Annotated in this window: 54 protein-coding genes (1 of these 54 only partly in view); 37 read left to right on the forward strand and 17 right to left on the reverse strand. The window is 71.3% G+C overall.

Features of this window, described 5'->3' with window-relative positions; genetic code table 11:
• From ACGF5O_RS42900 to truA, 3 genes are all read left to right on the forward strand, one after another.
• Positions 1 to 507: DNA-directed RNA polymerase subunit alpha C-terminal domain-containing protein (locus tag ACGF5O_RS42900; protein WP_361829137.1), on the forward strand; the 507-nt coding region annotated here is incomplete at its 5' end.
• A 168-nt stretch (positions 508 to 675) separates the two neighbouring features.
• On the forward strand, positions 676 to 1200 hold the full coding sequence (gene rplQ, locus ACGF5O_RS42905; protein WP_393815370.1) for a 50S ribosomal protein L17: 525 nt from the start codon (positions 676 to 678) through the stop codon (positions 1198 to 1200).
• A gap of 145 nt (positions 1201 to 1345) precedes the next feature.
• Complete coding sequence (gene truA / locus ACGF5O_RS42910; protein WP_393815371.1) at positions 1346 to 2191, forward strand: tRNA pseudouridine(38-40) synthase TruA; 846 nt, start codon at positions 1346 to 1348, stop codon at positions 2189 to 2191.
• 4 nt (positions 2192 to 2195) lie between these two features.
• Here truA and ACGF5O_RS42915 read toward each other — a convergent pair whose 3' ends face one another.
• The 6 genes from ACGF5O_RS42915 to ACGF5O_RS42940 all read right to left on the reverse strand — a co-directional run bounded on the left by ACGF5O_RS42915 (position 2196) and on the right by ACGF5O_RS42940 (position 10812).
• Entirely contained in the window at positions 2196 to 4226 is a 2031-nt protein-coding gene (locus tag ACGF5O_RS42915) for an acyltransferase family protein (RefSeq protein ID WP_393815372.1), read from the reverse strand.
• Positions 4227 to 4265: 39 nt separating this feature from the next.
• The gene (locus ACGF5O_RS42920; protein ID WP_393815373.1) at positions 4266 to 5366 is read right to left on the reverse strand and encodes a sugar phosphate nucleotidyltransferase; all 1101 of its coding nucleotides are present in this window, start codon (positions 5364 to 5366) and stop codon (positions 4266 to 4268) included.
• A 14-nt stretch (positions 5367 to 5380) separates the two neighbouring features.
• Entirely contained in the window at positions 5381 to 6607 is a 1227-nt protein-coding gene (locus tag ACGF5O_RS42925; RefSeq protein WP_393815374.1) for a glycoside hydrolase family 113, read from the reverse strand.
• 23 nt (positions 6608 to 6630) lie between these two features.
• Positions 6631 to 8082 carry a glycosyltransferase family 2 protein gene (locus ACGF5O_RS42930; RefSeq protein WP_393815375.1) on the reverse strand — a complete coding sequence of 484 codons (1452 nt, stop codon included), beginning with the start codon at positions 8080 to 8082 and terminating at the stop codon, positions 6631 to 6633.
• A gap of 260 nt (positions 8083 to 8342) precedes the next feature.
• Complete coding sequence (locus ACGF5O_RS42935) at positions 8343 to 9734, reverse strand: glycoside hydrolase family 26 protein (protein WP_393815376.1); 1392 nt, start codon at positions 9732 to 9734, stop codon at positions 8343 to 8345.
• A gap of 199 nt (positions 9735 to 9933) precedes the next feature.
• On the reverse strand, positions 9934 to 10812 hold the full coding sequence (locus ACGF5O_RS42940; RefSeq protein ID WP_393815377.1) for a hypothetical protein: 879 nt from the start codon (positions 10810 to 10812) through the stop codon (positions 9934 to 9936).
• A 379-nt stretch (positions 10813 to 11191) separates the two neighbouring features.
• Here ACGF5O_RS42940 and rplM point away from each other — a divergent pair, with 379 nt between their 5' ends.
• The 3 genes from rplM (at position 11192) to glmM (ending at position 13773) form a co-directional block, all read left to right on the forward strand.
• A complete protein-coding gene (rplM, locus tag ACGF5O_RS42945; protein WP_020941688.1) occupies positions 11192 to 11635 on the forward strand; it encodes a 50S ribosomal protein L13 in 444 nt (147 codons plus the stop codon).
• A gap of 42 nt (positions 11636 to 11677) precedes the next feature.
• Positions 11678 to 12205: a 30S ribosomal protein S9 gene (rpsI, locus tag ACGF5O_RS42950; protein ID WP_046730620.1), complete on the forward strand. Its 528-nt coding sequence runs from the start codon at positions 11678 to 11680 to the stop codon at positions 12203 to 12205.
• A 209-nt stretch (positions 12206 to 12414) separates the two neighbouring features.
• On the forward strand, positions 12415 to 13773 hold the full coding sequence (gene glmM, locus ACGF5O_RS42955; protein ID WP_393815378.1) for a phosphoglucosamine mutase: 1359 nt from the start codon (positions 12415 to 12417) through the stop codon (positions 13771 to 13773).
• Positions 13774 to 13859: 86 nt separating this feature from the next.
• Here the strand turns inward: glmM and ACGF5O_RS42960 are convergent, their stop codons facing one another.
• Positions 13860 to 14798, reverse strand: coding sequence for a DUF389 domain-containing protein (locus tag ACGF5O_RS42960; RefSeq protein WP_393815379.1), 939 nt, complete (start codon positions 14796 to 14798; stop codon positions 13860 to 13862).
• A 22-nt stretch (positions 14799 to 14820) separates the two neighbouring features.
• Entirely contained in the window at positions 14821 to 15789 is a 969-nt protein-coding gene (gene coaA, locus ACGF5O_RS42965) for a type I pantothenate kinase (RefSeq protein WP_393815380.1), read from the reverse strand.
• 229 nt (positions 15790 to 16018) lie between these two features.
• Here coaA and glmS point away from each other — a divergent pair, with 229 nt between their 5' ends.
• A complete protein-coding gene (glmS, locus tag ACGF5O_RS42970; protein ID WP_393815381.1) occupies positions 16019 to 17866 on the forward strand; it encodes a glutamine--fructose-6-phosphate transaminase (isomerizing) in 1848 nt (615 codons plus the stop codon).
• Between the two features lie 42 nt (positions 17867 to 17908).
• Here the strand turns inward: glmS and ACGF5O_RS42975 are convergent, their stop codons facing one another.
• Positions 17909 to 18772 (reverse strand): LysR family transcriptional regulator, encoded by an 864-nt coding sequence (locus tag ACGF5O_RS42975; protein WP_393815382.1) that lies wholly within the window; start codon positions 18770 to 18772, stop codon positions 17909 to 17911.
• Positions 18773 to 18865: 93 nt separating this feature from the next.
• On the opposite strand from ACGF5O_RS42975, the gene ACGF5O_RS42980 reads away from it, so the two are divergent.
• The 8 genes from ACGF5O_RS42980 to ACGF5O_RS43015 all read left to right on the forward strand — a co-directional run bounded on the left by ACGF5O_RS42980 (position 18866) and on the right by ACGF5O_RS43015 (position 26246).
• The gene (locus ACGF5O_RS42980; protein WP_393815383.1) at positions 18866 to 19741 is read left to right on the forward strand and encodes an aldo/keto reductase family oxidoreductase; all 876 of its coding nucleotides are present in this window, start codon (positions 18866 to 18868) and stop codon (positions 19739 to 19741) included.
• Positions 19742 to 19819: 78 nt separating this feature from the next.
• A complete protein-coding gene (locus tag ACGF5O_RS42985) occupies positions 19820 to 20191 on the forward strand; it encodes a holo-ACP synthase (protein WP_393815384.1) in 372 nt (123 codons plus the stop codon).
• A 55-nt stretch (positions 20192 to 20246) separates the two neighbouring features.
• On the forward strand, positions 20247 to 21698 hold the full coding sequence (locus ACGF5O_RS42990) for an NAD(P)H-hydrate dehydratase (RefSeq protein ID WP_393815385.1): 1452 nt from the start codon (positions 20247 to 20249) through the stop codon (positions 21696 to 21698).
• Positions 21699 to 21904: 206 nt separating this feature from the next.
• Positions 21905 to 22801 (forward strand): L,D-transpeptidase, encoded by an 897-nt coding sequence (locus ACGF5O_RS42995; protein WP_393815386.1) that lies wholly within the window; start codon positions 21905 to 21907, stop codon positions 22799 to 22801.
• A 60-nt stretch (positions 22802 to 22861) separates the two neighbouring features.
• On the forward strand, positions 22862 to 24067 hold the full coding sequence (gene alr, locus ACGF5O_RS43000) for an alanine racemase (protein WP_393815387.1): 1206 nt from the start codon (positions 22862 to 22864) through the stop codon (positions 24065 to 24067).
• Positions 24068 to 24205: 138 nt separating this feature from the next.
• A complete protein-coding gene (locus ACGF5O_RS43005; RefSeq protein ID WP_362591842.1) occupies positions 24206 to 25468 on the forward strand; it encodes an alpha/beta hydrolase in 1263 nt (420 codons plus the stop codon).
• A complete protein-coding gene (gene tsaE / locus ACGF5O_RS43010) occupies positions 25434 to 25946 on the forward strand; it encodes a tRNA (adenosine(37)-N6)-threonylcarbamoyltransferase complex ATPase subunit type 1 TsaE (protein ID WP_393815388.1) in 513 nt (170 codons plus the stop codon). Before ACGF5O_RS43005 ends, tsaE begins: the two co-directional genes overlap by 35 nt.
• 129 nt (positions 25947 to 26075) lie before the next feature.
• Complete coding sequence (locus ACGF5O_RS43015; protein ID WP_393815389.1) at positions 26076 to 26246, forward strand: hypothetical protein; 171 nt, start codon at positions 26076 to 26078, stop codon at positions 26244 to 26246.
• Positions 26247 to 26414: 168 nt separating this feature from the next.
• Here the strand turns inward: ACGF5O_RS43015 and ACGF5O_RS43020 are convergent, their stop codons facing one another.
• Positions 26415 to 26978, reverse strand: coding sequence for a hypothetical protein (locus tag ACGF5O_RS43020; protein WP_393815390.1), 564 nt, complete (start codon positions 26976 to 26978; stop codon positions 26415 to 26417).
• A gap of 148 nt (positions 26979 to 27126) precedes the next feature.
• Between ACGF5O_RS43020 and tsaB the strand changes: the two genes are divergently transcribed.
• From tsaB to ACGF5O_RS43040, 4 genes are read left to right on the forward strand one after another with little or no spacing between them, the layout of a single operon-like run.
• Positions 27127 to 27783 carry a tRNA (adenosine(37)-N6)-threonylcarbamoyltransferase complex dimerization subunit type 1 TsaB gene (gene tsaB, locus ACGF5O_RS43025; protein WP_393815391.1) on the forward strand — a complete coding sequence of 219 codons (657 nt, stop codon included), beginning with the start codon at positions 27127 to 27129 and terminating at the stop codon, positions 27781 to 27783.
• 17 nt (positions 27784 to 27800) lie between these two features.
• Positions 27801 to 28328: a ribosomal protein S18-alanine N-acetyltransferase gene (gene rimI, locus ACGF5O_RS43030; protein ID WP_393815531.1), complete on the forward strand. Its 528-nt coding sequence runs from the start codon at positions 27801 to 27803 to the stop codon at positions 28326 to 28328.
• Entirely contained in the window at positions 28321 to 29415 is a 1095-nt protein-coding gene (gene tsaD / locus ACGF5O_RS43035; RefSeq protein ID WP_393815392.1) for a tRNA (adenosine(37)-N6)-threonylcarbamoyltransferase complex transferase subunit TsaD, read from the forward strand. The genes rimI and tsaD overlap by 8 nt, the downstream gene beginning before the upstream one ends.
• Positions 29412 to 29675, forward strand: a complete 264-nt coding sequence (locus tag ACGF5O_RS43040; protein WP_393815393.1) for a hypothetical protein — start codon at positions 29412 to 29414, stop codon at positions 29673 to 29675. Before tsaD ends, ACGF5O_RS43040 begins: the two co-directional genes overlap by 4 nt.
• On the opposite strand, the gene ACGF5O_RS43045 is transcribed toward ACGF5O_RS43040, so the two are convergent.
• The gene (locus ACGF5O_RS43045; RefSeq protein ID WP_393815394.1) at positions 29672 to 30100 is read right to left on the reverse strand and encodes an organic hydroperoxide resistance protein; all 429 of its coding nucleotides are present in this window, start codon (positions 30098 to 30100) and stop codon (positions 29672 to 29674) included. The genes ACGF5O_RS43040 and ACGF5O_RS43045 overlap by 4 nt on opposite strands.
• 76 nt (positions 30101 to 30176) lie before the next feature.
• Here ACGF5O_RS43045 and ACGF5O_RS43050 point away from each other — a divergent pair, with 76 nt between their 5' ends.
• The 3 genes from ACGF5O_RS43050 to ACGF5O_RS43060 are packed head-to-tail and all read left to right on the forward strand — an operon-like array spanning position 30177 to position 31957.
• Positions 30177 to 30848 carry a winged helix-turn-helix transcriptional regulator gene (locus tag ACGF5O_RS43050; protein ID WP_393815395.1) on the forward strand — a complete coding sequence of 224 codons (672 nt, stop codon included), beginning with the start codon at positions 30177 to 30179 and terminating at the stop codon, positions 30846 to 30848.
• A 33-nt stretch (positions 30849 to 30881) separates the two neighbouring features.
• Positions 30882 to 31715 (forward strand): Scr1 family TA system antitoxin-like transcriptional regulator, encoded by an 834-nt coding sequence (locus ACGF5O_RS43055; RefSeq protein WP_393815396.1) that lies wholly within the window; start codon positions 30882 to 30884, stop codon positions 31713 to 31715.
• Positions 31712 to 31957 carry a DUF397 domain-containing protein gene (locus ACGF5O_RS43060; RefSeq protein ID WP_393815397.1) on the forward strand — a complete coding sequence of 82 codons (246 nt, stop codon included), beginning with the start codon at positions 31712 to 31714 and terminating at the stop codon, positions 31955 to 31957. Before ACGF5O_RS43055 ends, ACGF5O_RS43060 begins: the two co-directional genes overlap by 4 nt.
• A gap of 3 nt (positions 31958 to 31960) precedes the next feature.
• Here ACGF5O_RS43060 and ACGF5O_RS43065 read toward each other — a convergent pair whose 3' ends face one another.
• Positions 31961 to 34264: a glycoside hydrolase family 3 N-terminal domain-containing protein gene (locus tag ACGF5O_RS43065; RefSeq protein WP_393815398.1), complete on the reverse strand. Its 2304-nt coding sequence runs from the start codon at positions 34262 to 34264 to the stop codon at positions 31961 to 31963.
• 176 nt (positions 34265 to 34440) lie between these two features.
• On the opposite strand from ACGF5O_RS43065, the gene ACGF5O_RS43070 reads away from it, so the two are divergent.
• The 6 genes from ACGF5O_RS43070 to ACGF5O_RS43095 all read left to right on the forward strand — a co-directional run bounded on the left by ACGF5O_RS43070 (position 34441) and on the right by ACGF5O_RS43095 (position 42076).
• Positions 34441 to 35472 (forward strand): LacI family DNA-binding transcriptional regulator, encoded by a 1032-nt coding sequence (locus ACGF5O_RS43070; protein ID WP_393815399.1) that lies wholly within the window; start codon positions 34441 to 34443, stop codon positions 35470 to 35472.
• Positions 35473 to 35576: 104 nt separating this feature from the next.
• Complete coding sequence (locus tag ACGF5O_RS43075; protein WP_393815400.1) at positions 35577 to 36923, forward strand: endo-1,4-beta-xylanase; 1347 nt, start codon at positions 35577 to 35579, stop codon at positions 36921 to 36923.
• A 197-nt stretch (positions 36924 to 37120) separates the two neighbouring features.
• Positions 37121 to 38089, forward strand: a complete 969-nt coding sequence (locus ACGF5O_RS43080) for an LCP family protein (protein ID WP_393815532.1) — start codon at positions 37121 to 37123, stop codon at positions 38087 to 38089.
• A gap of 139 nt (positions 38090 to 38228) precedes the next feature.
• Positions 38229 to 38585 carry a YciI family protein gene (locus ACGF5O_RS43085; protein ID WP_393815401.1) on the forward strand — a complete coding sequence of 119 codons (357 nt, stop codon included), beginning with the start codon at positions 38229 to 38231 and terminating at the stop codon, positions 38583 to 38585.
• Between the two features lie 43 nt (positions 38586 to 38628).
• Positions 38629 to 39939: an RNA polymerase sigma factor gene (locus tag ACGF5O_RS43090; protein ID WP_393815402.1), complete on the forward strand. Its 1311-nt coding sequence runs from the start codon at positions 38629 to 38631 to the stop codon at positions 39937 to 39939.
• Positions 39940 to 40051: 112 nt separating this feature from the next.
• Positions 40052 to 42076: a cell wall-binding repeat-containing protein gene (locus tag ACGF5O_RS43095; RefSeq protein ID WP_393815403.1), complete on the forward strand. Its 2025-nt coding sequence runs from the start codon at positions 40052 to 40054 to the stop codon at positions 42074 to 42076.
• Here ACGF5O_RS43095 and ACGF5O_RS43100 read toward each other — a convergent pair.
• Entirely contained in the window at positions 42054 to 43247 is a 1194-nt protein-coding gene (locus ACGF5O_RS43100; RefSeq protein ID WP_393815404.1) for a methyltransferase domain-containing protein, read from the reverse strand. The two genes, ACGF5O_RS43095 and ACGF5O_RS43100, sit on opposite strands and share 23 nt — an antisense overlap.
• A gap of 90 nt (positions 43248 to 43337) precedes the next feature.
• On the opposite strand from ACGF5O_RS43100, the gene ACGF5O_RS43105 reads away from it, so the two are divergent.
• From ACGF5O_RS43105 to groL, 4 genes are all read left to right on the forward strand, one after another.
• Positions 43338 to 44225, forward strand: a complete 888-nt coding sequence (locus ACGF5O_RS43105; RefSeq protein WP_393815405.1) for a polysaccharide deacetylase family protein — start codon at positions 43338 to 43340, stop codon at positions 44223 to 44225.
• Positions 44222 to 45025, forward strand: coding sequence for a polysaccharide deacetylase family protein (locus ACGF5O_RS43110; RefSeq protein WP_393815406.1), 804 nt, complete (start codon positions 44222 to 44224; stop codon positions 45023 to 45025). Before ACGF5O_RS43105 ends, ACGF5O_RS43110 begins: the two co-directional genes overlap by 4 nt.
• Positions 45026 to 45328: 303 nt before the next feature.
• Positions 45329 to 45637 carry a co-chaperone GroES gene (gene groES, locus ACGF5O_RS43115; RefSeq protein ID WP_381101379.1) on the forward strand — a complete coding sequence of 103 codons (309 nt, stop codon included), beginning with the start codon at positions 45329 to 45331 and terminating at the stop codon, positions 45635 to 45637.
• 126 nt (positions 45638 to 45763) lie between these two features.
• A complete protein-coding gene (gene groL, locus ACGF5O_RS43120; RefSeq protein WP_393815407.1) occupies positions 45764 to 47389 on the forward strand; it encodes a chaperonin GroEL in 1626 nt (541 codons plus the stop codon).
• A gap of 86 nt (positions 47390 to 47475) precedes the next feature.
• On the opposite strand, the gene ACGF5O_RS43125 is transcribed toward groL, so the two are convergent.
• The 3 genes from ACGF5O_RS43125 to ACGF5O_RS43135 all read right to left on the reverse strand — a co-directional run bounded on the left by ACGF5O_RS43125 (position 47476) and on the right by ACGF5O_RS43135 (position 49824).
• Positions 47476 to 48183 carry an ester cyclase gene (locus tag ACGF5O_RS43125; protein WP_393815408.1) on the reverse strand — a complete coding sequence of 236 codons (708 nt, stop codon included), beginning with the start codon at positions 48181 to 48183 and terminating at the stop codon, positions 47476 to 47478.
• Positions 48184 to 48272: 89 nt separating this feature from the next.
• On the reverse strand, positions 48273 to 49046 hold the full coding sequence (locus ACGF5O_RS43130) for an SDR family NAD(P)-dependent oxidoreductase (protein WP_393815409.1): 774 nt from the start codon (positions 49044 to 49046) through the stop codon (positions 48273 to 48275).
• Between the two features lie 97 nt (positions 49047 to 49143).
• Positions 49144 to 49824 carry an MOSC domain-containing protein gene (locus ACGF5O_RS43135; RefSeq protein ID WP_393815410.1) on the reverse strand — a complete coding sequence of 227 codons (681 nt, stop codon included), beginning with the start codon at positions 49822 to 49824 and terminating at the stop codon, positions 49144 to 49146.
• 79 nt (positions 49825 to 49903) lie between these two features.
• Here ACGF5O_RS43135 and ACGF5O_RS43140 point away from each other — a divergent pair, with 79 nt between their 5' ends.
• Positions 49904 to 50803, forward strand: a complete 900-nt coding sequence (locus ACGF5O_RS43140; protein WP_393815411.1) for a LysR family transcriptional regulator — start codon at positions 49904 to 49906, stop codon at positions 50801 to 50803.
• A 71-nt stretch (positions 50804 to 50874) separates the two neighbouring features.
• Here the strand turns inward: ACGF5O_RS43140 and ACGF5O_RS43145 are convergent, their stop codons facing one another.
• Positions 50875 to 51204 carry a WhiB family transcriptional regulator gene (locus ACGF5O_RS43145; protein ID WP_393815412.1) on the reverse strand — a complete coding sequence of 110 codons (330 nt, stop codon included), beginning with the start codon at positions 51202 to 51204 and terminating at the stop codon, positions 50875 to 50877.
• Positions 51205 to 51585: 381 nt separating this feature from the next.
• On the opposite strand from ACGF5O_RS43145, the gene ACGF5O_RS43150 reads away from it, so the two are divergent.
• The 4 genes from ACGF5O_RS43150 to ACGF5O_RS43165 form a co-directional block, all read left to right on the forward strand.
• Complete coding sequence (locus ACGF5O_RS43150; protein WP_003948568.1) at positions 51586 to 52197, forward strand: response regulator transcription factor; 612 nt, start codon at positions 51586 to 51588, stop codon at positions 52195 to 52197.
• 288 nt (positions 52198 to 52485) lie between these two features.
• The gene (locus ACGF5O_RS43155) at positions 52486 to 53073 is read left to right on the forward strand and encodes a sigma-70 family RNA polymerase sigma factor (RefSeq protein WP_393815413.1); all 588 of its coding nucleotides are present in this window, start codon (positions 52486 to 52488) and stop codon (positions 53071 to 53073) included.
• Positions 53074 to 53262: 189 nt separating this feature from the next.
• Entirely contained in the window at positions 53263 to 54768 is a 1506-nt protein-coding gene (guaB, locus tag ACGF5O_RS43160) for an IMP dehydrogenase (RefSeq protein ID WP_393815414.1), read from the forward strand.
• A gap of 115 nt (positions 54769 to 54883) precedes the next feature.
• On the forward strand, positions 54884 to 55647 hold the 5' portion of the coding sequence (locus ACGF5O_RS43165) for a GuaB3 family IMP dehydrogenase-related protein (protein WP_393815415.1). 361 nt of this gene lie beyond the right edge of the window; 764 of the gene's 1125 nt are visible here — the first part of the coding sequence; the start codon lies at positions 54884 to 54886; its stop codon lies beyond the right edge, outside the window.

Genomic DNA, 55647 nt, shown 5'->3' on the forward strand with positions numbered 1-55647 from the left:
AAGGTCACGTACAAGGTCGAGGCGACCCGTGTCGAGCAGCGCACCGACTTCGACAAGCTGATCGTCGACGTCGAGACCAAGCAGGCGATGCGTCCCCGTGACGCCATGGCCTCCGCGGGCAAGACGCTGGTCGAGCTGTTCGGTCTCGCGCGTGAGCTGAACATCGACGCCGAGGGCATCGACATGGGCCCGTCCCCGACGGACGCGGCTCTGGCGGCCGACCTGGCGCTGCCGATCGAGGAGCTGGAGCTGACCGTCCGTTCCTACAACTGCCTCAAGCGTGAGGGCATCCACTCCGTGGGTGAACTGGTCGCGCGCTCCGAGGCGGACCTGCTGGACATCCGCAACTTCGGTGCGAAGTCCATCGACGAGGTCAAGGCGAAGCTGGCCGGCATGGGCCTGGCCCTCAAGGACAGCCCGCCCGGATTCGACCCCACGGCTGCGGCGGACGCGTTCGGCGCGGACGACGACGTGGACGCCGGGTTCGTGGAGACCGAGCAATACTGATTCGGCTGCCGGTCCGCTGTGGCCGGTCGCGCAGTTCCCCGCGCCCCTTACGGGGCGCGGACCCTCCGGGCGTCTGAAAAGGCGCCCGGATCTCCGACAGACAACCGTCTGCTCGGATACTGACCTCGGTACCTGACACGGCCGGGGCAGACACACAGGAGAAGAACCATGCCGAAGCCCACCAAGGGTGCCCGTCTGGGCGGCAGTGCCGCGCACGAGAAGCTGCTCCTCGCGAACCTCGCGAAGGCGCTCTTCGAGCACGGCCGTATCACCACCACCGAGGCGAAGGCCCGCCGCCTGCGCCCGTACGCCGAGCGTCTGGTCACCAAGGCGAAGAAGGGCGACCTTCACAACCGCCGTCAGGTGCTCCAGGTCATCACGGACAAGAGCATCGTGCACACGCTCTTCACCGAGATCGGCCCGCGGTACGAGAACCGTCCCGGTGGCTACACCCGTATCACCAAGATCGGTAACCGTCGTGGCGACAACGCGCCCATGGCTGTCATCGAGCTGGTCGAGGCGCTGACGGTCGCCCAGCAGGCGACGGGTGAGGCCGAGGCCGCGACGAAGCGTGCCGCCAAGGACGCCGAGGAGACCAAGGCTGCCGAGACCGTCGAGGTCGAGGACGCCAAGGTCGACGTGACCAAGGCCGACGAGGCCGAGGACGCTGCCGAGGAGTCGAAGGACGCGTAAGCGTTCTGCGGGGGACCGCCGGTCGGTGGCTGCGGCGCCGTAGTGGCCGGTCGCGCAGTTCCCCGCGCCCCTGACGGGGCGCGTCAGCGGGCCCGTTCCCTTCGAGGGGGCGGGCCCGCTTCTATTGCCCTGAGAGGATTCTTCCGTGAGTGACGAAGTGCAGCCCGGTCATGTCCGCGTCCGTCTCGACCTGTCCTACGACGGGACCCACTTCCACGGCTGGGCCAAGCAGGCCGGGGGGAAGCGGACCGTGCAGGGGGAGATCGAGGACGCGCTGCGGGTCGTCACGCGGTCGCAGGACACGGTGTACGAGCTGACCGTGGCCGGGCGCACGGATGCCGGGGTGCACGCGCGGGGGCAGGTGGCGCATGTCGATCTGCCTGCCGGGGTGTGGGAGGAGCAGCGGGAGAAGCTGCTGAAGCGGCTCGCGGGACGGCTGCCGAAGGACGTGCGGGTGTGGTCGGTCGACGAGGCGCCGGCGGGGTTCAACGCGCGGTTCGCGGCGCTGTGGCGGCGGTACGTGTACCGGGTGGGGGACCGGCCGGGGGGCGTGGACCCGCTGCTGCGCAACCACGTGCTGTGGCACGACTGGGAGCTGGACGTCGAGGTGATGGATGCCGCCGCGAAGTCGCTGGTGGGGGAGCATGACTTCGCCGCTTACGCGAAGAAGCGCGAAGGGGCGACGACGATCCGGGAGATCCTCGGCTTCGGGGTGGGCCGGCGCGCGGACGGGGTCGTCGAGATCGAGGTCCGGGCCGACGCCTTCTGCCACAACCAGGTGCGGTCGATGGTCGGCGCGCTGCTGTTCGTGGGGGACGGGCACCGGGGCGTGGAGTGGCCGCGGAAGGTGCTGGACGCGGGGGTGCGGGACAGCGCCGTGCACGTCGTACGGCCGCACGGGCTGACCCTGGAGGAGGTCGCGTACCCGGCGGCCGACCAGCTGCTGGAACGGCAGCGGCAGGCTCGCCGGGTACGGGTGCGGACGGTCTGAGGGGTCAGCCGGCCAGGGCCTTCCTGAAGGTCGGCTCCAGGAACGGTTCGAGGGACTTGGCGTAGCCGCCGGTCATGTGGCTGTTGTCCCAGTAGACGACGTGCCCGCCGATCACCGCGGGGCAGTAGCCGTTCGCGCAGAAGGCGGGGAGCGGGTTGATGACCGTGGCCCCGTACTCCTCCGCGACCTCTCGTTCCAGCTTGCGGAAGTCGGGCAGGTCGACGGCGGTCTCGGACGGCAGGGTGCACTCGGCGGGGTGGGACGAGTTCTCCGCCAGGCAGTCCGGGACGTTGAAGGTCGGCTTCGGGGTGTCGGCCAGGTAGACCAGGTCCGAGCCCATGGCCTTGAGCTTCTTGAACGTGTCCTCGGCGCCGGCGCGCACGGTGGTGTACTGCACGCGGTTGGCCACCACGACGACGTCCGGCTTGAGCTTCTTGATGTAGGCGAGGGCGGTCTTGCGCCACGCGGGGCACTCGGTGTACTCGCGCCCCAGGTCCTCACGCGTGATCTTGTAGACCTCGGGGGAGCAGCCGCTCTTGATGACCGTGACGACCTTGACGTGCAGCTTGAGGCCGAGCGAGTTGAAGGCGTTGCCCCACTGGTAGGCGTGCGAGTCGCCGAGCAGCACCATCGTCCGGTCCGACGTCCTGTCGCCGATCACGCAGTCGTCGTGCGGGGTGAAGCTGGTGACCAGCAGCTGGTCGATGCAGCCGTAGTCGCCCCGGTCGTTCGGGGACTTCAGCAGCGCGCTCTCGCTGATCCTGGGAGCGGTGCGCTCGCTCACCGCCTGCTCCACGGACTTGGTGCCGTCGAACCCGGTGAGGGCGGCGGCGGTGCCCGCGGTGCCGAAGGACAGGTTGAGCGGTACCTGGAGCGCGACCACCATGGCGACGGCGGAGGTGGCCGTGATGGTGCCGCCGGTGAGGATGCCCCGCCAGGGGCGGACGACCAGCTTCACGTTCTCCCGGAACCGCTTTTCGACGACGTAGTGCGTCGCGATGGCCACGAGGAAGGAGAGGACCGCCACCCGGAAGCGGTCGGAGTAGCCGAACTCCCAGCTGATCATGTGCGGCCACAGGATCAGCAGCGGCCAGTGCCACAGGTACCAGCCGTAGCTGACCTTGCCGACGAAGTCGAAGACCGGGTTGTCGAGGAGCCGCTCCGCGCCGAGGCGGGGGTTGGCGCAGCCGCCGGCGATGATCAGCCACGCGCCGAGCACGGGACCGAGGACGGCGTACCCCGGCAGCGGGGTGTTCTCGGTGATGAGCAGGCCGGTGACCAGGGTGGTGGCCAGGCCGAGCCAGGAGACGACCGCGGCCAGGCCCCGCGGCATGCGGGAGATCACGGGGGCCCAGAGCGCGAGCAGGACACCGAAGGCGAGCTCCCAGATGCGGGACTGGGTGCCGAAGTAGGCCAGCGGCTGGTTGGGGGTGGTCTCGGTGTAGCCCAGGTAGAACGAGCCGCCCACCACGGCCATCAGGACCACGCCGACCAGGATGCGGTTGCGGCGGAACACGAGCCGGCTGAGCCAGGCCACGACGACGAGCACGATCGGGGCGGCGAGGTAGAACTGCTCCTCGATGCCCAGTGACCAGAAGTGCTGGTACGGCGACTGGCTGCCGTCGTTGGCGAAGTAGTCGGTGCCGTTCTCGGCCAGCCGCCAGTTGATGACGCTCAGCGAGGCGGCCAGTCCGTCGTCCATGTAGCTGCGGAAGCTGAACGGGCTCGCGTAGAGCCAGGACAGGACGCCGGTGGCGACGATGGTGAGGGCGGCGCCCGGGGCCAGGCGGCGGAAGCGGCGGGCCCAGAACTTGCTCAGGGACACCTTGCCGGTCTTGTCGATCTCGGCGAGCAGCTGGCTGCCGATGAGGAAGCCGCTGAGCACGAAGCTGACGTCCACGCCGCCGTGGATGTCGAGGATCCCGGTGTGCATGCAGACGACCATGATGATGGCGACGGCACGCAGGCCCTGGATGTCCGGCCGGTACTTCCGAAGACGCTCTGTCTCCGTGGCCGTTGAACGATGGCTGGTCACGTCTCTCCAGTAATCCGGTAACTGTCCGGGCCGGCGGCTTCAGTGGACGGTCGGGCAGGCGACTGCCGTACCGCTGACGCGCACGCCCTGGGCGGGGATGCGGATGCCGCACGACAGACGCAGCTGGGCGGGCAGTTCGTTCTGGGCGCCTACGTGGGTGTGGCAGCCCACCACGACCTCGCGAAGAATCGATTCGCTGCCGACCGAGGAGTCGTGGTCCACCACGGACTCGTGCACCTGGGCGCCCTCGGCGACGGTGACGTTGGCGCCGATGATGGAGCGGTCGACGACCACGTGCGGACCGATGACGGCATGCGGGCCGACCGTCGAACCGCCGGTCACCCGTGCGGTCGGGTCCACCACGGCGGTGGGGTCGATCAGGGCCTCGGCCGGACGTCCCACCAGGGGCGAGGCCGCCCTGCCGGTGATCAGGTCGGCGGAGCCGTGCACGAAGGCCAGCGGGGTGCCGAGGTCGCGCCAGTAGTCGTCGGTGGTGTGGCCGAAGACCCGCCCGTCGCCCGCGACGAGCCGGGGGAAGGTCTCCTGCTCGACGGAGACCTCCCGGTCGCCGGGGACGGCGTCCAGGACGGACCGGCGGAAGACGTAGCAGCCCGCGTTGATCTGGTCGGTGACGCACTCCTGCGTCGTCTTCGGCTTCTCCAGGAAGGAGAGCACCCGGCCCGCCTCGTCGGTGGGGACCAGACCGAAGGCGCGCGGGTCGGCGACCCGGGTGAGGTGCAGCGTGACGTCCGCGTCCCGGGCCTCGTGGCGCGCCAGCAGGGCGCCCAGGTCGACGCCGGACAGGATGTCGCCGTTGAGGACGAGGACCGGGGCGTCGGCGCTGTCGCCGCGCAGCAGCCGGCCGGCGTTGCGGATCGCCCCGCCCGTGCCGAGGGGGATCTCCTCCACGGCGTACGAGATCGCCAGGTCCTGGGAGAAGTCCTTGAACTCCTCCTCGAAGAGGCTCGCGAGGTACGAGGTCGCGAAGACCACGTGCTCGACACCGGCGGCCGTCAGCTTGGCGATCTGGTGCCGGATGAAGGAGGCACCCGCGACCCGGAGCAGCGGCTTGGGGGTGTGGTTGGTCAGCGGTCGCAGGCGGGTTCCCTTGCCGCCCACGAGGATGATGGCTTCCTGCATGATTCCTCGCTCGGTCAGCTCGTGGTGCCGGTGCCGGGGCCCGCGTAGTCGGAGGCGAAACAGGTCTTGATGGCCTTCTCGCTGAGGGGGCGGCCCGCGAAGTCGAGCCGGGAGGCCGTCTTGTCGTCCGGCGGCGTGTTCGGGTCGTCCTCGAAGTGGATCGACCACCAGTACACGCCCTGCATGTGCCGCTCCTGGACGACCTGGCAGACGGCCGTGTACCAGTTGGCCTGCACCTTCGTGTTGACCTTGCGGTGGCTGTAGAAGTCGCCCGGGGCGTGGTAGGCCCCGTTCATGGCCCCGATGCCGGACTCGGAGACGAGGATGTTCGGCAGCGGGCCCGTCGCCTTCCTGTCCAGCCACTTGTCCCAGCCGTCGACCAGGTCCCCGACGGGTGCGGTGTCCGGCACCTTGACGGGGAAGTAGGCGTCGACGCCGAGGTGGTTGACCGGCATGTTGATGCGGCCGGTGACGTAGTTGTCCCAGTTGGCGTCGTAGGCGATCTCGCCGGAGAAGGTCTTCTCGGCGGAGTCGACCAGGGTGTTCCAGCCCTGGTCGCCCTCCAGGGAGTTGAGCTCGGTGCCGATCACGAAGGTGTCCGTCTTCGTCTTGTCGGCGGCTTCGAGGTACGGGGTGACGAGCTTCTTGTACGAGGCGAACCAGGCGGAGCGGGAGGCGGGCTCGACGTCACCGCGCCAGCCGTCCTCGGGCTTCAGGGTCGACTCGTCCATGATCGGGCGCAGCCGGGTGCGGAAGCCGGCGTCCTTGAACACCTCCAGGACCCGCTCAAGCCGCTGCGGGGTGGGGGTCTTGGCGCCCGCCCACACCTCGTCGGACGTGCCGTTCTTGGTGTAGAAGGGGAAGGAGACCGACACCGAGTTGGCGCCCAGCCCGATGAGGTACTCGGCCTGTTTGCGGGCCTGCTTCTCGATGAAGTCGTCGGAGAGGTTCTTCCTGTCGTCCTCCCAGTAGATCTGCACGCCCCACTGCGGCATGCCCGCCTTCCAGGGCTTGGCGACCTGGAGGGTGTCGGCGGAGGCGGAGGGAGAGGCGGAGGTCGTACCGGGGCGGGTGCCGTCGCCCGAGGTGCTGGACTCGGCGGGGTCGCCGAGCACGAGGCGGGGCAGGGCCGAGCCCGCTTCCCAGCGCACCGGGTGGTCGCCGAGGACGAACGGGGTGCCCAGTACGACGGCGAGGACGGTCACCGGGAAGATGGCGAGCAGGGGCAGTCGCGAACGCATGTCAGTGGATGTCTTCCGGGAGGTCAGGCGGGTTTGGCGATCACGACGAACTTGTTCTCCTCGCGCCGGACGAACTTCAGGAAGCCCTTGAAGCCGCCGAGCCCTTCCAGCACGGAGAAGACGGGGATGCAGGCGACCACGACGATCGGCTCCCACCACTTGCGCCGGCCACTGACCGAGGCGAGCGCGTTCAGCCGCAGGCCCTCCCAGTACGTCCAGATGACATAACCGAAGTTGAGGGCCCACAGGAGGACGATGGACTGGGTCACCGGTGAGGTGTTCATGTCGTTGAACAGCCAGCCCACGAGCAGCACGGCGCCGATGTGCTGGAGCGGGCCGAGGATCCAGGTGGCCACGCAGATCGACAGGAACCAGCGGTAGCGCAGCGGCACCTTGCGGTTGAAGCAGAGGGCGACCAGGCCCCAGGCCCAGCGTTCGCGCTGCTTGATGAAGTCGGCCGCGTTGGCGGGGGAGGCGCCGTAGCAGCGGCCGTTGAACCAGTCGCTGCGGCCCGGGTACTTGCGGCAGAAGGTCAGGGCGAGCCGGGCGTCCTCGACGATCTCCTTGGGGCCGAAGTCCCAGCCGATCTCGGCCTCGATTGACGCGCGTAGCACAAGCAGCTCACCGTGTACACCTGCTGCGGGCGTGCCGAGGCCGGTCAGGGCCCGGAAGCGGGCGATGTCGTCGGCGGGGCGCACCGCGTCGGCGAGCCAGGTGAAGAGGCTGACCGCGTTCTCGCGGGGGTAGGTCAGGATGCCCTGGGCCATGTGCTTGGCCTCGTCCGGGTGGGCGCGGCGCTGCCGGTTGATGAACTGGGCGAGCGAGGCCGCGGTGTCCGGGCCCACGCCGGTGTCGTCGTCCATGTGCAGCACCCAGACGTATTCCAGGGCCTCGCCCTCCGCGATGCGCAGCTCGTGGGCGTAGTGGTTGGCACGGGCCTTGAAGCGGGTGCCGTTGGCCGGGACGTAGTCCTTGGGGACGGTGATCACCCGGATCAGCGGGTGGGAGTCGGCGAGCCGGTCGATGTCCGCCGCCGCCTCGCAGCCCTCCTCGGTGAGGATGTCGACCCGCATGTAGGGGAAGTACTCGGGCAGGTGCTCGACGTAGGAGAGGATCGAGCGCTCCAGGGCCGGGTAGGTGTCGTGGCGGCCGATGGTCGGGCACAGCGCGATCAGGAAGTCCTGCTCCGCCGGGGCGGGCGGGGTCATGTGGTCGCTCTTGCGGACCCGGCGGCGGATCAGCAGGGCACCCTGGAGACCGATCAGCACACCGGCCGCGGGCAGGGACCAGACGACCGTCAGGATCCAGCTCATCAGCGAGGAGCTGGGCCGGTAGGACCACAGGCCGAAGACGACCAGCAGGACGAACGGCAGCAGGAACGGCAGGATGCCGGGTTTCCACGAGGCGGTGCGCTTGGCCAGCTTCGCGTTGTGTCGCGAATGCGGGGATCCCCCGTCGACCACTGTCGATGCCATACGGCTACATGCTCTTCCGTGAGTTCGGCGGCTGCCGGACGGCATGGCTCAGTGACGGGTGCGGTGACACGAGAAAACTCGCCCCACCGACCCCGTTCCGGGCCGTGATGTTGCCCCCCGGCGCCTTCTTCGGCGTTCTGCGGCCGGTCAGATGCCCCCCCGGGCGACCTGCGCCCCGGCCGTACAAGAAAACAAATCCTGCCACGTAAGAATCAGCCATGAAGCATCGGTGAGCAAGATGTAGTGGGAAAGTAATAAACCTATGTCTTGTGCAAAGAAGCCCAGTCGAAACCGGAACGCTTGTCTCCGGTGCCCGTGATGACCTGCGGAGACGTGTACGTCTTCTTCACGTCTTCTGGGGTGTTTTTTCCGGTCGGATTGGAGGCGTTGGCGTAGGTCAGGGCCTGTCCCCACACCGTCCAGAGCACCCACGGAGTGTCCGAAAGTGTGCTGTGTTGGGCGGAACCGAGCGGGACATAGAAGGACTCGGCCAGGACGCGGGGGCGGCCGTAACGCTCCAGGCCCTGGTACCAGACCTTGGTCCAGGGCCTGCCGTGGAACGGCCGCCGCGGGGAGTCGCTGTAGTCGTCCACGCCCACGACGTCGACGTACCGCCCGCCCGGGTAGTAGTCGCCGGGCTCCCGCGCGAAGGTGCCCTCCCAGGCGCTGGGGGCCCAGACGAAGAGCAGGTTGTGCAGGCCGCGGCTGTTCACCAGGTAGTCGTATGTGACATGCCACAGCTTCCGGTAGGCGGCCGGATCCTGCCCCGCCCACCAGAACCCGTGGCCCGGCCTCGCGTTCATCTCGTGGTACGGCCGCAGCAGGACCGGCACCCCGTGCTCCGCGAGGTATCCCAGGTGGTCGGCGAGATAGCCGAGATCCAGCAGCAGGGCCCGGTGCTCGGCGGTGCCCGGGGTGACCACGCGGCCGAACCAGCCGCTGTCCCGGGCCGCCGGGGAGTTCTGGTAGCGGGTCTGCTCGAAGCCCTTGACGGGGCTGCCCGGGTAGGGCTGGTGGAAGGAGAAGCCGACGATGCCCGCCGGGCCGCCCCCGTTCTGCGGCAGGCTCACCCGGGCCCCGGAGGCGCAGTCGAGGTGTGTGCCCGAGGGGTGGTACGACCCGTCCGCCGGCCGTGGCAGCCCCGCCCACACCCCGAGCGCCAGGTCCACCGCGTCCTCGGCGTACCCCCAGTACGTGCGGCAGCTCGGCCACGAGGAGCGGGAGTAGGAGCGCGGCTCGCCCACCGCCCAGCCCGGCTGCCCGTACCCCGGCCCCAGGTCCACCTCCACGAACCCCGGGAACCTGCCGGTGATGTCGTGGGCCTTCTTGTAGTAGTAGCCGGGCTGCTTGGTGCCCCGGTAGTCGCCGTACGACGCGTTGTAGCGCTCGTTGTGCAGCTCGACGTGCTGGCCGATGACCGTCCGTGACGGTTCGCCGCGCCGCGCCCGGTTCTCCAGGCCGGCGAGCAGGGCATAGACCCGGCGGGCGGCGGGCGTCGCCTCGGGATCGCGGTCGCGCAGTTCGGTGGGGACGGGCCGGGGGGTGCGCGCGGTGTCCTCGCCGTCCCGCAGGGCCCACCACACCGCCGGTGGACCCAGCAGCCCCGCGGCGGCTGCCGCCCCCATGAGCCCGAGCCGTCCCCGCATGCGCATGGCCCTCGCCCGCCCCCGTTCCGCTTCCCGGCCGGCCCCGGCCCTGGTCGGGGGCCATTCTGCCCCGCCCCGGGCCGCGCCCCCCGCCTCGCAAGGCGGCCGTGCGGCTGGGCCGAGTCGCCGCTCACCCCGGCCTGGAGGACCCGTGAGGAGGCGTGGTCAGGTACGGGGGGAGGCTCTCACGTGCTGTGCGGACGGATCAGCGGTCGGCCGCCGCCGATGCCTGGGCCTCGCCGCGGCGGTGGATCTGGCGGAAGGTGAACTCCGCCAGGTCGTCGCCGGCCTGGAAGACCTTGGTGTCCTTGGTGGTGACGTCCTTGCCGTTCACGAAACCGGCGGTGGTGAAGTACGCGTAGCGGCCGTACGAATTGGTCGTCGTACGGCAGACGCCGGAGTCGCAGAAGGCCTTCACGCCGGAGCCGCCCAGGGCGGTCACGAAGCCCTTCTTGTCGGCCTCGGTCTTGGCCTTGCTCGCCTGCGCCTCGGTGTTGAACACGGCCACGCCGACCGTGACCGCGACGCCGTCCTTGGAGTAGGTGACCCGCAGCAGGCGGGTGCAGCCGTCCTTGTTCAGGACGGCCGGGAGGGTGCCCTTGGCGGCCGTGGCGCACTTCTTGGTGTCGGCCGTGGCGCCCTTCTTGTAGACCGTCCCGCCCATGGTCAGCTGGGTGCCCGGGAAGAGGGTCTCGGCGCTCAGCGGCGCCGTGTCCTTCTGCACGCTGGATATGAACTCCTGCGGGTCCAGCGGCGGCGGCGCGCTGGTCGGCGCGAAGGACGGCACCGAACCGGCCGTGTCACTGGGCAGCGAGCCGCTGGCCGGCAGGTTGGTGGGCGTGCCGGAGGCCTTGTTGCCGCCGTTCGCGGACACCACGGCCATCGCGACGGCGGTGCCGATCGCCAGCGTGGCGACCACGCCACCGCCGATGAACAGCACCCTGCGCCGCTTGTTCCGCGTCTCCGACGCCTCGGCCAGCGACGCCCAGTCCGGAGTCTGGCCGGTGCCACTGCCCCAGGGCTGCTGAGACTGCGGTTTCCACGGATCCCACTGGGACTGAGGTCCCCCCTGCCCATAGCTCATGGGGCGCATCTTAGACGGGGGCCGGGGGTTACCGGTGCGACTGTACGCACGGAGACCGGGGGCCTCGGGGGGACCTTTGGGGGCAGTACGGCGCATCCTGGTACGGCCGCGCGCCCAGGATTTCCGCCACTGTCGGCGACCGCTCGTCCGGATGTCGGCGGGAGCTCGTTTTGACCCGTCCGGGGCCACCCTTGTAGGCTTGCCCTTCGTTGTGTATTGGCTCGCTCATTCTTACGGGAGTGGCCTCTACCTAGGTTCCCTGGAGCAGTTACCAGTGGGCGGCATACGGGCAGCGTCCCGGCATTGTCGTCCCCAGCTGCACGATCGCTTCAGTGATGCCATGTGTCAGCACCCATCCACTGAAGAAGAAGGCTGCGAAGTGCGTACGTACAGCCCCAAGCCCGGCGATGTGACTCGCCAGTGGCACGTCATTGACGCTCAGGACGTCGTCCTGGGCCGTCTCGCCACCACCGCCGCGTCCCTTCTCCGCGGCAAGCACAAGCCGATCTACGCGCCCCACGTCGACACCGGTGACTTCGTCATCATCATCAACGCCGACAAGGTGCACCTGTCCGGCAACAAGCGGACCCAGAAGATGGCGTACCGCCACTCCGGCTACCCGGGCGGTCTGCGCTCCGTCCGCTACGACGAGCTGCTGGACAAGAACCCCGAGAAGGCCATCGAGAAGGCCGTCAAGGGCATGCTCCCCAAGAACACGCTGGGCCGTCAGATGCTCTCGAAGCTGAAGGTCTACAAGGGTGACGTGCACCCGCACGCTGCGCAGCAGCCGGTGCCGTTCGAGATCACCCAGGTCGCGCAGTAGTTCCGGCCACCCCCTAAGACAGAAAAGAATCTGAGGAGCATCGTGGCCGAGACCACTGTTGAGCAGCCGGTCGAAGAGACCGAGACCGAGCTCGTCGACATCGACAGCTACACCACCGAGTCCGAGGTCCCCGTCGAGGGCGAGTACACCTCGGAGTCGCTGGCGTCCCGCTTCGGCGACCCGCAGCCGGCCGCCGGCCTGGGCCGTCGCAAGAACGCCATCGCCCGCGTCCGGATCGTCCCGGGCACCGGCAAGTGGAAGATCAACGGTCGCACCCTCGAGGACTACTTCCCGAACAAGGTGCACCAGCAGGAAGTCAACGAGCCCTTCAAGGTGCTCGAGCTCGAGGGCCGCTACGACGTCGTCGCCCGCATCGCCGGTGGCGGTGTCTCCGGTCAGGCCGGTGCGCTCCGTCTCGGTGTCGCCCGCGCGCTGAACGAGGCCGACGTCGACAACAACCGCGGCCCGCTCAAGAAGGCCGGCTTCCTCAAGCGCGACGACCGTGCGGTCGAGCGCAAGAAGGCCGGTCTGAAGAAGGCCCGCAAGGCCCCGCAGTACAGCAAGCGTTAATCGCCCGCTGCCTGCTCGTACGCTTACGGGCCCTACCGGCCCGCACGTACTCCGAACGCCCCGGCGGCACGCCACATGTGCCGTCGGGGCGTTCGTTTATCCCGGCCAAGGGCGTATAACGACACAAGATGCTCAAAGGCCGGTGTGATCGCATGACTAAGCGCCTGCCATCATTTCCTGGCAGCAAGGACGCTTCTTCAGGAGGACAAGTGGGACGACTCTTCGGCACGGACGGCGTGCGCGGTGTCGCCAACGCGGACCTGACCGCCGAGATGGCGCTCGGGCTGTCCGTCGCGGCGGCGCACGTGCTGGCCGAGGCGGGCACGTTCGAGGGCCACCGGCCTACGGCGGTCGTCGGACGGGACCCGCGCGCGTCCGGGGAGTTCCTGGAGGCCGCCGTGGTCGCGGGCCTGGCCAGCGCGGGCGTCGACGTCCTGAGCGTGGGTGTCCTCCCGACGCCCGCCGTCGCGTTCCTGACCGGCGCGCTCGGCGCCGACCTCGGTGTCATGCTCTCCGCCAGCCACAACGCGATGCCCGACAACGGCATCAAGTTCTTCGCCCGCGGCGGCCACAAGCTCGCCGACGAGCTGGAGGACCGGATCGAGGCGGTGTACGAGTCCCACCGGCACGGCGAGCCGTGGCAGCGGCCGACGGGCGCGGGCGTGGGCCGGGTGCGGCCGTACGACGAGGGCTTCGAGCGGTACGTCGGTCACCTCCTGTCGGTCCTGCCCAACCGGCTCGACGGGCTGAAGATCGTCCTGGACGAGGCGCACGGCGCGGCCGCGGGGGTCTCGCCGGAGGCGTTCCGCCGGGCCGGCGCCGAGCTCGTCACCATCGGCACGGAGCCGGACGGGCTCAACATCAACGACGGCTGCGGCTCGACCCACCTCGGCAAGCTGAAGGCCGCGGTCGTCGAGCACGGCGCGGACTTCGGCATCGCGCACGACGGGGACGCGGACCGCTGCCTCGCCGTCGACCACACCGGCGAGGAGGTCGACGGCGACCAGATCCTCGCGGTGCTGGCGCTCGACATGCGGGAGCGCGGGGAGCTGCGCGCCGACACCGTCGTCGCCACCGTCATGTCCAACCTCGGCTTCAAGCTGGCGCTGGAGCGGGAGGGGCTGCGCCTCGTGCAGACCGCGGTCGGCGACCGGTACGTGCTGGAGGAGATGAAGGAGCACGGCTACGCCCTCGGCGGCGAGCAGTCCGGCCACGTCATCATCCTCGACCACGCGACGACCGGCGACGGCACGCTGACCGGGCTGCTGCTGGCGGCGCGGGTCGCCGCGACCGGGCGGTCGCTGCGGGAGCTGGCGGGCGTGATGGAGCGGCTGCCGCAGGTGCTGGTCAATGTGCCGGACGTGGACAAGTCGCGGGTGAAGACGTCCGCGGACCTGGCGGCGGCGGTCGCGGAGGCGGAGCGGGAGCTGGGGGAGACGGGGCGCGTGCTGCTTCGCCCTTCGGGCACGGAGCCGTTGGTGCGGGTGATGGTCGAGGCGGCCGACATCGAGCAGGCCCGGTCGGTGGCGGGGCGGCTGGCTGACGCCGTCAAGTCTGCGCTGGGGTAGTTGGTTTCTCCGGGTTCGGGGTGCCGGGGAGTGCGCGTTGCGGGCTGCGGGTTTCGCCGTGGCTGGTCGCGCAGTTCCCCGCGCCCCTAACGGGGCGTTGATTCTCGGGTCGGTTTTTTCCAGAGCCATTTCTGGGTCAGGAGTGTCGCCGTGCCGGCCAGGACGATGCCGAGGAGGTTCAGCAGCAGTTGTTCTGCCGAGCCCCAGGCCTGGCGGTACTCCGTGAAGGCGAAGGCGACTGCCGCGTTCGCGGCGGCCGGGACCGTGGTCACCGAGATGGCGACGCCCACCAGGGCGCCGGATTTCGCCGAGGTCAGGGAGAGTATGCCGGCGATGCCGGCCAGGACCGCGACCACGAACGAGAAGGCGTCGGGGCGGTAGATGAAGTTGGTGTTCGGGCGTTCCGCCTCCAGCTGCACCCTGGTGAACAGGCCGAGGCCGTCCATCAGGTAGGTGAACCCGACCGTCACCAGCATCGCCGCCGCGAAGCCGACGAGGAGCGCGGTCAGGGAGCGCAGCGCGAGGCGGGGGTGGCGCTGCACCAGCGCCGTGCAGATGCCGGCCAGCGGGCCGAACTCGGGGCCCACCGCCATCGCCCCCACGATCAGGATCGCGTTGTCCAGGACGACACCGCAGGCCGCGATCATCGTGGCCAGGGTGATGAAGGCGAGGTAGGTGGCCGACAGCGTCGACTCCTCGTGGGTGGCCTCGGTCAGCCCCTCCCACAGCACCGCGTCCGCGCCCTCGCCCGGGGCCTCCGCCTCGGCCTTGTCGGCGCGGTGGGAGAGGCTCAGGTCGATGCCCTCGACGGCGATCGAGCCGGTGCGGTCGAGGTCCAACGCCCGTAGCCCGCTGATGAGTTCGTCGCCGGCCTCGCGGGCCACGTCGCACATCACGACGTCCCCGGCCGGGTTGCGGGCGGCGCCCGGCAGCACGACCAGGTGCGTGGTGCCCACGGTCGCCTCGATCAGGCGGACCACGTCGTCCGTCCGGTCGGCCGGGGTGATCAGGCGCAGATGCAGCATGACGCCTTTTTAACAGGCCGCTCTAGAGCTTGCGCAGCCGCAGCCGCTGCACCTTGTGGTCGGGTCCCTTGCGGACGACCAGGGTGGCTCGGCCGCGGGTGGGGGCGATGTTCTCCACCAGGTTGGGCTTGTTGATGGTCCGCCAGAGACCGCGGGCGTAGTCGAGCGCCTCCTCCTCGGAGACCTGGGTGTACTTCCTGAAGTACGAGTCCGGGTTCTGGAAGGCGGTCTGACGGAGTTTCCTGAAGCGGTTGAGGTACCAGCGCTCGATGTCCTCCGCGTTCGCGTCGACGTACACGCTGAAGTCGAAGTAGTCGGCCAGGCCGACGCGGGTACGGCCGTCCTGGCCGGGGAGGGCGGGCTGCAGGACGTTGAGGCCCTCGACGATGAGGATGTCGGGGCGGCGGACCGTGAGCTTGCGGTCCGGGACGATGTCGTAGATGAGGTGGGAGTAGACGGGCGCGGTGACCTCGTCCTTGCCGGCCTTGATGTCGGCGACGAAGCGGGTCAGGGCCCGGCGGTCGTACGACTCGGGGAAGCCCTTGCGCGCCATCAGGCCGCGGGCTTCGAGGTCCCTGGTCGGGAGCAGGAAGCCGTCCGTCGTCACCAGCTCGACGCGCGGGTGCTCGGGCCAGCGGGAGAGCAGCGCCTGGAGCAGCCGGGAGACGGTCGACTTGCCGCAGGCCACGGAGCCGGCGACGCCTATCACGAACGGGGTGCCGGACTGGGAGCCCTGCTCGCCGAGGAAGGTGTTCAGGGCGCCTCTGAGGCCGTCCGTGGCGCCGACGTAGAGGTTGAGCAGCCGGGAGAGCGGGAGGTAGATGTCCCGCACCTCGTCGAGGTCGATGACGTCGCCGAGGCCGCGCAGCTTCTCGACCTCCTCGGCGGTGAGCGGCAGCGGCGTCTTGTCGCGCAGCGCGCTCCACTCGGCACGGGTGAGGTCGACGTAGGGAGTCGCCTCCGGCCTGTGCCGGTGGGCGCTCCGGGGCATCGGGGAGACCGGAGAGATCACATTCCATTGTTAACGGAGTTTGAACGGGGTGGGGGGTGGGGTCGGTCACGTGGGGTTCGGGCATGGGCCTCTCGCGCTTCGGTCCGTCGGTTCGTCGGCCCGTCGGGTCGGTCGGGTGCGGGCCCGTGGTGCGCAGGGGCGGGATAATTTCCGATTCCGGGCACGATGAGCCGTGTTCGGGTGAGGGTCGGCACTTAGGCTGCCGGGCATGTGCGGAATCGTGGGATACGTGGGGGCGCAGTCGGCGCTCGATGTGGTGGTCGCCGGGCTCAAGCGGCTGGAGTACCGGGGGTACGACTCGGCGGGGGTCGTCGTGCTCGCGGACGGTGGGCTGGCCTCGGCGAAGCGGGCCGGGAAGCTGGTCAACCTGGAGAAGGAGCTGACGGAACGGCCGCTGCCCGCCGGTGCCACCGGTATCGGGCACACCCGCTGGGCCACGCACGGCGGGCCGACGGACGCCAACGCGCATCCGCACCTCGACAACGCGGGGCGGGTCGCGGTCGTCCACAACGGGATCATCGAGAACTTCGCCGCGCTGCGCGGGGAGTTGGCCGAGCGCGGGCACGACCTCGCGTCCGAGACGGACACCGAGGTGGTCGCGCACCTGCTCGCCGAGGAGTTCTCCGGCACCGCCGACCTCGCCGAGGCGATGCGGCTGGTGTGCCGGCGTCTGGAGGGCGCGTTCACGCTGGTCGCGGTGCACGCCGACGCCCCGGACGTGGTGGTCGGCGCCCGCCGGAACTCCCCGCTGGTGGTCGGCGTCGGCGAGGGCGAGGCCTTTCTCGCCTCGGACGTCGCCGCGTTCATCGCCCACACCCGGTCGGCGATCGAGCTGGGCCAGGACCAGGTGGTGGAGCTGCGCCGGGACGGCGTGACGGTGACGGGCTTCGACGGCGCCCCGGCGGACGTCCGCTCGTACCACGTCGACTGGGACGCGTCGGCGGCGGAGAAGGGGGGCTACGACTACTTCATGCTCAAGGAGATCGCCGAGCAGCCCAAGGCGGTCGCCGACACCCTGCTCGGCCGTATCGACGCGAACGGCTCGCTGACCCTCGACGAGGTCCGGATCTCCGCCGCCGAGCTGCGTGAGATCGACAAGGTCGTCATCGTCGCGTGCGGTACGGCCTTCCACGCCGGCCTGATCGCCAAGTACGCCATCGAGCACTGGACGCGCATCCCGTGCGAGGTGGAGCTGGCCAGCGAGTTCCGCTACCGGGACCCGATCCTGGACTCGCGCAGCCTGGTCATCGCCATCTCCCAGTCCGGCGAGACCATGGACACGCTGATGGCGCTGCGGCATGCCCGGGAACAGGGCTCGAAGGTGCTCGCCATCTGCAACACCAACGGCTCGACGATCCCCCGCGAGTCGGACGCGGTGCTCTACACCCACGCCGGGCCGGAGGTCGCCGTCGCCTCGACCAAGGCGTTCCTCACCCAGCTGGTGGCCTGCTACCTGGTGGCGCTGTACCTCGGCCAGGTGCGCGGCACCAAGTGGGGCGACGAGATCAGCGCGGTGATCCGGGACCTCTCGCACATCTCCGGCGAGGTCGAGCGGGTCCTGGAGACCATGGAGCCGGTACGGGCGCTGGCGCGCTCCCTGGCGGACAAGAAGACCGTGCTGTTCCTCGGCCGGCACGTCGGCTACCCGGTCGCCCTCGAAGGCGCCCTGAAGCTCAAGGAACTGGCCTACATGCACGCCGAGGGCTTCGCGGCGGGCGAGCTGAAGCACGGGCCGATCGCGCTGGTCGAGGAGGACCTGCCGGTGGTGGTCGTGGTCCCGTCCCCGCGCGGCCGGTCGGTGCTCCACGACAAGATCGTGTCCAACATCCAGGAGATCCGGGCCCGCGGCGCCCGCACCATCGTGATCGCGGAGGAGGGCGACGAGGCGGTCGCCCCGTACGCCGACCACCTGATCCGGATCCCCGCCACCCCCACCCTCCTCCAGCCGCTGGTCGCCACGGTCCCGCTCCAGGTCTTCGCCTGCGAACTGGCCACCGCCCGCGGCAACGAGGTGGACCAGCCGAGGAACCTCGCCAAGTCGGTCACGGTGGAGTGAGCAGGCCGGCGGCCGGGCCCCGGGGCGGCCGGACGGGGAGCGTCACAGCCGGGTGGCCGTGCGGACCAGGGCGGCGAGGGTGAGGGACCGGCTGTGCGCGGGCCAGGCGATGTGGGTGACCACGGGCGGCGCGTCGGTCAGCGGGACGGCGGCGTGCTCGGCCCACAGCCAGGCGCGGGCCGAGTCGGGCAGGACGGTCACGGTGCGCCCGAGGGCGATCAGCTGGGCCAGCTGTGTCTGGTCGCGGATCTCGGGGCCCGGGCCGGGCGGGTACGTGCCGTGCCGGGGCCAGCGGGCGAGCGGCAGGCCGGGGATGCCGCCGACGTCGGCCAGCGACAGGGTCCGGCGCGCGGCGAGGGGGTGACCGGCGGGCAGGACGGCGATCTGCCCCTCGGTCATCAGCTCCTCGCTGTCGAAGCCGGCGAGGGAGTTGAACGGCGCGTGCATGAGCGCCACGTCCGCGCGGCCGTCGCGCAGCATCCCCTCCTGCTCGCACATGCCGGTCGGCAGCACCTCGATCTCGGCGGCGCCGGGCTCGGCCGCGTAGGCGTCGAGGAGCTTGTGCAGCAGTTCGTGGGACGCGCCGGCCTTCACCGCCAGCACCAGGCGGTCGCGGGGGCCGCCCGGGCTGGCGGCGTCACCGGCGCGACGGGTGCGGCGGACGGCCGCGGTGGTCGCGTCGAGAGCCGCGCGGCCCTCGTGCAGCAGCACCTCTCCGGCGCCGGTCAGGCAGACGCCGCGGCGGTTGCGGTTCAGCAGGCGCACGCCCAGGCGCCGCTCCAGCTGCTGGAGCGCCCGGGACAGCGGGGGCTGGGCCATGCCGAGCCGCTCGGCGGCGCGGCCGAAGTGCAACTCCTCGGCGACGGCCAGGAAGTACCGCAGCTCGCGGATCTCCAAGGTGTCCATGGCCACAACCTACCTCTGTGATACCCGCCGGGTATGACAGCGCACTGCGGCGGTATTGGCTGCGCCGCGGGCCCGCGGGCGACCATCGACGGCATGGACTACACACCCTCCGCGTCCCTGCCCGGCGGCACCTGGAACCTGGGCGACCTGACGGTCACCCGCCTCGGCTACGGCGCCATGCAGCTCGCCGGCCCCGGGGTCATGGGGCCGCCCGCCGACCGTGACGGCGCGCTCGCCGTGCTGCGCGAGGCCGCCGCGCTCGGGATCACCCACATCGACACCGCCGGTGCGTACGGACCGCGCGTCACCAACCGGCTGATCCGCGAGGCCCTGCACCCGTACCCCGCGCCCCTGCACATCGTGACCAAGGTCGGCGCGGTCCGTGACCGGCAGGGCGACTGGATTCCCGCCCGGCGGCCCGAGGACCTGCGGCGCGCCGTCCGGGAGAACATCGAGGACCTCGGACTCGACTCGCTCGACGTGGTCAACCTCCGGCTCGGCGACGCCCAGGGGTTCCGGCCCGGCTCGCTCGCCGAGCCCTTCGAGGCCCTCGCCGAACTCCGGCGGCAGGGGCTGGTCCGGCACCTCGGCGTGAGCAACGCGACGCCGGAGCAGATCGCCGAGGCGCGGTCGATCGCGCCGGTCGTGTGCGTGCAGAACATGTACAACCTCGCCCACCGCCAGGACGACGACCTGATCGACCACCTCGCCGCCGAGGGCATCGCCTACGTGCCCTTCTTCCCGCTCGGCGGCTTCACCCCGCTGCAGTCCACGGCACTGTCCGCCGTGGCCGCCCGGCTGGACGCGACGCCGATGTCGGTCGCCCTGGCCTGGCTGCTGCGCCGGTCGCCCAACATCCTGCTGATTCCGGGTACTTCGTCGGTGGCGCACCTGCGGGAGAACGTCACCGGCGCGGGACTCGCGCTCTTTGACGAGGACCTTGCCGAGCTGGACGGGATCGGCCGGTAGCGGGCACCGGCGGGCACGGCGGCCGGTGGCGGGACGCGGCCCGGCCCGTGGTCGTCTGACGGGTCGTAAGGTGCTTCGGTGAGCATCATCGGAGTGGGTATCGACGTCGCCGAGATCGACCGGTTCCGGGAGTCGCTGGAGCGGACTCCCGGGCTGGCCGGGCGGCTCTTCGTCGAGCGGGAGTTGTATCTGGCGAGCGGGGAACGGCGCGGTGTCGCCTCGCTCGCGGCGCGGTTCGCGGCCAAGGAGGCGCTGGCCAAGGCGCTGGGTGCGCCGCCGGGGCTGCTCTGGACGGACGCGGAGGTGGTCGTCGAGGACAGCGGGCGGCCCCGGCTGCGGGTGCAGGGGAGCGTGGCCGCGTGCGCGGCGGAACTCGGGGTGCGGTCGTGGCATGTGTCGCTCAGTCACGACGCCGGGGTGGCGTCGGCGGTGGTGATCGCCGAGGGGTGACCCCCGTGGGGTCGGGCGGATGCGCGTGCCGCGGGTTCCGGGGGAGACTCGGGGCATGCGGACTGCTTACAGCGTGGAGACGGTACGGGCGGCCGAGCGGGAGCTGATGGCGCGGCTGCCGGAAGGGGCGCTGATGCAGCGGGCCGCTGCCGGGCTGGCCGCCACCTGCGCCGAGCTGCTCGGACGGGTGTACGGCAGCCGGGTGGTGCTGCTGGTCGGCAGCGGGGACAACGGCGGGGACGCGCTGTATGCCGGGGCGCGGCTGGCGCGGCGCGGAGCGGGGGTCGCGGCGGTGCTGCTCGCGCCGGAGCGCACGCACGAGGGCGGGCTGGCGGCGCTGCGCCGGGCCGGCGGGACCGTCGTGCGGGACGGCGGCGCCGAGGAGTTGGTCCTGCGGGCCGATCTCGTCCTCGACGGGATCGTGGGGATCGGCGGCAAGGGCGGGCTGCGGCCCGGGGCGGCGGAACTGGTGGCGGTCGTGGAGCGGTCGCGGGCCGCCGTCGTCGCCGTGGACCTGCCGAGCGGCGTGGAGGCGGACACCGGTGAGGTGCGCGGGGCGGCCGTACGGGCGGACCTGACCGTGACCTTCGGGACGCACAAGCCGGGGCTGCTGATCGATCCGGCGCGGGAGTACGCAGGTTCGGTACGGCTGGTCGACATCGGGCTCGAACTGCCAGAGGAGGCCGAACTGGAGGCCTTGCAGGACGCGGACGTGGCGCGGCTGCTGCCGGTGCCGTCGGCGGAGAGCGACAAGTACCGGCGGGGCGTGGTGGGCATCGTGGCCGGGTCGGCGCGCTATCCGGGGGCGGCCGTGCTGGCCGTCGCGGGGGCGTTGCGGGGCGGGGCCGGGGCCGTACGGTACGTCGGACCGGCCAAGGACGAGGTGCTGGCCCGCTTTCCCGAGACGCTCGTGTCGGACGGGGGGCCGCGGAAGGCCGGGCGGGTGCAGGCGTGGGTGGCCGGACCGGGGGTCGGGGACGACGCCGACGCCGTCGCCGAGGCGCTGGAGGCGGACGTGCCGGTGCTGGTCGACGCGGACGGGCTGCGGTTCGCCGACCGGGACGCGGTGCGCGGCCGTACCGCGCCGACCCTGATGACGCCGCACGCCGGGGAAGCCGCCGCGCTGTTGGGGGTACGACGTGAGGAGGTCGAGGCCGGTCGGCTCGCGGCGGTGCGGGAGCTGGCGGCGGCCTATCGGGCGACGGTGCTGCTGAAGGGGTCGACGACGTTGGTGGCGGCGGCGGGCGGAGGCGTCGCCGTCCGGGTGAACGCGACGGGGACGTCCTGGCTCGCCACCGCCGGGAGCGGGGACGTGCTGTCGGGGCTGGCGGGGTCGTTGCTGGCGGCGGGGCTGGACGCGCGGGACGCGGGGAGCGTGGCGGCGTATCTGCACGGGCTCGCGGGGCGGTTCGCGGCGGAGGGGGCGCCGACGGTCGCCCACGCGGTGGCCGAGCAGGTGCCGTCGGCTTGGCGAGGCGTTTACCCACCCGCCCACCCGACTCGGTAGGACAGGCCCGCACCGTCACGGGGGCTTCGCCCCGAACCCCTTGGGCATGTAGACCGGGTGCGGGTGGGTGGGGGCTGAGCGCGCCCACGCGGCGGCAGCCGCAAATCGATACAGCCCCGCGCCCCTTTCGGGGCGCTGTGCATCCGTCGGGTGACCTCGCCGCGCGGCTTCCCGGAATCCCGGGACCTGCGAGGTTGTCTGATCGCATGATTAATGGACGAAGTCGACGAATCGGAACGCTCGTCGCCGCTGTGGCCGTTCTCTCGCTCGGTGCCGGGACCGGGGTCGCGGTCGGTGCCGTTCCCGGGCCGGGCGCCGCCGTCCCCGAGTCGGAGCTGGTGCCGGGGGTCGCGCCGGGGCCCGCCCAGCCCTGGCAGATCGACACCCCCGACCAGATGCTGGCGCCCAAGGTGTACACGCCCGGCGCCGAGGAGGACGCCGTCGAGCCGAAGGCGGCGGCGCCCGGGACGTACGACCTCATCGAGTACGTGCCGCTCAGCGACGCCGTCGCCAAGGTGAGCTGCTCCAAGCTCACCGGGCCGTACCAGAAGCAGATCGAGCAGTGGCTGAAGCTGATGGCGGACGGGAAGCAGTCCAGCGCCGACTGCAAGGCGATCCAGAAGTTCCAGACGAAGTACAAGATCAAGCCGGCGATCGGGTTCGCGGGGCCCGTGACCTGGTACCAGATGATGCTCCTGTCGGCGAAGAAGAACCCGAACGCTGCCAAGAACTGCCCCGTGAAGTCGTACCGGGTCGCCTGCGTGGACCTCAACCGGCAGGTCACCTGGGTGCAGAAGGGCAGCAAGGTGGTCTACGGGCCGGTGCAGATGCGCAGCGGGCGGAAGGGGTACGCGACCCGGGCCGGGTGGCACAGCATCTACTGGCGGCACAAGAACCACTGGTCGACGCTGTACAACTCGCCCATGCCGTACGCCCAGTTCTTCGACGGCGGGCAGGCCTTCCACGCCGTCTACGGCTCCATCTACACCACCGTCGGCTCCTGGGGCTGCGTGAACCTCAAGCTCGGCGACGCGAAGAAGCTGTGGAGCGTGCTGAAGAAGGGCGACAAGGTCTACGTGTGGGGCCACCGTACGGGTACCTGAGCCCGGTACCAGGGGCTGTGCCGGTGGGCTGTCGGAGGCCTCTGAGACACTGGGGGCGCGATGAGTGATACACCGACTGGGCAGAATGCACCGACCGCGCCCCTGCGCGCCCGCGCCGAGATCGACCTGGCCGCCCTGCGGGCCAACGCGCGGACCCTGCGTGCCCTCGCGCCGGACGCGGCCCTGATGGCCGTCGTGAAGTCCGACGCGTACGGCCACGGGGCCCTCCGGTGTGCCCGCGCGGCCGTCGAGGCGGGCGCGAGCTGGCTGGGCACGGCCACCCCGGAGGAGGCCCTGGCGCTGCGCGCGGACCCGGGACTGCCCGCGGACGTGCGGATCATGTGCTGGCTGTGGACCCCGGGCGGGCCCTGGCGGGAGGCCGTCGAGGCCGGCCTCGACGTGTCGGTGAGCGGTATGTGGGCGCTGCGCGAGGTGACCGGGGCCGCACGTGCGGCCGGGCGGCCCGCGCGCGTGCAGCTCAAGGCCGACACCGGGCTCGGGCGCAACGGGTGCCAGCCGGCCGACTGGCCCGAGCTGGTCCGCGAGGCGCTGCGCGCCGAGGCGGCCGGACTGCTCCGGATCACCGGGCTGTGGTCGCACTTCGCCTGCGCCGACGAACCCGGCCACCCCTCCATCACCGCCCAGCTCACCCTCTTCCGCGAACTGCTCGGGTACGCCGAGGAACAGGGCGTGCGCCCCGAGGTGCGGCACATCGCCAACTCGCCGGCCACCCTCACCCTCCCCGAGACCCACTTCGACCTGGTCCGCACGGGCATCGCGCTCTACGGCCTCTCGCCCAGCCCCGAGCTGGGCAGCGCGGCCGACTTCGGCCTGCGCCCGGTGATGACGCTGTCCGCCTCCCTCGCCCTGGTCAAGCACGTACCGGGCGGGCACGGGGTCAGTTACGGGCACCACTACGTCACGCCCGGCGAGACCACCCTCGGACTCGTCCCCGTCGGTTACGCGGACGGCGTCCCGCGGCACGCCTCCGGCACCGGGCCGGTGCTGGTCGGCGGCAAGTGGCGGACGGCCGCCGGGCGGATCGCGATGGACCAGTTCGTCGTCGACCTCGGCGGCGACGAGCCCGAAGTCGGCGCGGAGGCCGTGCTCTTCGGTCCCGGCGACCGGGGCGAGCCCACCGCCGAGGACTGGGCCCAGGCCGCGGGCACGATCGCATACGAAATCGTCACGCGCATCGGAACCCGGGTTCCCCGCGTCTATGTGAACGAGCGGGCGACTGGGCAAGAACCAGGGGACGGCGCCTGACCCTCGGGGTTCGGCGACGGCACGACCCGGTTACACCTGTATCAACAGCAACATCCGCAACATCAGCAACACGCGTCGAGTCGGCGTCACCCGTGTCACCCGAGCAGCGAACTGCAGTACGGCGAAGAGGAGCGGTACGTGAGCGAGAGCAGTGCGGAGGCCGTAGCGGAAGCCGCCGTGGCGGCCGTCGTCGCCTCGGCCACGGGGGCGGACTCCGGCAGCTGGCGCAAGGTGACGGGCGTCGCCGGCGCCGCCATAGGAGTGCTCGCCGCCGGAGCGGCCGCCGGCGTCGCCGTGGAGCGGATGACCGTGGGCCGCGGCATGCGCCGCAAGGCGCGGCTGGCGCTGGACTCGGCAGGTCCCTACGGCACCCTGCGCGGCACCCCCGGCAAGGCGTACGCCGACGACGGCACCGAGCTCTACTACGAGGTCGACGAGGTGGTACCCGACCCCGGCCCCGCCGTCTCGCCGCGCCGCCGCCGGCTCTTCGGCCGCAAGGCGCCCGCGCCCGTCACCGTCGTCTTCAGCCACGGCTACTGCCTCAACCAGGACTCCTGGCACTTCCAGCGGGCGGCCCTGCGCGGGGTCGTGCGCACCGTGCACTGGGACCAGCGCAGCCACGGCCGCTCCGGGCGGGGCGTCGCCCAGCACGAGGACGGGGTGGAGCTCACCATCGACCAGCTGGGCCGGGACCTGAAGGCCGTCCTGGACGCGGCCGTGCCGGAGGGGCCGATCGTGCTGGTCGGGCACTCCATGGGCGGCATGACGGTGATGGCGCTGGCCGCGCAGTACCCCGACCTGATCCGGGAGCGGGTGGTCGCCACCGCCTTCGTCGGTACCTCGTCCGGGCGGCTCGGCGAGGTCAACTTCGGGCTGCCGATCGCCGGGGTCAACGTGGTGCGCCGGGTGCTGCCCGGGGTGCTGAAGGCGCTGGGCACGCAGGCCGCGCTGGTGGAGAAGGGGCGGCGGGTCACCGCCGATCTCTTCGCCGGGATCATCAAGCGGTACTCGTTCGCGTCCAAGGACGTCGACCCGGCGGTGGAGCGGTTCGCGGAGCGGATGATCGAGTCGACGCCGATCGACGTGGTCGCCGAGTTCTACCCGGCCTTCACCGACCACGACAAGACCGCCGCGCTCGCCTACTTCCAGAACCTGCCGGTGCTGGTGCTGGCCGGGGTGCAGGACCTCGTCACGCCCAGCGAGCACAGCGAGGTCATCGCCGACCTGCTGCCCGACGCCGAACTCGTGCTCGTCGCGGACGCCGGGCACCTGGTCATGCTGGAGCACCCGGAGGTGGTCACCGACCGCCTCGCCGACCTGCTGACCCGCGCGGGTGCCGTGCCGGCAGGGGCTACGGTAAGTGGCTATGGAAGCACCAGCAGCACGGCACAGCCAGGCTGAGACCGAGTTGACCGTCACCTCCCCCGAGCAGATGGGGGAGCTGGGCCGCCGGCTGGCGAAGTTGCTGCGCGCCGGTGACCTCGTGATGCTCAGCGGGGAGCTCGGCGCCGGCAAGACGACGCTGACGCGGGGACTGGGCGAGGGGCTCGGTGTGCGCGGCGCCGTCACGTCGCCGACGTTCGTCATCGCCCGCGTGCATCCGTCCCTCGGCGGCGGTCCGCCGCTCGTCCACGTGGACGCCTACCGCCTGGGCGGCGGGCTCGACGAGATGGAGGACCTGGACCTCGACGTCTCGCTGCCCGAGTCCGTGGTCGTCGTGGAGTGGGGCGAGGGCAAGGTCGAGGAGCTGACCGACGACCGGCTCATGGTCCGGATCCACCGGGCGGTCGGCGACACCACCGACGAGGTACGGCACGTGACCCTGGCGGGGCTGGGGGAGCGGTGGGACGCGGTGGACCTCGGGGTGCTGTCGGCCTGAGGGCCGTGTGAACGTTCCGACAAGGCGTCGGCAAGATATTGCGCCGGACGTATCGGCGTGGTCACATGGTACCCAGTCCGTAGTTAGGTCTACCTAACTACGCCCGCCCCCGCACTTCAGGAGGCGCCCGTGTCCGTGTCCCAGTCCGAGGAGCGGCGACCGGCCGCGGTCGCCGGGGTTCCCGGCGTCTCCATGCGTGAGCTGCTGGCGTCCTGCGCGTGCGCCGACGCGGTGTCCCGGCCGCCGAGAGTGCCGGATCCGGCGTCGAGGCCGGTCGCGCAGGACCGCAGGGCTGCCTAGGGGGGTGCGACCCGCCCCGTAAGGGGCGCGGGGAACTGCGCGGCCAGCCACGACGGCGCGGCAGTCGGCACTGAGGGTTCGGCCGGTGGGTCCGTGCGGGTGCGTGGGGGCTGGTCGCGCAGTTCCCCGCGCCCCCAAGCGGCGGCTGCGCCGCCGGTCAGGGGCGCGTCAGCGGATCACGATCACCTTGACGCCGATCGTCGCGAAGTTCCACATGGCGTTGCCGTCGGGGCGGGTCTCGCGGATGCCGCCGGTCTTCACCGTGGGGTCGGGGGGTGTGGCGGCGCGTTGGGCGGTGACCGCGCTGAAGCCGATGGCCGAGCCGTCCTTCGTGGTGGTGAAGCGGACGACGTGCTCGATGGGGAGGCCGTCGGTGCCGGTGACGGCCTTGGAGCGGGACGTCACCCAGTAGGCGCCGAGCGGCGGGTCGATGGTGCCGGGGTTCACCTCGAAGGTGCGCTCGACGCGGCCCCGCTCGTTGACCAGCCAGACCCGGTCGTCGTCCACCGAGTACACCACCCGTTCACCCGTGCCGGAGGTGTTCGGGAGGGCGGTGGGGTGGCGGTGGTCCCGGGGGGCCTTGGCGCCCGGCGCTCCGGGGGCGGGGCTCGCCGACGACCGGCTGCCGAGGCCGGGCGGGACAGTGGCCGAGGCCTGGTAGGCGAGGAAACCGACCACCCCGACGGCCGCCGCGGTCAGGCCTGCCACGACTCCCGAGCTGGTCCCTGCCACGCGCGCCACCTCTGCCTGCCGTAGAGCCTCACGGAGAGCCTCGCGTGGGGCCTAGCCGTATATGTCGTACTTCGTACAGACCGTAGCAGTCAGTGACCGTCCGACCCGGCCGGGCGTGCTCGCGGCGCCGGAGCCGTAGGCTGTTCGCGTGCTCTTGCTCGCTCTGGATACCGCCACCCCCGCCGTGACCGTCGCCCTGCACGACGGTACGGCCGTCATCGCCTCGTCGAGCCAGGTGGACGCGCGCCGGCACGGCGAGCTGCTGCTGCCGGCCGTCGACCGCGTCCTCGCCGAGGCCGGGGTCCCGCTGGACGCCGTCACCGACATCGTCACCGGCATCGGTCCCGGCCCCTACACCGGCCTGCGGGTCGGTCTGATGACCGCGGACACCTTCGGGCTCGCGCTCGGCGTGCCCGTCCACGGCCTGTGCACGCTCGACGGGCTCGCCTACGCGGCCGACATCGAGAAGGGCCCGTTCGTCGTCGCGACCGACGCCCGCCGCAAGGAGGTCTACTGGGCGGTGTACGAGGACTCGCGCACCCGGCGCACGGAGCCCGCCGTCGACCGGCCCGCCGACATCGCCGAGCAGGTGGCCGGGCTGCCCGCCGTCGGCGCCGGGGCGCTGCTCTACCCCGACACCTTCCCGGTCGCGCACGAGCCCGAGCACGTCTCCGCCGCGGCCCTCGCCTCGCTGGCCGCCGAGAAGCTGGCCGCCGGCGAGGAACTGCCCGCGCCCCGCCCGCTGTACCTGCGCAGGCCGGACGCCCAGGTGCCCAAGAACTACAAGGTGGTCACCCCGAAGTGACCGCACAGCTGCGCGAGATGCGCTGGTGGGACATCGACCCGGTCCTGGAGCTGGAGAAGGACCTGTTCCCCGAGGATGCCTGGTCGCGGGGGATGTTCTGGTCCGAACTGGCCCACGCGAGGGGCCCCGGGGCGACCCGGCGGTACCTGGTGGCCCTGGAGGGCGACCGGATCGTCGGCTACGGCGGCCTCGCCGCCCAGGGTGCCGCCTCCGACGACGGCGGCTCCGCCGCGGTCGGCGACATCCAGACCATCGCCGTACGCCGTGACCAGTGGGGCACCGGGCTCGGCGCGGAGCTGCTCACCGAACTGCTGCGCGCCGCGACCGCCTTCGAGTGCGCCGAGGTCATGCTGGAGTGCCGGGTCGACAACATCCGCGCCCAGAAGCTCTACGAGCGGTTCGGCTTCGAGCCCATCGGGTTCAGACGCGGCTACTACCAGCCGGGGAACGTGGACGCCCTGGTGATGCGCCTGATTACCGGGCAGCCCGGCACCGGCTCCGCCACCGGGCCCACCTCCGAACAAGGAACCGAGATCAATGGCTGACGAACCCCTGGTTCTGGGGATCGAGACCTCCTGCGACGAGACCGGCGTCGGCATCGTCCGGGGCACCACCCTCCTCGCCGACGCCGTCGCCTCCTCCGTCGACGAGCACGCCCGCTTCGGCGGGGTCGTCCCCGAGGTGGCGTCCCGGGCGCACCTGGAGGCGATGGTCCCGACCATCGAGCGCGCGCTGAAGGACGCGGGCGTCAGCGCGAAGGACCTCGACGGCATCGCGGTCACGGCGGGCCCCGGTCTGGCCGGCGCGCTGCTGGTCGGCGTCTCGGCGGCGAAGGCGTACGCGTACGCGCTCGGCAAGCCGCTCTACGGCGTGAACCACCTCGCCTCCCACATCTGCGTCGACCAGCTGGAACACGGCCCGCTCCCGGAGCCGACGATGGCGCTGCTGGTCTCCGGCGGCCACTCCTCGCTCCTCCTCTCCTCGGACATCACCTCCGACGTACGGCCGCTCGGCGCGACCATCGACGACGCGGCAGGCGAGGCCTTCGACAAGATCGCCCGCGTGCTGAACCTGGGCTTCCCGGGCGGCCCGGTCATCGACCGCTACGCGAAGGAGGGCGACCCCTCGGCGATCGCCTTCCCGCGCGGTCTCACCGGCCCCCGCGACCCCGCCTACGACTTCTCCTTCTCCGGGCTCAAGACGGCGGTGGCCCGCTGGATCGAGGCCAAGCGGGCGGCGGGCGAGGAGGTCCCGGTCCGCGACGTGTCCGCGTCCTTCCAGGAGGCGGTCGTCGACGTCCTGACCCGCAAGGCCGTCCGGGCCTGCCGCGACGAGGGCGTCGACCACCTGATGATCGGCGGCGGAGTCGCCGCCAACTCCCGGCTGCGCGCCCTCGCGGCGGAGCGCTGCGAGGCGGCCGGCATCCAGCTCCGGGTGCCGCGCATGAAGTTGTGCACCGACAACGGCGCGATGGTGGCCGCCCTCGGCGCGGAGATGGTCGCCCGCAACCGGACCCCGTCCGACTGGGACCTCTCCGCGGACAGCTCCCTGCCGGTGACCGACCCGCACGTCCCCGGCACCCACCACCACGACCACGTCCACGAGGTCAGCAAGGAGAACCTCTACACGTGACGGTCGCGTTGATGTGGGAGGCGCGGGCGGTGGAGGGCCGGGGCGCGGAACTCGTCGCCTGGGCGCGCGAGCAGAGGCTCCCCGAGGCCCCGTTGCGCCGGGAGACCTTCTGGGCACCGCAGGACCGGGTGCTGGTCATCACGTGGTGGGAGGCGTCCTACGACGACTCGGACCTTCCCGAACTCCCCGACCCGCCCCGTGACCTGGTCACCCGGCCGGTGCACCGGTGGCGGTTCGAGTCGGTGGGCGACACCCCCTAGAGGCCTCTGCCGTTGACCGTCAGGGCCACGTCGATGTTGCCGCGCGTGGCGTTGGAGTACGGGCAGGCCTGGTGGGCCGCCCTGGCCAGTCCGGTCGCCTGTTCGTCCGTGAGCGAGGGCAGGGAGATCCGCAGTTCGGTGCCGAGCCGGAGGCGGCCGCCTCCGGCCGGGATCAGGGAGACGGACGCGTCGACCTCCGCGTCGTCCGCCTGGAGCCCCTCGCGCTGCCCGAGCAGGGCGAGCGTGGTGCCGAAGCAGGCGGCGTAGCCGATGGCGAAGAGCTGCTCGGGGTTCACGCCCTCGCCGTCGCCGCCCAGTTCCTTGGGCAGGCGCAGCTCCAGGTCCAGCCGCCCGTCGCTCGTCCGCCCATGGCCGTTCCGGCCTCCGGTGACGTGCGCCTGTGCCGTGTACAACGCGTTGCTCATCCCAACCCCCTGTGTTGTTACCGTAGTTCGAACCTCCCACTTCAAAATCAGGAAGTCAATGACTTATGATTCCGAAGTGGAACAGCGAACCTACAACCAGTACTGCGCCACAGCGCGCACCCTCGACCTCGTCGGCGAACGCTGGACCCTGCTGCTGATCCGCGAACTGCTGACCGGGCCCAAGCGGTACGGCGATCTCCAGGCGAGCCTGCGCGGTCTGGGTACGGGGCTGCTGGCCGCGCGCCTCAAGCACCTTGAGCGCGAGGGTCTCGCCCGCAAGGTCACGCTCCCGCCGCCCGCCCGGACCCCCGCCTACGCGCTCACCCCGGCGGGCGAGGAACTCGGCCCCGCGATCCTGGAGTTGGCCCGCTGGGGCCTCAAGTGGGCGATGGGCGAGCGCCGTGACACCGAGGCGTTCCATCCGGGCTGGGCCGTGCTCGGGCTGCGCGCCTGCTTCGACCCCGAGGCGGCGGCAGGGCTCCGTGCGGTGTACGAGTTCCGCATCGACGACGAGGTGTTCCATGCCCGGATCGACGACGGGACGGTCGAGGCCGTGCACGGTCCGGCCCAGTACCCCGACGCGACCGTCACGATGAGCGAGGAGTCCTTCGTCCGCCTGACCGGCCAGGGCCTCACCTTCGCGGAAGCCGTCGAGACGGGCGTGGCGTCCGCCGCCGGCGACGAGGAGGCGTTGCGCAGGCTGAAGGGCCTGTTCCCGCTGCCGCTGCCGCATTCCCGGAATCCGTAGACAGCGGAGCCGCGCCACCGTCACCCTGAGTGCATGAGCGGTGGCGTTGAGGTGAACGGTGAGCCCGAGTCGTCGGACAGCATGAAGACGTTCGGCGCGTTCGTGCAGGGGCTGCGGGAGCACGCGGGACTGAGCCGGGAGGAGTTCGGGGCGCGGGTTCACATGTCCAAGCACTCGGTGGCTTCGATCGAGTTGGGGCGGCGGCTTCCGGATCAGCGGTTCGTCGAGTTGGCGGAGGGGGCGCTGGGCAACACCGGCGCGTTACGGAAGGGCTTCGAGAGGGTCGGGCGGCAACCGGGGTTCGCGGTCTGGTTCCGGATGTGGGCGCAGTTGGAGCAGGAAGCGGTCGCATTGGACACGTATGAGTGCAGGCTGGTGCCCGGCCTGCTCCAAACCCCCTCCTACGTACGTGCCTTGTACGACGAGGAGATCCCGCCGATGTCCGACGAGCAGATGGAGACGCAGCTGGCGGCTCGGCTGGACCGGCAACGGTTGCTGCGCGAGCGCCCCAACACGTCGTTCAGCTTCATCGTGGAGGAGGCAGTGCTGCGGCGGCGCATCGGGGGCATCGACGTCATGCGCGAGCAGTACGCCCATATTGTGGAGGCGACGGCCCCGCGCAACATCACGTTCCAGATCATGCCGCTGGAGGCCGCGCACCACGCCTGCCTGGCAGGGCCGGTACAAGCCCTCATGACACCTGAGGGCAAGCCGTTTGCGTACTGCGAGGGGCAGGAGAACGGCCGTGTCATCACCGACCCGAAAGAGGTGATCCGCGTCCAGCAGCGCTATGCGAGACTGCGCTCGCAGGCCCTCACCCCCGAGGACTCCGCGAGCCTGTTGGAGCGACTGCGAGGAGCGCTATGAGCAACGCCGAACTCGCCTGGTTCAAGAGCAGTTACAGCAGCGCCCAGGGCGACAGCTGCATAGAAGTCGCCCTGACCTGGCACAAGTCCACGTACAGCGGCACTGCGGGCGACAACTGCATAGAAGTAGCCGTCGCCCCCACCACCATCCACATCCGCGACTCCAAGGACCGCGCCCGCCCCCGCCTCGCCCTCACCCCCGCTGCCTGGGCCCCCTTCGTCGCGCTCGCTGCCGCGTCCTGACGGTCAGTCCACCTCCGTCTCGCAGCGCAGCACCCGGTCCGGCCCCAACCGTCGTACCGGACCGGTCAGTTGGAGTGTCACCGTGCCCTGGGTGTCCGCGCTCGACGCCCCCACCCGCAGCTCCAGTGCCCCCGGCTCCACCACCCGCGCCCCCTCCCGGTCCGTGAACGCCGACAGGTCCGCGTGGAAGTGGAAGGTCACCCTTTTCGATGCGCCCGGGGCCAGGTCCACGCGCCGGTAGCCGATCAGGCGGACGTCCGGGCGGGTCACCGAGGCCACCGGGTCGTGCAGGTACAGCTGTACGACCTCGGTGCCCGCCCGCTCGCCCGTGTTGCGGACGGTCAGGGTCACGTCGTGGGAGCCGTCCGTGGGGATCTCGGCCGTGGCGGGTGAGTCGAGGGCCCACGCGAACGCCGTGTACCCGCGGCCGTGCCCGAAGGGATACAGCGGGGTCGGGTCCAGGTTGCTGACCTCGCCCGCGAGGCCGAGCGGGGGCTGGAGGTAGGTCCAGGGCTGGCCGCCCGGCACGCGGGGGACGCTGACCGGGAGGCGGCCGGACGGGTTGACGCGGCCCGACAGTACTCCCGCGACCGCCGGGCCGCCCTCCTCGCCGGGGAAGAACGCCTGGACCACCGCGCCGAGTCGGCCGTGCCAGCGGCCCAGTGCGTACGGGCGGCCGGTGAGCAGGACGAGGACCACCGGGACGCCCGTCGAGAGGAGTGCGTCCAGCAGGTCCGCCTGAACGCCCGGCAATCCGAGGTCCGTGACGTCGCAGCCCTCGCCCGAGGTGCCCCGCCCGAACAGGCCCGCGCGGTCGCCCAGGACCGCCACGCACACGTCGGCCTCGGACGCGCGTGCCACCGCTTCCGCGAAGCCGGACGGGTCCGGGTCCGTGACGTCGCAGCCCTCGGCGAACGTGACCTTGGCGTCGGGGAGTTCGGCGCGGAGGGAGTCGAGGACGGTGGGGATGGCGATGCCCAGGTCGACCTCGGGGTGGTGGGTCAGGACGTGGGACGGGAAGGAGTAGCAGCCCAGCATCGCTAGGGCGTCGGCGGCGCGCGGGCCGACCACCGCGATGCGGGTGTCGGGGGCGAGGGGGAGCGTGCCGTCCGGGTTGTCGAGGAGGACCACGGACTCCTCGGCCAGGCGGCGGGCCAGCGCGCGGTTCGCCGTCGAGTCGAGGTCGACCGGGCCGTCCTGCTCGGGCTCCGGGGTCCAGTCGGCGTCCAGCATCCCCAGTTCGCACTTCTGGAGGAGGATCCGGCGGGCCGCCCGGTCGACGAGTGACTCCGGGACCATGCCGTCCCGGACCGCCGCCACCAGCGGGCGGCCGTAGCACTTCAGGGTCGGCAGTTCGACGTCGATGCCCGCCGCCAGGGCGAGATGGGCCGCCTCCGCCTCCGTACCGGCCACCCGGTGCAGGGACTGCAGGAAGCCGATGCCGAAGTAGTCGGCGACGACCGTGCCGTCGAAGCCCCAGTCGTCGCGGAGGAGTTCGGTCAGGAGGCGGGGGTCGGCGGAGGCCGGGACGCCGTCCGTCTCGTTGTAGGCCGCCATCACCGAGCGGGCCCCGCCCTCGCGGAGCGCCATCTCGAAGGGGAGGAGGGTGACGTCCGCGAACTCCCGTACCCCCGCCCGGACCGGGGCGAGGTTGCGGGCGCCGACGGAGGAGGCGTAGCCGGCGAAGTGCTTGAGGGTGGCGATCACTCCGGCCGACTCCAGGCCGTGGACGTACGCGGAGCCGATGGTGCCGACCAGGTACGGGTCCTCGCCGATCGTTTCCTCGACCCGGCCCCAGCGCGGGTCGCGGACCACGTCCAGGACGGGGGCCAGGCCCTGGTGGACGCCGACCGAGCGGAGGTCGTGGCCGATGCGCCGGCCCAGCTCCTCGACGAGGGGCGGGTCGAAGGCGGCGCCCCAGGCGAGCGGGACCGGGTAGGCCGTCGCCTGCCAGGCGGTGAAGCCGGCCAGGCACTCCTCGTGGGCGATCGCCGGGATGCCGAAGCGGCCGGCCGCGGTGATCCGGCGCTGGGCGCGGGCCAGTGCTCGCGCGCCCAGCACCGGGTCCACCGGGGCGGTGCCGAAGGAACGGGTCAGCTGGCCGAGGCCGCGGGTGATCAGCTCGGTCCAGTCGTAGTCGGCGCTCATCTCGCGTTGCAGCGGGGCGACCCCGTCGCCGTCCGTGGCGGCGCCCACCCACACCCCGTACAGCTGGGCGGTCTTCTCCTCCAGCGTCATCCGGGTGAGCAGGTCGTCGACGCGGGCGGCGGCGGGCAGTGCGGGGTCGCGCCAAGGAGCGGTGGTCATGAAACTCCCGTCTCTGCTCTCTGCGTGGTTCTCTGCGTGCTCACTGCGTGCTCTCTGCGTGGGTTCTCTGCTACGAACGCTGCTACGAATGTTTCGTACCACACACCGAATGTTCCGGGAACCTATGGCGTGCCAGGGTCTTCGTCAAGGGGGAGCGCGGGGATACGATCGCGGGCATGACGCCTTCGAAGCCCACAGAAACGCAGACGGCGACGCTCGCCGAAATCGCCCGTGAGGCAGGCGTGTCCGCTCCGACTGTTTCGAAGGTCCTGAACGGGCGCGCCGACGTCGCCCCGGCGACCCGCACCCGGGTCGAGGAGCTGCTGCGTGCCTACGGCTACCGGCGGCGCCGCGCCGAGGCCTCCCGGTCGCCGCTGATCGACCTGGTCTTCCACGAGCTGGAGAGCGCCTGGGCGATGGAGGTCATCAGGGGAGTCGAGAACGTGGCCCGGGATGCCGGGCTGAGTGTGGTGCTGAGCGAGTCCGCGGGGCGGCTGACCCCGGGGCGGACCTGGGCGGACCAGGTGGCGGCGCGCCGGCCGCACGGGGTGGTGCTCGTGCTGTCGGGGCTCGACGAGTCGCAGCGGGCGCTGCTGCTGAGCCGGTCCATCCCGTTCGTGGTGATGGACCCGGCGGGAGACCCGGGGCCGGACGTGCCGTCGATCGGGGCGACGAACTGGCAGGGCGGGCTGGCCGCCACCCGGCACCTGGTCGAGCTGGGGCACCGGCGGATCGGCGCGATCAGCGGGCCGTCCCGGATGATGTGCAGCCGGGCCCGGGTGGACGGCTACCGGGCCGCGCTGGAGACCGCCGGGCTGCCGGTCGACCCGGACCTGATCAAGGCGGGCGACTTCCACCACGACGCCGGCTACCGGCTCGGCCTGGAACTGCTGCGCATGCCCGGCCGGCCCACCGCGATCTTCACCGGCAACGACCTCCAGGCCCTCGGGCTCTACGAGGCCGCGCGCGAGCTGGGGCTGCGCATCCCCGAGGACGTGAGCGTCGTCGGGTTCGACGACCTGCCGCTGGCCCGCTGGGTGGGGCCGCCGCTGACGACCGTACGGCAGCCGCTGACCGAGATGGCCGAGGCGGCGGCGCGGCTGGTCCTGGAGATGGGGCGGGCGGAGGAGGCGACGACCGCCACCCGGGTGGAGCTGGCGACCAGCCTGGTGGTGCGGTCGAGCACGGTGGCGCCCGCGGTCGCGTGAGGCGGGCTTGGCCAGAAGTTGACGTATTGACGGGTGGTGGGGGCGTCTCCACACTCCTCCGAAGCCAATCGGTTGCACAACCGAAACTTTCGGAGGCACCCGCAATGAGATCTCTGAGATTCGGCTTACCCCTCGCCGCGCTGTTCACCGGCGCGGCACTGCTCCTCACCGCCCCCGCGGCGCACGCCGCCGACACCCCGCTGCGCGACCTCGCCGCCGCGAAGGGCAGGGTCGTCGGCACCGCGGTCACCGGCTCCAAGCTCACCGGCACCTACGGCGACCTGGCCGGCGGCCAGTTCAGCTCGCTGACCCCGGGCAACGCCATGAAGTGGGGGACGGTCGAGCCCACCCAGGGGACCTTCAACTGGACCGAGGCCGACCAGATCGTCGCCTTCGCCCAGGCCCACAACCAGCAGGTCCGCGGCCACACCCTGGTCTGGCACAGCCAGAACCCCAGCTGGCTGACGAACGGCACCTGGACCTCCGCCCAGCTGGGCAGCCTGCTGCAGAACCACATCAGCACCGAGGTCGGCCGCTACAAGGGGAAGATCGCCGCCTGGGACGTCGTCAACGAACCCTTCAACGAGGATGGCACCTACCGGTCGACGCTCTGGTACAACGGCCTCGGTTCCGACTACATCGCCAACGCCCTGACCTGGGCACACGCGGCCGACCCGGACGCCAAGCTGTACATCAACGACTACAACGTCGAGGGCGTCAACGCGAAGAGCACCGCCCTGTACAACCTGGTCAAGTCCCTGAAGGCGGCGGGCGTCCCGATCGACGGGGTGGGGCTGCAGGCGCACCTCATCCTCGGCCAGGTGCCCGCCACCCTCCAGCAGAACATCCAGCGCCTCGCCGACCTGGGCGTCGACGTGGCGATCACCGAGCTGGACATCCGGATGGCACTGCCCTCCGACAGCACCAAACTCGCCCAGCAGAAGGCCGACTTCAAGTCGGTGGTGGCCGCGTGCGTGGCGGTGAGCCGCTGCGTCAACGTCACCGTGTGGGGCTTCACCGACTCCGACTCCTGGGTGGACAGCACCTTCCCCGGCTACGGCGCGGCGACCCCGTACGACGCGAACTACGCGCCGAAACCGGCGTACTACGGCATCGCGGAGGCGCTCGGCGGGACCACGACCACCCCGCCGCCGACCGGTGCCTGCACCGCCGCCTACGGCGTGACCAGCCAGTGGAACACCGGGTTCACCGGCCAGGTGACGATCTCCTGTTCCGGGGCCGCGCTGAGCTCCTGGAACGTGAGCTGGACGTACGGCGCCGGGCAGCAGATCACCCAGGCCTGGAACGCGACCTGCACCCAGTCGGGCGCCGCCGTCTCCTGCGCGAACGCCTCCTACAACGGGACGGTGGCGGACGGGAGTTCGGTCACCTTCGGGTTCAACGCGTCCTGGAGCGGGAGCAATCCGGTGCCCGTCGTCACCCTGGGCTGAACCCGGACTGAGAACGGTGAGATTTTCCGAAGAAAACCGCTTCGCGGCGCTCGCGCTAACAGTCCCCTAATAATTCGGACTTACGTTCCTGCCTTGTGACGGGACACGCGGGACACGAGGAGCAGGGCGGCGCGGGCAGACGGGTGGGCCGGCGGTCGAGAGCGCTGAAGATCGTCGGCCTCACCCTGGCGGGGGTCATGACGCTCGGCATCGCCGGCGCCGGGTGGGTCTACTGGCACCTCAACGACAACATCAAGAGCGTCGACATCAACAGCGCGCTCGGGGACGACCGCCCGGCGAAGGCGGTGACGACACCGACGGCCACCGCGTCCGCCTCGGCCTCCGCGTCCCCGCTGCCCACCGGCTCGATGAACATCCTGGTACTGGGCTCGGACTCGCGCAGCGGCAAGGAGAACAAGAAGCTCGGCGGCGGCAGCAGCTCGGGCGCCCGCTCCGACACCGCGATGGTCGTCCACGTCGACGCCGGCCGGACCTCCGCCACGATCGTCAGCATCCCCCGCGACACCCTGGTCACCCGGCCCTCCTGCCCGCTCTCCTCCGGCGGCTCGACGTCCGTCGCCTACAACGCGATGTTCAACAGCGCCTACTCGGTGGGCGGCGCCGTGTGCGCGGTCAAGACGGTCGAGTCGATCACCGGCGTCCGCATGGACCACTACCTGGAGATCGACTTCTCGGGCTTCGCGAAGCTGGTCGACGCGCTCGGCGGGGTGACCGTGACCACCGACCAGGACATCGACGACGACGACAGCCACCTGCACCTGAAGAAGGGCACCCATCACCTCGACGGCACCCAGGCCCTCGCGCTCGCCCGCACCCGGCACGGCATAGGCGACGGCAGCGACCTGGGCCGGATAGGCCTCCAGCAGAAACTGGTGAAGGCGCTCCTGGACCGGATGGCCTCCATCAACCTGCTGACCAGCCCGGCCAAGCTCTACGAGGTCGCCGACGCGGTCACCTCCAGCCTCACCACCGACACCGGCCTGGACTCGCTCAGCGAGCTGATGCGGCTCGGGCAGAGCCTGCAGGGACTGACCTCCGACCACACGAAGACGGTGATGATGCCGGTGGTCACCGCGCCCTCCGACCCCAACCGGGTGATCGCGAAGGAGCCGGCCGCGAGCGAGCTGTGGGACTCGCTGCGCTAGGCCGGAGAGGGGGCCGGGAACGAGGCCGGAAAAAAACCCCGGGAAATTCCGGCAGGCGTGTCGATCCGGTGGCGGGCCGTTCGACGCAAGGGTGAGATGCGGGGAGAGACCCCGCAGCAGTGGAACCCGAGGAGTCACCATGCCCCGTTACCTGTCGCTCGTGCGCATCGACGAGAGCTCCGCCCCCGCCGAGGGTCCCAGCGAGGCGCTGATGCAGCGGATGGGCGAGCTGATCGAGGAGATCACCAAGGCCGGCGTGATGCTGGACACCGCGGGCCTGACGCCGACCGCCGACGGCACCCGGGTGCACTGGGAGGGCGGGAAGATCTCCGTCACCGACGGCCCGTTCACCGAGTCCAAGGAGGTCGTCGGCGGCTACGCGATCATGCAGTGCAAGGACAAGGCCGAGGCCCTGGAGTGGACCAAGCGGTTCCTCCAGGTGCACGAGGAGTTCTGGACCGTGACCTGCGAGGTCCGGGAGATCGCGGAGGGCTGACCCTCCTGGCGCACGTCCGGTGGTGGGTGTTGCATGGGGGGCTGTGAGCACACAGCCCCCCGCCGACGCCGACCCCGACGCCCCCGCCGAGGCCGCGGCGGACGCCCAGACCGACCCCCGCCACGCCATCGAGACCGTCTTCCGGCTCGAATCGCCCCGCTTGATCGCCGGTGTCGCCCGGATCGTCCGGGACGTCGGCATCGCGGAGGAGCTGGCGCAGGACGCGCTGGTCGCCGCCCTGGAGCAGTGGCCCAGGGACGGGGTGCCCGGCAATCCGGGCGCCTGGCTCATGGCGACCGCCCGCCACCGCGCCGTCGACCTGGTCCGGCGCCGGGAGAACTACGCCCGCAAGCTCGCCGAGATCGGCCGCAGCACCGAGACGACGGCCCCGCCGGAGGAACCCGCCGACCCGGAGGACATCGACGACGACCTGCTCCGGCTCGTCTTCACCACCTGCCACCCGGTGCTCTCGCCCGAGGCCCGCACGGCCCTCACCCTGCGCCTCCTCGGCGGCCTGACCACGGCCGAGATCGCCCGTGCCTTCCTGGTCCCCGAGCCGACGGTCGCCCAGCGCATCGTCCGTGCCAAGCGCACCCTCGCCACGAAGAACGTCGCCTTCGAGGTGCCGTACGGCCCCGACCGCGAGGCCCGGCTCGGCTCGGTCCTCGACGTCATCTACCTCATCTACAACGAGGGGTACGCGGCCACGGCGGGCGACGACTGGCTGCGCCCGTCGCTCTGCGAGGACGCGCTGCGGCTGGCCCGCGTCCTGGCCGCCCTGATGCCGAAGGAACCGGAGGTGCACGCCCTCGCCTCCCTCCTGGAGTTCCAGTCCTCCCGTACGGCCGCCCGCACCGGCCCCGACGGCGCGCCGGTCCTGCTCCGGGACCAGAACCGGCGCCGCTGGAACCGCATGCTGATCGCCCGCGGCATCAGGGCCCTGGCCCGCGCCGACGCCACCGCGACCGGCGCCCCGGGGCCGTACGCCCTCCAGGCGGCCATCGCGGCCTGCCACGCGCACGCCTACACGTACGAGGAGACCGACTGGAGGTCCATCGCCACCCTGTACGGGCTGCTGGCGGCCCGCTCCCCGTCCCCGGTCGTCGAGCTGAACCGGGCGGTGGCCGTGTCGATGGCGGACGGCCCGGCGGCCGCCCTGGCGATCGTCGACCCGCTGACCGCCGAACCCGCCCTGAGCGGCTACCACCTGCTGCCGAGCGTCCGTGGCGACCTGCTGGCCCGCCTCGGGCGTACCGCCGAGGCCCGCGCGGAGTTCGAACGGGCCGCGGGCCTCGCACGCAACGAGCGGGAGCGGGAGCTGCTGCTGGCCAGGGCGCGCGAGTGCCCTTCGTAACCTGTCGGCACACTGCTGTTCATCTGTAACTCGGTTCCCGCGGCAGGTAGTTGGCCTCTACAGTGACCCGGCCCCTGTACGGGGGCTGTGCAGACCATGGGGGGTCGACAACTTGAGACTGTTCACACGCCGCCGAGGCGCGGCGCTCGCGACCGCGGCGGTCCTGGCCGCGACGGGCACCCTGGTGATCGCGCCGGGCGCCGTCGCCGACGACGCGGGGCCCTGGCCGGGCACCGAGGGCAAGATCCTGATGGACGGACCGCGGCTGGTGGACCCGGCCACCGGGGCGGTCACCGCCGTCTCGTCCGTCGGCTCGGGCCTCTACGGCGCCTGGGCGCCGGACGGCAGCCGGTTCGTCACCGGCTCGTACCAGACGATCAGCAGCGTGCGCACCAGCGGCGCCACGAAGCTCACCCTGCCCCCGGCGCAGGGCATGCGGATCAGCAACGGCACGTACACGGACCTGACCTACGGCTGGAACGGCCGTTACGTCGTGTTCTCCGACGGCGGCCAGCTCGCCTACGGTCCCTCCGACGGCGCCTGGGCCCCCGGCCCGCTGCTGTCGGCCACCCAGGAGCCGGCGACCGCCTGCGATTCCAACCCGACCGTGGACAACGCCGGCCGCGTCGCCTTCGAGCGCCGCAGCGGGGGCTGCACCGCGGACGCGAGCGTCTACGTCTACGACTCGTCCGCGAACACGGTCAAGCTCGTGATCGGCCACGCCGGGCAGCCCGCCTTCTCGCCCGACGGCAGCAAGCTGGTCTTCGTCCGCGAGTCCCAGCTCTACACGGCGAACGCGGACGGCACCGGCGTCCGGCAGATCACCGACGACACGCGTTCGTACTCCAACCCGTCCTGGTCGCCGACCGGCACCCGGATCCTCTACGACGTCCACACCAACCCGAACAGCAGCGACGCGCACAGCACCGAGTACGTCGACCTGACCACCGGCGCGTTCACCCCGGTCCCGACCACCTGGGAGGGCAGCAACCCCAGCTGGCAGCCGGTCCGCAAGAACACCACCGCCCGGGTCTGGGGCGCCGACGCGAACGGCACGGTCGTCGCCTCCTCGCGCTGGAGCTGGAACACGGTCGGCCAGAGCCAGGCGGGCCTGCTGGACGCCAAGTCCGCCGTACTGCTCAACCAGGACGACTCGGCCGACGCGCCCACCGCGACCGCGCTGGCCGGCAAGCGGCAGGGCCCGGTGCTGCTCAGCTCGAAGACGGGGCTGTCGACGGCGGTGCAGAACGAGCTGAAGCGCACCCTGAAGAAGGGCGCGAACGTCTGGATGGTCGGCGGCACCTCGGTGCTCACCACCAACGTCTCCACCCAGCTGAGGAACCTCGGCTACGTCCCGAAGCGGGTCTCCGGCACCGACCGCTACGACACCTCGGTCAAGGCGGCGAAGACGGTCACCACCAGCCCGGCCTACGTCTTCCTGGCCAGCGGCACCGACTACCAGGCGGCCCTCCCGGCCGCCGCCGCGGCCGGCGCCGACGGCACCGGCAGCGCGGGCAGCGTCGTCCTGACCAGCGGCAAGTCGCTGACCTCGGCGGTGAAGTCGTACCTCAACAGCCTCAATCCGGCCAAGACCATGGTCATCACGGTCGGTTCGGACGCGAAGTACGCGCTGACCCACGCGTCGTTCTCGAAGTGGCCGTCGACGTACTACTACTACCCGGTCACGGGCGCCAACAGCGAGGCGCTGTCGGTGGCCCTCGCCAAGTTCTGGTGGACCACGCCGAGCCAGGTCGCGCTCGCCTACGCCGGCTCCTGGCGCGACGGGGTCTCCGCGGGCTCCGCGATGAACATCTACGGGCCCGTGCTGTGGACCTCGCGGCCCGCCCTGTCCGACGAGGTCAAGAGCTATCTGCTGCGCGAGTCGGCCGGCACCCAGGCCGCGATGGCCTTCGGCGACACCGGCTCGGTGACGGCGGGCGCGCTGAACACGGCCGGCTCGTCGATCAGCGCGAGCGGCAACGACTTCGTGTACCAGCCGTACTACAACGGCGTCGCCGCGGCGAAGAGCGCCCTGGCGCTGCGCACGGACGCCGCCGGGTCCGCCCCGGCCGCTGCCAGGTCCGCCGGGACGGCCGACCGGAACCCGAGCTCGCTCAGGACGGCCCGGCACCAGTAGCGGGCCGTGCGGGGGCGCCGACGAGCATGGTGGGCGCCCCCGCCACCCGGGTCAGGAACACGGTCGCCGCGTTCGGTCCCTGCGGCTTGACCTTCCTGCGCAGCTCCTCGGGCTCCACCGCCGACCCGCGCTTCTTCACGGTCAGGTTCCCGACCCCGCGCTCGCGCAGCAGCGCCTTCAGCTTCTTGACGTTGAAGGGGAGTTCGTCGGTGATCTCGTACGCCGTCGCGTACGCGGTGGGGGCGAGCGCGTCGGCCGTGACGTACGCGATCGTCGGGTCGATCAGGCCGCCGGCCAGCTCCTCGGCCGCCTCGGCGACCAGGTGGGCGCGGATGACGGCGCCGTCCGGCTCGTACAGGTAACGCCCGACCGGGCGGACGGCGGGGTCGGGCAGACCGCGGCCGAGCAGGGTGCGCGGGCCGGGCAGGAGGGTGGCGCGGACGGCTCCGGGGGCGCCGGTGCCGAACCAGAGGACGGCCTCCTTCACGTCCCCCGCGTCCGAGATCCACTCCGCCTCGGCCGCCGCCGGAACCGCCTCGTGCGGGATGCCGGGGGCGATCTTCAGCGCGGCCACCCGGGCCGCCGACGCAGCCCCGACCGCCCAGGACAGGGGCGGTGAGTAGGCCTCCGGGTCGAAGATGCGGCCCCGCCCGCCGCGCCGGGCCGGGTCGACGAAGACGGCGTCGTAACCGTCCGCGTCCACCTCCTGGACGTCCGCCTCCCGTACCTCGATCAGGCCGGCGAGCCCCAGCGCGTCGGCGTTCGCCCGCGCCGCGGCGGCCGTCACCGGATCCCGGTCCACGGCGAGGACGCGGATACCGGCCCGCGCGAGCGCGATCGCGTCGCCCCCGATCCCGCAGCACAGGTCGGCCACCGAGGTCACCCCGAGCGCCTTCAGCCGCTCCGCCCGGTACGCGGCGACACTCGCCCGCGTCGACTGCTCGACCCCGTTCGGCGTGAAGAACATGCGGTCCGCGTCCGCCTCCCCGAACTTCGCCGCCGCCCGCTGCCGCAGCCGGGCCTGGGCGAGTGCCGCCGACACCAGTTCGGCGGGGTGCTCGCGGCGCAGCCGGGTGGCCACGGCCAGCTCGTCGGCGGGCGCGGTGCCGCGCACCTCGTCGAGGAGGGCGTGGCCCTCGGGGGTGAGGAGGGGGGAGAGGAGGTCGTTCACCGGGTCATTGTCGGCCAGTCGGTGGATGGTTCGCCTCCGGCCGAGGTGTCTGCCCGGGTTCCGGGGAGAGGGCTGGAAGGATCCGAGGCCATGCGAGCAGTCGTACAAAATGACAAAAATAGGGCGGCTCGGGCCCTCGGTGCCCTCCTGGCCGTGGCCGCCGTCGTCTCCGGCTGCGCCGGACCGGGCGACGAGGCCGGGGTCCGTCCCGCCGCGGGCCAGCAGGCCCACCGGGGCGCCGCCGCCCCCGACGACCACGCCGCCCTGGTCGCCGCCGCCCGGCGCTGGAGGCTGGACGAGGTCCCGCTGCGGCCCCCGGCCCCGCCCAAGTACCGGCCGAGGATCACCGCTCGCGACGGCTTCGAGGTGGACGGCCAGGTGGAGGACGACCTGCCCCCGGTCTTCACCACGATCCCGACCAGGAAGAAGGTCGTCTTCCTCACCATCGACGACGGCGCCGAGAAGGACCCGGACTTCCTGCGGATGATGAGCGAGCTGCGGATCCCGTACACCGCGTTCCTCAGCAACTACCTGGTCAAGGACGACTACGGCTACTTCCGCCGGATGCAGGCCGAGGGCCACACCCTCAACAACCACACCCTCACCCACCCCTACATGCCCGGTCTGACCTACGACGAGCAGAAGCACGAGATCTGCGGCATGCAGGACATCATGAAGAGGCAGTTCGGCCGGGCGCCGACGGTCTTCCGGCCGCCCTACGGCAACTACGACGGCGACACCCTGCGCGCCGCCAAGGCCTGCGGCATCAAGTACGCGCCGATCTGGGACGAGGAGGTGTACGTCGACCACTGGGAGTACCGGGAGTGGGACCGCTCGCTGCACCCCGGTGACATCGTCCTCACGCACTTCCGGGGCCGGAACGAGTGGGACGGCACCATGGTCGACGACATGCGCCGCTTCCTGAACAAGGTCACCCGCGACGGCTACGCGGTGGCGCGCCTGGAGGACTACCTGTGAGCCGACCGGGGGCGACGGCCGCCGTCCTGGCCGCCGCCCTCGTCCTGGCCGCGTGCGCGCCCTCCGTCGACCCCATCGAACGGCTCGGCAGGAAGGCGGCCGACCGGGTGCACCCGCACGGCCCCTCCGGCGAGCCGGCGTACCGCCGCTGGGGCCTGACCGCGCCGCTTCCCGCGGCTCCCCGCCCGCCGCTCCACCCGCTGTCGTTCCGCACCGCCCGTCCCCCGGTCGTCGACCACGTCCCCACCTCCGACCGGGTGGTCTTCCTGACCTACGACGACGGCGCCGAGAAGGACCCCCGCTTCGTCGACATGGTCCGCGAACTGCGCCTGCCGGTGAGCATGTTCCTCACGGACAGCGTGGTCGGCCCCGGCTACGGCCACTTCGCCCGCCTCCAGTCGGTCGGCGCGAGCGTCCAGAACCACACCCTGGACCACCCGGCCATGCCCGGCCTGCCGTACGCCGGCCAGCGCGCCGAGATCTGCGGCCAGCAGGAGAAGCTGAAGTCCCGCTTCGGCATCCGCCCCCGCCTCTTCCGCCCGCCCTACGGCATCTACGACACCACCACCCTGCGCGCGGCGGCGGACTGCGGGGTCACCGCGGTGGTCCTGTGGCGCGCCTCGACGACCCCCGACGGCATCACCTACCGCACCGGCGAGAAACAACTCCGCCCCGGCGACATCATCCTCGTCGGCCCCGACGAGGCCCTCGGCCCACCCCTCAGAGACCGCACCGCCCGCCTCCTGCGCCGCGTACAGGCCAGCGGACTGACGGTGGGCCGCCTGGAGGACTACCTGTAGCGCCACGAATCCAGCCCGTCCGGCGTTTGAGGACGAGGCCGGAGGCCAAAGGGGGGTCTGGGGGCGCAGCCCCCGGGGACGGCCACCACAACCCAGGCCAACCCGGTTTTTTCGGCGCCGCGCCGCAGGCAATTGGCACTCCGCTTGACCGAGTGCTAATCGCGGTCATAGTCTCGGCTCTGGCACTCGGCAGATGAGAGTGCCAACAACGCGACGGGCAGGTCCGGCACCCGCGACGACGGATCCACCTGGTCGCCACCTCAGACAGTTAACCCCGTGATCTCCGAAGGGGGAGGTCGGATCGTGACGACCGCCAGCTCCAAGGTTGCCATCAAGCCGCTCGAGGACCGCATCGTGGTCCAGCCGCTCGACGCCGAGCAGACCACGGCCTCCGGCCTGGTCATCCCGGACACCGCGAAGGAGAAGCCCCAGGAGGGCGCCGTCCTCGCCGTGGGCCCGGGCCGTTTCGAGAACGGCGAGCGCCTGCCGCTCGACGTCCAGGTCGGCGACATCGTGCTCTACAGCAAGTACGGCGGCACCGAGGTGAAGTACAACGGCGACGAGTACCTCGTCCTCTCGGCTCGCGACGTGCTCGCGATCATCGAGAAGTAAGCCTGCGACTCACACCTCAAGCACTCCGCTTGAAGCTGCGCCCCTGGCCCCCGCGATCCTCCGAGAAGCCGGGCGCCAGGGGCGCAGTCTTGTTCACCCAAGAATTCCGAGAGGGCATCCGCTGCCATGGCGAAGATCCTGAAGTTCGACGAGGACGCCCGTCGCGCCCTTGAGCGCGGCGTCAACAAGCTTGCCGACACGGTGAAGGTGACGATCGGCCCCAAGGGCCGCAACGTCGTCATCGACAAGAAGTTCGGTGCTCCCACCATCACGAACGACGGCGTCACGATCGCCCGCGAGGTCGAGATCGAGGACCCGTACGAGAACCTCGGCGCGCAGCTGGTGAAGGAGGTGGCGACCAAGACCAACGACATCGCGGGTGACGGTACGACCACCGCCACCGTGCTGGCCCAGGCGCTCGTCCGCGAGGGCCTCAAGAACGTTGCCGCGGGCGCTTCCCCGGCCTCCCTGAAGAAGGGCATCGACGCCGCGGTCGCCGCCGTCTCCGAGGACCTGCTCGCGTCGGCCCGCCCGATCGAGGAGAAGTCCGACATCGCCGCCGTCGCCGCGCTGTCCGCCCAGGACACGCAGGTCGGCGAGCTCATCGCCGAGGCGATGGACAAGGTCGGCAAGGACGGTGTCATCACCGTCGAGGAGTCCAACACCTTCGGTCTGGAGCTGGACTTCACCGAGGGCATGGCCTTCGACAAGGGCTACCTGTCGCCGTACTTCGTGACGGACCAGGAGCGCATGGAAGCCGTCCTGGAGGACCCCTACATCCTCATCAACCAGGGCAAGGTCTCCTCCATCGCGGACCTGCTGCCGCTGCTGGAGAAGATCATCCAGGGCAACGCCTCGAAGCCGCTGCTGATCATCGCCGAGGACGTCGACGGCGAGGCGCTGTCGACCCTGGTCGTCAACAAGATCCGCGGCACCTTCAACGCGGTCGCGGTCAAGGCCCCCGGCTTCGGCGACCGCCGCAAGGCGATGCTGGAGGACCTGGCGATCCTCACCGGCGCCACGGTCGTCTCCGAGGAGGTCGGCCTCAAGCTCGACCAGGTCGGCCTGGACGTGCTGGGCTCCGCCCGCCGCGTCACCGTCACCAAGGACGACACCACGGTCGTCGACGGCGCCGGTGACTCCGGTGCGGTCACCGGCCGCGTCGCCCAGATCAAGGCCGAGATCGAGAACACCGACTCCGACTGGGACCGCGAGAAGCTCCAGGAGCGCCTCGCGAAGCTGGCCGGCGGCGTGTGCGTGATCAAGGTCGGCGCCGCCACCGAGGTGGAGCTGAAGGAGAAGAAGCACCGTCTGGAGGACGCCATCTCCGCGACCCGCGCCGCGGTCGAGGAGGGCATCGTCTCCGGTGGTGGCTCCGCGCTCGTCCACGCCGCGAAGGTCCTGGAGGACGGCCTCGGCAAGACCGGCGACGAGGCGACCGGTGTCGCCGTCGTCCGCCGCGCCGTCGTCGAGCCGCTGCGCTGGATCGCCGAGAACGCCGGCCTGGAGGGCTACGTCATCACCTCCAAGGTCGCCGAGCTGGAGAAGGGCCAGGGCTTCAACGCCGCCACCGGCGAGTACGGCGACCTGGTCAAGGCCGGCGTCATCGACCCGGTCAAGGTCACCCGCTCCGCCCTGGAGAACGCCGCCTCCATCGCCTCCCTGCTCCTGACGACCGAGACCCTGGTCGTCGAGAAGAAGGAAGAGGAAGAGGCCGCCGCCGCGGGCCACTCGCACGGGCACGCGCACTAGCACCGCCCCGGCGTCGCACGAAGCCCCCGTCCCCGGTCGTCCGCCGGGTACGGGGGCTTCGCCCCTCGCGGGCTTTCACTGTGGTCTCAGTTCTCCAGCGCGTCCAGTGCACCGAGCTGGCCCATCAGCCCGAGCCGGTCGTACTCCCACCAGCCCTCGGCGATCTTCCCGGCGGCGTCGAAGCGGTGGATCGTCGTCCCGGTCGTCCTGACCAGCCCCCGGGTGTTCGGCAGCCCCAGGAACTCCGCCTTCTGCCGCCCCTTCCAGATCCACCGGGTGCACACCCGGTCGTCCTGGGTGAACTGGTCCTCGACATGGAACGTGAAGTCGAAGGCGCCCCGCCACATCTCGATCTCGCGCCGTACCGCGTCCATGCCGATGGTGGCCTGTTCGTTGCCCGGATCGTGGTCGTGACAGTCCTCCGCGAGCAGCCCGTCCAGCGGAGCCAGCGGACCGGCCGCGCCGATCGTCTCGAAGAACCGCCGCACGGTACCGGCGTACAACCGCTCGTCGCGCACCACGTCCAGATCGGTGAACGTCGGCGTCCCGTCGCAGAGCGCCAGCAGGTCGTGGAAGACCTCGTCGGTCTCCGGGAGCGTCGAGTTCCGCATCGCCTCCTCGTACGACGGGAACTCCACGATCTCCACGACGTGCGAGGCGTCGGAGCGGTCCCGGCCGACCACCGCGTGCGTCGCCGTCCGCTTCCCCCTGGTCTGCTCGACCCACCTGTCCAGCAGCCGTTCCATCTCGGTCAGCCGGCTGGTCCTGCACTCGATGAGCTGCACGAACGTCATGACACCGCCTCCGGCCCCCCTTGGTCCGGCCCCGCACGCCCATTTTCCCACCGGACCGGCCGCGGCTCCTGCTGTGCCGCCGTCGCGGTCTACTGCGGCCCGTACTTGCGGCCCGTCCTCGAACTGATGCCGCCCACCAGCCCGCGCGGCGCCACCTTCGCCAGGCCCGTCAGCACCTTGTAGCGGGGATCCGGGACCGACAGCGTCTTCCCGCGCGCGAGGTCGACCAGCGCCGCCGCGACCAGTTTGTCGGCGTCCAGCCACATCCAGCCCGGGATGTTGTCCGTGCCCATCCCGGCCCGCTGATGGAACTCCGTACGGACGAACCCCGGCGCCAGCGCCATCAGCCGCACCCCGGTGCCCGCGAGGTCGCGCGCGGCGCCCTGGGTGAACTGCACGACCCACGCCTTGGAGGCGCCGTACGTCCCGCGCGGCACGAAGGCCGCCACCGACGCCACGTTGACCACACCGCCCCGGCCGCGCTCCCGCATCGCCTCGGCCGCCGCCGACGTCAGCCGCAGCACCGCCTCGCAGTGCACCTTGAGCATGCGCAGCTCGTCGGCCATCGAGACGTCCAGATAACGGCCCTTGTTGCCGAAGCCGGCGTTGTTGACCAGCAGGTCGACCGGGTTCCTGCGGTCGCCGAGCCGGGCGGCCACCGACTCGATGCCGGGGTCCTCGGCGAGGTCGGCGGTGAGCACCTCCGCCTCGATGCCGTGCCGGTCGTGCAGCTCGGTCGCCTGTTCGCGCAGCCGCTTGGTGTCCCGAGCCACCAGGACGAGGTTGTGCCCGTCAGCCGCCAGGCGCCGCGCGAACGCGGCACCGATCCCCGCGGTCGATCCCGTAATCAGAGCCGTTGTCATGGACCAAGGGTAGTTACCCGGACTGACGGCGTCCGCTGTGCGCACCGGCTCTCCCTAAGGGTGAAGCGCCGGTGAACGGCCTGCGCGTGACGACCGTTCAGTCCCTTCCTGTCGCCGACTGTGCCGCCACGTACTTCCGGGCCTGGGCCAGCGCCTCCGGGTGCAGGGCCGCGCCCGCCGCGAGCAGCCGGGGCAGCAGCTCCCGCTCGGTGGTGGTCGCGCGGAACTCCATCGCCGCCGTCACCCCGTGCTCCGGAAGGTGGACGATCTCGATCGGGTCGCCGGCCCGGATCTCACCCGGTTCGATCACCCGGAGGTAGGCACCGGTGGCACCCTTCCGCGTGAATCTCTTCACCCATCCCCGCTCGCCCAGATGGCCCTGGAAAGTACGGCACGGGATGCGCCCCGAGGTGACCTCCAGTACGACCCCGGAACCGATCCGCCAGCGCTCGCCGATCAGCGCCTCCGACACGTTCAGCCCGTTTGTCGTGAGGTTCTCACCGAAACAGCCGTTCGGCAGCGGGCGGCCGAGCTCCTTCTCCCAGTCGTCGAGGTCCTCGCGCGCGTAGGCGTACACCGCCTGGTCGTCGCCGCCGTGGTGGCGCAGCTCGCACACCGCGTCCCCGGCCAGTCCGCTGCCCGCGGCCCCCTTCGGCCCGGGCGCCGCCACCCGCACCGGCCCGGCCACCGGCCGCTTGTCGATACCGGTCACGCCGTCGGCCTGGTCCGTGTGCGGCGACGGCGTCGGACGGCCGAGGTTCACCGAGAGAAGCTCCATGCTCCGACGGTACGGGACCATCCTCAAAGCGTCGACGCGTTTTCGGGCGCCATGTCCAAGTCCGTCTTATGCTCAGGGGGTGATCGAAGCACGTCATCTCCGCGTCCTGCGCGCCGTCGCCACCACCGGTTCCTTCTCGGCGGCGGGACGCGAACTGGGCTGCACCCAGCCCGCCGTCAGCCAGCAGATGAAGGCCCTGGAGACCTCCGTCGGCACCCCGCTGCTGGTCCGCAACGGCCGCGAGATGCGCCTGACCCAGGCCGGCGAGGCCCTGGTCCGGCACGCCTCCGGGATCCTCGCCGGACTGACCGCCGCCGAGGAGGAGGTCGCCGCGATCGCCGGGCTGCGCGCGGGCCGGGTCCGCCTGGTCTCCTTCCCGAGCGGCAGCTCCGCCCTGGTCCCGACCGCCCTCGCCGCCCTGCGCGCCGCCCACCCCGGCACCCGGGTCTCCCTGGAGGAGGCCGAACCGCCGAAGTCCGTGGAGCTGCTGCGCGCGGGCGACTGCGACATCGCGCTGGCCTTCCGCTACGCAGGCGCCGCGGACGCGGAGGAGTGGGACGACCTGGTGGTACGGCCGCTGCTGACCGACCGGCTCGTCGGCCTGGTGCCGGAGCGGCACCGGCTGGCCCGGGCGGAGTCGGTCGCCCTCGGGGAACTCGCCGACGAGCCCTGGATCGCGGGCTGCCCACGCTGCCGGGGCCAGCTCGTCCAGGCGTGCGAGAAGGCGGGCTTCACGCCCCGCATCGACTTCGCCACCGACGACTACCCGGCCGTGGTCGGCCTGGTCGGCGCGGGTCTGGGCGTCGCGGTGCTGCCCGGCCTTGCGGTCGAGTCGGTACGGCCGAGAGGCGCGCGCACGGTGGTCCTGGAGCCGGCGGTGCGGCGGGAGATCGTCGCCCTCACCCTGCCCGACCTGGCACAGGTACCGGCGGTGGCGGCGACGCTGGAACAGCTGGGCCGGGCGGCCCGGCGGGCCTAGCGTCGGCAGGTTCCCAACGAATTGTCAACAGATTGAAGAAACGTTCTTTCACGTGTCGGGGGCGGAGCCTTTCACGTGTCGGACGGGGAGTCGCCGCTGGTCGTCGACGCCGACACCAGCCTGTTGCGCGCCCGCCCCATGAGCTCTTCGCGCTCGTCCTCGGTCAGGCCGCCCCACACGCCGTACGGCTCGCGGACCGCCAGCGCGTGCGCCGCGCACTCCGCGCGGACCGGGCACCTCATGCAGACCTCCTTGGCCGAGTTCTCACGGGCACTCCGAGCCGCCCCGCGCTCGCCCTCGGGATGGAAGAAGAGCGAGCTGTCGACCCCGCGGCAGGCGGCCAGGAGCTGCCAGTCCCACAGGTCCGCGTTCGGTCCGGGAAGGCGGGAGAAATCTGCCATTACGTGACCCCTTGTAGCCGTTCTGGGCGGATACGGTGCCAACGACCGTACATCTCCGGTCTAGAGAGATGAAAATATGACTCATTGGCAATCTAGCCCCAGACACCGTGAAACGGGAAGAAAAAGGTCTAAATGGGGCATTGGTTGTGATGAAAAGTTGAGGGTCTGACGTCCATGTCTGCACCGTGTCCGCACCCTCACGTAGAGTGCCGAAGACGGCATGCAGCCCCGTAACTCTTTCGAGTGACCGTCGTTGAGAGTGCGGTGGCGGTTGAAGCAACAAGCGCTCGGGCAGGCGTCCGAGACGTTCGACCGCACAGGTGACGATTCCGTACCAGCCTGGAGGCTCAAGGTGACGCGCATCAGCTGCGGAGGGCGGTCATGACATCCGTCCTCGTCTGCGACGACTCCCCGCTTGCCCGAGAGGCGCTGCGCCGCGCGGTGGCGACCGTGCCCGGCGTCGAGCGCGTGACGACGGCGGCCAACGGCGAGGAAGTCCTCCGCCGCTGGGGCGCCGACCGATCCGACCTGATCCTGATGGACGTGCGCATGCCCGGACTGGGCGGCGTCGAGACCGTGCGCCGGCTGCTGTCCGCCGACCCCGGCGCACGCATCATCATGCTCACGGTCGCCGAGGACCTGGACGGCGTGGCCCTGGCCGTCGCCGCCGGTGCCCGCGGCTACCTGCACAAGGACGCCTCGCGCGCCGAACTGCGGGCCACCGTGACGCAGGCCCTCGCCGACCCCACCTGGCGGCTGGCCCCGCGCCGCCTCCGCTCGGCCGAGATGGGCGCCGCGCCCACGCTCACCGCGCGCGAGATCCAGGTCCTGGAGGGCATGAGCCACGGCCGCTCCAACGCCGAGATCGGCCGCGAGCTGTTCCTCTCCGAGGACACCGTGAAGACCCACGCCCGGCGCCTCTTCAAGAAACTCGGAGCCTCCGACCGCGCCCACGCGGTGGCCCTCGGCTTCCGTTGGGGTCTGGTTCGTTAGTACGGCGGTGAGCTGCGCCGCAGCGGGGAAGCGGCCCGACCGGACGCCCCCGCCTACCCCACGGTGGGCGGGGTCCGCAAGACGGAGCGCCGGGACGGGCCCGAGGGCCCGCTGCTCGTTTCGGCGCGGATGCCGCATCCTTGAGGTGTGGAGTCTCTCGGGGACGAGTCGTTCGAGCGGAAGGGGAGGGCGCAGGAGATGAGTTCCGGCGCACCTGCTCATAACGCTTCGGTGCACAACGACGGACGCGATGCCACGCCGCCGACGGCAGCAGGGCACCATGGACCGATGCGCGACGACGAGGCGGCCACCGCCGTAGGGACGATCGGCGCTCTCGTCCATCTCGCCGTAGACGGGGACGAGCAGGCCACGCACGACCTGCTCGCCCATGTCCATCCCCTCGCCCTGCGCTACTGCCGCACCCGCCTGTCCCGCCTTCCGGGCGACGCCCGCCACTTCGTCGAGGACCTCGCCCAGGAGGTCTGCGTGGCTGTCCTGCTGGCCCTGCCCCGCTACCGCGACACCGGCCGCCCCTTCGAGGCCTTCGTCTTCGCCATCGCCTCCCACAAGGTCGCCGACCTGCAACGCGCCGCGATGCGCCACCCGGGCTCCACGGCCGTCCCCTCGGACGAGATGCCGGAACGCCCCGACGACTCCCTCGGCCCCGAGGAGCGCGCACTGCTCAGCAGCGACGCCGAATGGGCCAAGAAACTCCTGGCCAACCTCCCGGAGAACCAGCGTGAGCTGCTGCTGCTCCGCATCGCCGTGGGCCTCACGGCCGAGGAGACCGGCCAGATGTTGGGAATGTCACCGGGCGCCGTGCGAGTCGCCCAGCACCGGGCCCTGAGCCGGCTGCGAGCGCTGGCCGAGCAGTAGGCGGAGCCCTCGTCCCCCTTGCGGCAGCCCCCTCTCCGGCCCCGTTCCCGGGTCCCCGATGAACAGGCGCGTGCCCGTTCCCGTACGAACATACGAAGCCAGGAGCTGAGTCGTACCGTGGAATTTGGGAGCCGTGCTTCCCGTTAGCATGGACATCCGCACCGATCAAGGCCATTTGGGGAAGGTGTCATGACCACCAACGTCGACGGAGTGCCCGACAAATTCGCCACCCTCGGGCTGACCTACGACGACGTGCTGCTGCTGCCGGGAGCCTCCGAGGTCCTCCCGAACGCGGTCGACACCTCGTCCCGCATCTCGCGCAACGTCCGCGTCAACATCCCGCTGCTGTCCGCCGCCATGGACAAGGTGACCGAGTCCCGCATGGCGATCGCGATGGCCCGCCTCGGCGGTGTCGGCGTGCTGCACCGCAACCTCTCCGTCGAGGACCAGGTCAACCAGGTCGACCTGGTGAAGCGGTCCGAGTCCGGCATGGTCACCGACCCGATCACGGTCCACCCGGACGCGACCCTCGCCGAGGCCGACGCGCTGTGCGCGAAGTTCCGGATCAGCGGCGTCCCGGTCACCGACCCCGACCGCAAGCTGCTCGGCATCGTCACCAACCGCGACATGGCCTTCGAGAGCGACCGCACCCGCCGCGTCCACGAGGTCATGACGCCGATGCCGCTGGTCACAGGGAAGGTCGGCATCTCCGGCTCCGAGGCCATGCAGCTGCTGCGCAAGCACAAGATCGAGAAGCTGCCGCTCGTCGACGACCAGGGCGTCCTCAAGGGCCTGATCACCGTCAAGGACTTCGTCAAGGCCGAGAAGTACCCGAACGCGGCCAAGGACTCCGAGGGCCGCCTGCTCGTCGGCGCCGCCGTCGGCGCCAGCCCCGAGGCCCTTGAGCGCGCCCAGGCGCTCGCCGCGGCCGGCGTGGACTTCCTGGTCGTCGACACCTCGCACGGCCACAACAGCAACGCCCTCAGCTGGATGGCGAAGATCAAGTCGAGCGTGGACGTCGACGTGATCGGCGGCAACGTCGCCACCCGCGACGGCGCGCAGGCCCTGATCGACGCCGGCGTCGACGGCATCAAGGTCGGCGTGGGCCCCGGCTCGATCTGCACCACCCGCGTGGTCGCCGGCATCGGCGTCCCGCAGGTCACCGCCATCTACGAGGCCTCGCTCGCCGCCCGCCCGGCCGGCATCCCGCTCATCGGCGACGGCGGCCTGCAGTACTCCGGCGACATCGGCAAGGCCCTCGCCGCCGGCGCCGACACGGTGATGCTGGGCTCCCTCCTCGCGGGCTGCGAGGAGTCCCCGGGCGAGCTGCTCTTCATCAACGGCAAGCAGTTCAAGTCGTACCGCGGCATGGGCTCGCTGGGCGCCATGCAGTCGCGTGGGCAGGGCCGGTCGTACTCGAAGGACCGCTACTTCCAGGCCGAGGTCTCCTCCGACGACAAGCTCGTCCCCGAGGGCGTCGAGGGCCAGGTGCCCTACCGCGGCCCGCTCGCCAACGTGCTGCACCAGCTCGTCGGCGGTCTGCGCCAGACCATGGGCTACGTGGGCGCGGCCACCGTCGACGAGATGGAGTCCAAGGGCCGCTTCGTCCGGATCACCGCCGCGGGCCTCAAGGAGAGCCACCCGCACGACATCCAGATGACGGTCGAGGCGCCGAACTACAGCCGCAGCAAGTAGCCACAACTGGTCGGCAGAGCCTTTCCAGGGCGGTCCCGGGCGTACCGGGGCCGCCCTTGCCGTACCCGTCGGCGATACTGGAAGACGCTGAAACGCAGAGGGAAAGGCCACAGACGTGACTGAGATCGAGATCGGGCGCGGCAAGCGCGGCCGCCGGGCGTACGCCTTCGACGACATCGCCGTCGTCCCCAGCCGCCGTACGCGGGACCCGAAGGAGGTCTCCATCGCCTGGCAGATCGACGCCTACCGCTTCGAGCTGCCGTTCCTGGCCGCCCCCATGGACTCGGTCGTCTCCCCGGCCACCGCGATCCGCATCGGCGAGCTCGGCGGCCTGGGCGTCCTCAACCTCGAAGGCCTCTGGACGCGGCACGAGGACCCGCAGCCGCTGCTCGACGAGATCATCGGGCTGGACGCCGACACCGCCACCCGCCGCCTCCAGGAGATCTACTCCGCCCCCATCAAGGAGGAGCTGATCGGCGCGCGCATCAAGGAGGTGCGCGACTCCGGCGTGGTCACGGCGGCGGCGCTCTCCCCGCAGCGCACCGCGCAGTTCTCCAAGGCGGTCGTGGACGCGGGCGTCGACATCTTCGTCATCCGCGGTACGACGGTCTCCGCGGAGCACGTCTCGTCCTCGCACGAGCCGCTGAACCTGAAGCAGTTCATCTACGAGCTCGACGTCCCGGTGATCGTCGGCGGCTGTGCCACCTACACGGCGGCCCTGCACCTGATGCGCACCGGCGCGGCGGGCGTCCTCGTCGGCTTCGGCGGCGGCGCCGCGCACACCACGCGCAACGTGCTCGGTATCCAGGTCCCGATGGCGACGGCGGTCGCGGACGTGGCCGCCGCCCGCCGCGACTACATGGACGAGTCCGGCGGCCG

The sequence above is a fragment of the Streptomyces sp. NPDC048291 genome, assembly GCF_043201715.1.
Taxonomy (GTDB): Bacteria; Actinomycetota; Actinomycetes; order Streptomycetales; family Streptomycetaceae; genus Streptomyces.

What these genes read in the sequence shown, in the direction of transcription:
- ACGF5O_RS42920 (WP_393815373.1), bottom strand. Translation starts at nt 5,366, where the DNA reads ATGCAGGAAGCCATCATCCTCGTGGGCGGCAAGGGAACCCGCCTGCGA.
- ACGF5O_RS43125 (WP_393815408.1), bottom strand. Translation starts at nt 48,183, where the DNA reads ATGACGTTCGTGCAGCTCATCGAGTGCAGGACCAGCCGGCTGACCGAG.
- ACGF5O_RS43075 (WP_393815400.1), top strand. Translation starts at nt 35,577, where the DNA reads ATGAGATCTCTGAGATTCGGCTTACCCCTCGCCGCGCTGTTCACCGGC.
- ACGF5O_RS43045 (WP_393815394.1), bottom strand. Translation starts at nt 30,100, where the DNA reads ATGAGCAACGCGTTGTACACGGCACAGGCGCACGTCACCGGAGGCCGG.
- ACGF5O_RS42940 (WP_393815377.1), bottom strand. Translation starts at nt 10,812, where the DNA reads ATGAGCTATGGGCAGGGGGGACCTCAGTCCCAGTGGGATCCGTGGAAA.
- ACGF5O_RS43135 (WP_393815410.1), bottom strand. Translation starts at nt 49,824, where the DNA reads ATGGAGCTTCTCTCGGTGAACCTCGGCCGTCCGACGCCGTCGCCGCAC.
- ACGF5O_RS42960 (WP_393815379.1), bottom strand. Translation starts at nt 14,798, where the DNA reads ATGCTGCATCTGCGCCTGATCACCCCGGCCGACCGGACGGACGACGTG.
- ACGF5O_RS42990 (WP_393815385.1), top strand. Translation starts at nt 20,247, where the DNA reads ATGCGGACTGCTTACAGCGTGGAGACGGTACGGGCGGCCGAGCGGGAG.
- ACGF5O_RS43055 (WP_393815396.1), top strand. Translation starts at nt 30,882, where the DNA reads ATGAGCGGTGGCGTTGAGGTGAACGGTGAGCCCGAGTCGTCGGACAGC.
- tsaD (WP_393815392.1), top strand. Translation starts at nt 28,321, where the DNA reads ATGGCTGACGAACCCCTGGTTCTGGGGATCGAGACCTCCTGCGACGAG.
- glmS (WP_393815381.1), top strand. Translation starts at nt 16,019, where the DNA reads ATGTGCGGAATCGTGGGATACGTGGGGGCGCAGTCGGCGCTCGATGTG.
- ACGF5O_RS43060 (WP_393815397.1), top strand. Translation starts at nt 31,712, where the DNA reads ATGAGCAACGCCGAACTCGCCTGGTTCAAGAGCAGTTACAGCAGCGCC.
- groL (WP_393815407.1), top strand. Translation starts at nt 45,764, where the DNA reads ATGGCGAAGATCCTGAAGTTCGACGAGGACGCCCGTCGCGCCCTTGAG.
- ACGF5O_RS42995 (WP_393815386.1), top strand. Translation starts at nt 21,905, where the DNA reads ATGATTAATGGACGAAGTCGACGAATCGGAACGCTCGTCGCCGCTGTG.
- tsaE (WP_393815388.1), top strand. Translation starts at nt 25,434, where the DNA reads ATGGAAGCACCAGCAGCACGGCACAGCCAGGCTGAGACCGAGTTGACC.
- coaA (WP_393815380.1), bottom strand. Translation starts at nt 15,789, where the DNA reads ATGCCCCGGAGCGCCCACCGGCACAGGCCGGAGGCGACTCCCTACGTC.
- ACGF5O_RS43130 (WP_393815409.1), bottom strand. Translation starts at nt 49,046, where the DNA reads ATGACAACGGCTCTGATTACGGGATCGACCGCGGGGATCGGTGCCGCG.
- ACGF5O_RS43065 (WP_393815398.1), bottom strand. Translation starts at nt 34,264, where the DNA reads ATGACCACCGCTCCTTGGCGCGACCCCGCACTGCCCGCCGCCGCCCGC.
- rplQ (WP_393815370.1), top strand. Translation starts at nt 676, where the DNA reads ATGCCGAAGCCCACCAAGGGTGCCCGTCTGGGCGGCAGTGCCGCGCAC.
- ACGF5O_RS42975 (WP_393815382.1), bottom strand. Translation starts at nt 18,772, where the DNA reads ATGGACACCTTGGAGATCCGCGAGCTGCGGTACTTCCTGGCCGTCGCC.
- rimI (WP_393815531.1), top strand. Translation starts at nt 27,801, where the DNA reads ATGCGCTGGTGGGACATCGACCCGGTCCTGGAGCTGGAGAAGGACCTG.
- guaB (WP_393815414.1), top strand. Translation starts at nt 53,263, where the DNA reads ATGACCACCAACGTCGACGGAGTGCCCGACAAATTCGCCACCCTCGGG.
- alr (WP_393815387.1), top strand. Translation starts at nt 22,862, where the DNA reads ATGAGTGATACACCGACTGGGCAGAATGCACCGACCGCGCCCCTGCGC.
- ACGF5O_RS43105 (WP_393815405.1), top strand. Translation starts at nt 43,338, where the DNA reads ATGCGAGCAGTCGTACAAAATGACAAAAATAGGGCGGCTCGGGCCCTC.
- ACGF5O_RS43145 (WP_393815412.1), bottom strand. Translation starts at nt 51,204, where the DNA reads ATGGCAGATTTCTCCCGCCTTCCCGGACCGAACGCGGACCTGTGGGAC.
- ACGF5O_RS42935 (WP_393815376.1), bottom strand. Translation starts at nt 9,734, where the DNA reads ATGCGCATGCGGGGACGGCTCGGGCTCATGGGGGCGGCAGCCGCCGCG.
- ACGF5O_RS43085 (WP_393815401.1), top strand. Translation starts at nt 38,229, where the DNA reads ATGCCCCGTTACCTGTCGCTCGTGCGCATCGACGAGAGCTCCGCCCCC.
- ACGF5O_RS42925 (WP_393815374.1), bottom strand. Translation starts at nt 6,607, where the DNA reads ATGCGTTCGCGACTGCCCCTGCTCGCCATCTTCCCGGTGACCGTCCTC.
- ACGF5O_RS43150 (WP_003948568.1), top strand. Translation starts at nt 51,586, where the DNA reads ATGACATCCGTCCTCGTCTGCGACGACTCCCCGCTTGCCCGAGAGGCG.
- ACGF5O_RS43080 (WP_393815532.1), top strand. Translation starts at nt 37,121, where the DNA reads ATGACGCTCGGCATCGCCGGCGCCGGGTGGGTCTACTGGCACCTCAAC.
- ACGF5O_RS43155 (WP_393815413.1), top strand. Translation starts at nt 52,486, where the DNA reads ATGCGCGACGACGAGGCGGCCACCGCCGTAGGGACGATCGGCGCTCTC.
- ACGF5O_RS42930 (WP_393815375.1), bottom strand. Translation starts at nt 8,082, where the DNA reads ATGGCATCGACAGTGGTCGACGGGGGATCCCCGCATTCGCGACACAAC.
- ACGF5O_RS43070 (WP_393815399.1), top strand. Translation starts at nt 34,441, where the DNA reads ATGACGCCTTCGAAGCCCACAGAAACGCAGACGGCGACGCTCGCCGAA.
- ACGF5O_RS42980 (WP_393815383.1), top strand. Translation starts at nt 18,866, where the DNA reads ATGGACTACACACCCTCCGCGTCCCTGCCCGGCGGCACCTGGAACCTG.